We start from the raw sequence: 57,671 nt of genomic DNA, 5'->3' as shown, positions 1-57,671 counted from the left end.
TTAGATTCTATTAACTAAAACTTTAGTTTGCAAAAATTGTTATAAGAGTTAGAAGCAGGATCGAATGTTCCAATAAATTTGGTTGCGTTGGCGATTTTTTGCCTGATTCCTTGGTATTTACGTTATCAATGAAAGCGAATTCAAGAAATGCCTAAGCTATGCGTATTTATTTCTTGTAGGACAGTCTCGAATTGGTTAAAACAATTATCACCTAGATTTACGCATAGGCTCATTCGTTGAGTCCAATAATTGCAATTTTGAGATAACAAGGAAGTACAATGATTAAAGAAAACACATACTTTGAAGGTGGCGTTAAGTCGTTAGCGTTTAACCAAGCTGGTGCTGATGTGAGTGTTGGTGTGATGGCGGCTGGCGAATACACGTTCGGTACTGCGGCTCCAGAAAAGATGACCGTTGTTAAAGGTGCTTTAATTGTAAAGCGTGTTGGCGATGATGACTGGACGACATACCAATCTGGTGAGTCTTTTGACGTTGCGGGTGATTCTTCATTCGACTTACAGGTAAAAGAAGCGACAGCTTACCTGTGTGAATATCTGTAACTCGCTTTAAATTCGTTTAATCAGGGAATCGTTTGTCTCTGATTTAATAGAAAAAAACCACGCTCTAGGAGCGTGGTTAAATAAGTGATAGTAACCGGCAGTGGATAGTGTCACTTGTTTTTGCAGTCATCAAATGGATGACCAAATCGTTGTTCGTTGCAAAATATCTTCAATCTTCAATCTTCAACTTCAATTCAAAGCTAAAAGCTAAAAGCTAAAAGCTCAAAGACAGACATCTGTAAATCAGTAAGTCTCAAATACGCCGTTGTTGTAATCCTGAATCGTCTGTTCAATCTCTTCCATTGAATTCATGACGAACGGACCATAGTGCACAACAGGTTCATTAATCGGTTCACCAGAAAAAACCAGTACACCTGAATCTTCTAAGCTGTCTAAAGAAAGCCATTCAGCTTTGGTGAGCAGGGCAAGCTGACCTTGCTTGATCACTTTGTCGCCGATCTTAATGCTGCCTCGGTACACATAAGTCATGGCATTGTGATTAACATTAGTCCCTAACGTCACTTTTTGCCCAGCATGAGAGCGCCAATCCGCAACGCTTAATGGCACACCTGTTTTCTGCAATGGACCTTGCGCTCGTAAAGCCTCTGAATCATCGTTAGTTTGGTTATGCAGTTCAAACCCACCGGCTATCACTCTCAATAAACCACGTTGTTCACTTTGGTGTTCTGTAATGCTTTCACTCTGGAAGTCGTGATATTGCGCGGGCAGCATTTTGTGTGACGCAGGCTGATTTATCCAAATCTGAAAGCCATGCAGTGCGCCTTCTTCCATCATTGGCATTTCGCTGTGAATAACACCACGACCCGCGGCCATCCACTGTGCGCCACCGCTGCGTAGCTCTCCAACATTCCCCATGTGGTCTTTGTGTTGAAAGTGACCTTGGAGCATGTAAGTGAGCGTTTCTATACCACGGTGAGGGTGCGGAGGAAAGCCTCCAACATAGTCTTTACTTTCATCCGACTTAAGTTCATCAATCATCAAAAATGGAGAGAAACGCGTGTTATTGAAGCCAGCGAGTCTTTGGATTTTGACGCCATCACCATCGGAGGTGGCATGTGCTGCAATCACATGATCTACTGTTCTTACACTCGTCATTTTGAAATCCTCATAAACTTGAATAGCTGTAGTTTATGTAATTTGATTTTAAAAGAAGATGGCATAGCGTTGAGTGACTTATTCGAAAATTTTGAACAGGTAACAATAATTTTGAACAGGTAACAATATGAAATTATGTCTATACTCAATATAGAGTAGACCGCCAAGGAGGCCGCTATGGCAGTACAGCAAAAACATGGCGAAAGGCAAGGTCGGATGGGCTTTGATAACGACTTTACAACGGAGCAAGGGCAGCGTTTTACCGAGGTTGCGAACAGCGCGGTTAAACGTCGCGTGAAAAAGCGCGCGATCGAAGCACCGTTTATTCAGTCGGCTAAGCAAGCTGCTTTTAAAACGGTAGTGAGACCTAGAGGCAATAACCCAAACCGAACACGACAAGTCGTATGGATGATTGTGATCGGGTTAGTGAGCCTATGGCTTATGTACATGGCAGGTTAGTGCGTTTAGCAGTCAGCGATATTAATGGTTAACGTTGACGCGTTTTTAACAGCGTAACATTGTTCCCTTCGACTTTTGCTTCAAGACAATCTTCAAGCTCAGATGAATCCGATTCTGAGAAGGTTAGGTTCGTCGGTAGCTCTTCGATCAATGTCGATACTGGATTGTCGTGATAATAAGCGTATCGGTTTTTTCCTGAATGCTTGGCAACATACATCGCTTTATCAGCACATCTCGTCAGTTCATGTAGCTCTTGAGCATCTTGCGGATACAAAGACACCCCAACACTGAGCGTCAATTCCTTGATTCTCTCGTTTGTCTGGCAACCACTTTCGAATAACCCACAAATCCTATCTAAAATACCGTCTAGATCTTTACGAGTTGGTACATCGTAGAGCATCAAAACAAACTCGTCGCCAGCAAAGCGCGCAATCGAATAGTCGTATTCATGGCTTTTTCTGTCTCTGGTTCGAATGTTGTTACTCAAGCGATTGGCAAAGTGCTGTAAGACACTGTCTCCTACGTCGTGCCCGTAGCTGTCGTTAATGCCTTTAAAGTCATCAATATCTAAAAAGACCAATGCCGTAAGTGATCGCTCACTATCCACTGTCGCAAGCTTTTCCACCGCCCAGCGCTCAAAGCTCCAACGGTTTGCCAATCCGGTAAGTTGGTCTCTGTAGGCGAGATCTTCAATGCCTTCTTTATAAAGACGTTGGATATAACTGACGGCTTTTGTGTAGTAATAAGCGGATGTGTGACACACCAAGCTCATAGTAAACAGGCTAAGAATAAACCGATGTGTGCTGTTAAATGGCAGAGAAAAGTTATTGGGCATTGCCGTAATCAAGGTGCTGATAAACAAACAAAATGAGGTGCTAAAGATGATTCCAATTCTGAAGTCATTGATAAAAATCACCGCCGCCAGAATAGGGTAGAGCCAAAGAATTCGGTCAGGAATGGCGTGACTGTACAAAAATAGGATGACCCCTTGAACCAGTAAAACACCGCTCAGGATCAATTCTGAATACTCAGGGTTAATGACTTTTCTTACGTAAAATGCATTGGAGATAGCGATCAGTGCAAAACACAATTCGAAAACCGACAGTGTGTAATGTTGGCCTTGGAAGTAAGCCCAAGTGTAGAAAATGAATAACGCAGCGGCAGTCAGTGAAAAGGAGTGGACAATTTTTTGCTTGCGGGTGGATCGTATGTCCGCCATTTCTTCTAGGTGTCTGCCGACCAGCCTTTTCATGTGATTTGTGCCAAAGATTTTGATAATGGAGTTAATAGTAGATTAAATAATAAGCTACGCAGAGGTTTAGATGGCTATTTAGTGTGATTGCTATCAAGGTTTTATATTAAAAAGCAATCAACCAATAATAAATAGTGATGTGTATCACTGACGGCGCAAGCTTGTCCGAGCGTGAGGATAATCAAGGTTCGATTTGGCAAAAGCGATTTAGTTATTATCTACTTGCTTTCCAATGATTTACTCAACATAGTTTGTATATGGCTAAATGCTTGTAGATAGCTAAATGTTTATAGATACCTAAATTTGATAGAGGCTCATTATGTTAATTACCTTTAGTTGCAAGGCTCATGCTAGCGTCACGATGTTTGGTGAGGTAGGTCTTCAGTTCATTAAGATGCTTGGACATAGTGGTGCGATCCCAGGAGTAATTGATGCTTCAGCGGTCCCTCAAGCACTAAACAACTTACGTGCTGCGATCGCCGCTGAGCAGAGCAAACCGGTAGAGCAAGAAAATGCGGATGACGACAATGAAGAAGAGGTTGTTGAAGCGCCTGTTAATATCGGTAGCCGAGCTTTTCCGTTGGTTGAACTGTTGAAAGCTGCTATCAAAGAAGAGTGCGAAGTTATGTGGGAAGACGGCAGCGGTAAACGACTGTAGTTCGATTCGCGCAAAACGTAACAAGCCTATCGAATCTATTTTAATAGGAATGAATGTTGAGCCAGTATTGATCATGTCATGGAGTTTGATGGTGATGAATCGACACTGGCGCTTTTTTATGCGAAGTGTTTCGCTTGTGTCTGTTCGTTTACAAAGTTCATCAGCCTTGAAATGAGTTACTTTTGTTATCGTAATATCAATACATAACAGACCGTAAACAAAGTGATGCTGTTCACGCTTTCTTGACTCCCAATTCTGAACTAGGAATTTTTCCTAGTTATTCTAAGACCCTCTCTCATGCGGTCGATTTTTAGACTCCTTATTATTTCACGGTCAACTAACAAAGAATGCATGGTCGCAATTATGCCGTGCAGACCTCATAAATAATAAGAGAGTTCACAATGTTAAAGTTCCTAGATCAGGTTCGAAAACCGACACTGGATCTTCCGGTCGAAACCAGAAGAAAAATGTGGTTTAAACCCTTCCTACAATCTTACCTAGTCGTGTTCATTGGTTATCTAACCATGTATTTGATCCGTAAGAACTTCAATGTCGCGCAAAACGACATGATTTCTACTTATGGGTTATCAATGACGGATCTAGGTCTTATCGGTCTTGGTTTCTCAATTACTTATGGTATTGGTAAAACCGTCGTTTCCTATTACGCCGATGGTAAAAATACCAAACAGTTCCTGCCATTCATGCTTGTCCTTTCTGGTATTGCCATGTTGGGCTTCAGCTTCAGTATGGGTGGCGGCAGCGCTAGCTTATTCATGATGGTTGCCTTCTACGCATTGAGTGGTTTTTTCCAAAGTACGGGTGGCCCTTCAAGTTACTCAACCATCACTAAATGGACGCCTCGCAATAAGCGTGGTTCATATTTAGGTCTTTGGAATATGTCGCACAACGTGGGTGGTGCGGGTGCTGCTGGTGTTGCTCTGTTTGGTGCGAACTACCTATTTGATGGCAACGTAATTGGTATGTTCGTTTTCCCATCTATCATCGCGATTGTGGTTGGTTTTATTGGTATGCGCTTTGGTAACGACTCTCCAGAAGCATACGGCTTAGGTACAGTCGAAGAGTTGTTTGATGAAGAAATCAGCGAAGAAGATACAGTTGCTGAAGAAAATCAAATGACCAAAAAAGAGATCTTTGTTGAGTACATTCTTAAAAACAAAGTGATCTGGTTACTCTGCTTCGCGAATATCTTTTTATACATTGTTCGTATCGGTATCGATCAATGGTCTACCGTTTACGCGTATCAAGAGCTAGGTCTATCAAAGGAAACGGCGATTTCTGGTTTCACTCTGTTTGAAGTAGGTGCGTTGGTCGGTACGTTAATGTGGGGTTATCTCTCTGACCTTGCGAACGGACGTCGTGCTTTAGTTGCTTGTGTATCGCTTGGATTGATTATTGTCTCTCTAGAGTTCTACCAAAATGCAACGAGTGAGTTCATGTACCTAGCGTCACTATTCGTACTGGGCTTCCTAGTGTTCGGTCCTCAACTGTTGATTGGTGTTGCTGCGGTAGGTTTTGTACCTAAGAAAGCAATCAGTGTTGCTGACGGCGTGAAAGGCACATTTGCTTACCTAATTGGTGACAGCTTTGCCAAACTTGGCCTAGGTATGATTGCGGATGGAACGCCAATTTTTGGCTTAACGGGTTGGAAAGGGACATTCGCAGCACTCGATACGTCAGCTGCCATTTGTATCGTGTTATTGCTATTCGTTGCGGTTGCGGAAGAGAAGAAAATTCGTCACGCGAAGAAGATGCACCTAGCGGCTCAAAACGCCTAGCGAGTCTGGTGTGCTTTTTTTGCAGACTTGTTTTCGCAAACACAGTTTCGGGTAGATAGTCTCACGTACTTTATCGGATTAAAGCACGTGAGATCATACCAATCGCTAGTTCGATTCAGTATCATCTCTATCAATAAACTTAATATTAAATAGCTCCTGTCGGGGCTATTTTTCTTTCTTACTCTTAATTCTGGTTAATATCATGATTAATGTTGCGCTTGTTGATGACCACGTCATTGTTCGTTCGGGCTTTGCTCAATTACTCAGTCTTGAAACTGATATTACGGTCGTGGGTGAATTTAACTCTGCGGCAGAAGCGCGCCTCGGATTGCCAAGTTGTCACCCTGATGTCGTTATCTTGGATATTTCAATGCAGGATGAAAGTGGCTTGAGCTTATTGGAAGAAATTCCATCAGGCATTGCCAGTATCATGCTGAGCGTACATGACTCTCCGGCAATGGTTGAGAAGTCATTAGAGTTAGGAGCTAAAGGCTACCTCAGTAAGCGCTGTAGCCCAGATGAGTTAATCCAAGCCGTACATACGAGCGCAAACGGTGGCTGTTATCTCACGCCCGATATCGCTATAAAGCTTGCGACACCAATGAAGAATAAAGCCTCTTTAAACCAACTCACCCGCCGAGAAAGCGAAGTGTGTCAGTTATTGGCAACAGGGCTCGATGTGAAATCTATCGCCGTTGAGCTAGGGGTTAGTCATAAAACGGTGCATGTACACCGTGCCAATGCGATGGACAAACTCAATGTTAAGAACAACGTTGAGTTAGCTAAATTGTTCACTCAAGATCAGTACTAATGCGCTCCTATCTAGCCACTTCACTATGTGGGGTTTTTATGGCTGGCTGTGCATGGTTTTGTTTATGGGTTATTGCCTTCTATTTTATTAATGACCCTGAGTTAGCCATTCTGCTTTTCCCATTCTCACTTCGATTGGGAATGACGCTGCACACTCGCACTCACTATTGGCCTGCTATCTATATTGCAGAGTGGGGACTTGCGATCGCGTTAGCGTTATTGCTTGATGAACCCCAATGGCTGACCATACTAGTCGCCAGTGGATTAAGTATTCCTGCCACTCTATTTGCCAAGCGTTATTACTATGGTGATCAAAATCGTCACTTGTTAGTGATGGCGAGCTTAATCATGGTTACCGCATTAATTAACGTTGCCGTGGTGGGTTCTCATGTTCCAGCCGTTTACATGGTGTGGTTAGCGAGTATCACGGGTGGATTGATGCTGGTACCTATGTGTTATCTGGTCTGGAACTATCTATTCCAAAATAAGTGGGCGCCACTGAGCTCTTACTTAATCCATAATGTTGTAGAGTTCAAAATCCGTCACATCGCTTTATACAGTGTGTTGCTGGTGGCCAGTATTTTGATACAAACCAGCTTGCCTGATGAACTAAGGCGCTTCGCCCCATTTTGTATGGCGATCCCTATTATCTTGCTGGCCGTACGTTACGGATGGCAAGGCGCTTTACTGGCGACCCTGTTAAACAGTGTTGCGCTGATTGCTGCTCATAGCGGAACGTCCAAACTCGAAATTACCGACTTACTCTTGTCTCTATCGGCTCAAACTATTACCGGTATATTGCTGGGCCTTGCGGTTCAAAAGCAGAAAGATCTCAACTCCAAATTGCGAAGCGAGCTTTCCAGAAACCAAAACCTTTCACGCCAGCTAATAACAGCTGAAGAGTCGGTTCGTCGTGATATTGCGCGTGAGCTGCATGATGAAATTGGCCAAAACATCACGGCAATTCGTACGCAGGCAAGCATTATTAAACGTGTCGATGCGGCTGAGATGAGCGTTCGCTGTGCGGGGACGATTGAGTCATTGTCTTTGAATGTTTATGACACCACCAAACGCCTACTTACAAAACTAAGACCTAAGATGTTGGACGATCTTGACCTAAAAGATTCCGTGGAACAGCTTATTCGAGAGATGGAGTTTTCGGATCACGGCGTTGATATCCAGTTAAATTGGCAAGGTGATTACTCGTGTTTGAGTGACACGCTCAAGGTCACTATCTTCAGGCTGTGCCAAGAATCTCTAAACAATGCCTCTAAATACGCCAACGCGAGCGAAATCAGAATTGAACTGATTCTAAATGATCAGGCTTATCTTCGGATCTCAGACAATGGCGTTGGTTTTACAGCGCAGGACCTTCTCAAAGGAATGGGGGTTCGTGGTATGCAAGAGCGTGTTCAGGCGCTCGGTGGCAAGATGACAATCAACGCTAATGGCTCATCTTCGGGTACCAATATCAGCGTTACATTACCTAAAGTGTGAGAACGAATATGTTTGGATTTCTGCGCTCAACAACGTCAAAAAGTGATGCTCTAAATGATGATGAGATCAATCAGAGTTATCGCTACTGGCGCCTTCATATCATGATAGGAATGTATGTCGGCTACGCAGGTTTTTACTTCACTCGTAAAACCTTTAATTATGCCGCGCCAGCCATGATCACCGACCTTGGTTTGGACAAAGGCGATATCGGCTTAATTGGCACGCTCTTTTATCTTTCTTATGGCTTATCGAAATTTATATCAGGCACGATATCGGATCGGTCGAACCCGCGTTACTTCATGGGGCTCGGCCTAATCGCGACAGGTTTGATCAATATCGCGTTTGGTTTTTCTAGTTCGTTGGCGGCTTTTATCTCGCTTTGGGTGCTTAATGCGTGGTTCCAAGGTTGGGGCTGGCCATCGTGTTCCAAGTTATTGACGACTTGGTATTCTCGCTCCGAAAGAGGCTTTCGCTGGGCTATATGGAATACAGCACACAACGTTGGTGGGGCGCTAATTCCTATTCTCGTGGGTTATCTAACGCTGCAATTCAGTTGGCGGGCTGGGTTTATCTGGCCGGGTGTGATTGGTGTATTTATCGGTCTTATCGTTTGCTGGCGCTTACGTGACAAGCCCACCACCATGGGACTCCCGACGGTAGGGAAGTGGCGCAGTGACCATCTAGAGTTGGCGCAAGAGAACCATGGACAAGGGTTAAGCTATCGAGAAATATTGAAAACCTATGTGTTCAGCAATAAGTACATTTGGTTGCTCGCCTTTAGCTATGTGCTGGTTTACATCGTAAGAACGGCGGTCAACGACTGGGGTAACTTATACTTAACCGAAGAACACAATTACAGTTTGATAAACGCCAACGCTGCCTTGTCTCTGTTTGAGATTGGCGGTTTCGTTGGTTCACTTGTTGCTGGGTGGGGCTCGGATAGGCTGTTTGGTGGCAACCGCGGTCCAATGAATATTTTGTTTGCCATCGGCATATTTCTTTCAGTTTCTGCATTGTGGTTGATGCCTTTAACCAATTTTGTGTTTCAAGCGGCTGGGCTGTTTTGTGTCGGCTTTTTTGTTTTTGGTCCTCAAATGCTTATTGGCATGGCGGCGGCCGAGTGCTCGCATAAAGACTCTGCCGGGGCGGCAACCGGCTTTGTGGGCTTGTTTGCTTACATGGGTGCAGCTCTCTCTGGTTACCCATTAGCGCTCGTTCTAGAAACTTATGGCTGGAGTGGGTTCTTCATTACCATCTCTACTTGTGCTGCGGTCATCGGGTTACTGCTACTGCCTTTCCTACAAGCTCAATCACCTCAGAAAAGTGCAGAGGTTCGCTCTGGCTTTTAAGGGGCTTCTTCGTCAATAAGATAGCTGCTAATAGTCCTCTGGTTATTGTGCAGCTATCCTATCTTCAGCGTTTTTTATACGTAGCATTCAAATGTGACTCTTTTCACGCTTTTCATCGATCTCACCTGTTTCTAAGAATTTTTCCTATTGCGTCTAAGACCTCATCTCATGTGGGTTCTAGCTGCTCTCTGTAGTCTTTCTAATTATTTACGTTATTAGAAATCAGCTCTCTGAATTGTGTTCAAAGGGCTCACTACGGAAAACGCCATGTCACTCAGCCACTTCTCAGAACACTCATTTTTCCCAATGGAAAACACCATCCAAAATTATGCATGGGGGAGCATTTCTTCGATACGTGAACTGTTTGGCTTTGAGAATGAGTCACAAGAGCCGCAAGCGGAAGTTTGGATGGGAGCGCATCCGAAGGGTTGCTCAATGGTTAAGCTTGACCAGCATTTAGTGCCACTCTCTGAGCTGATTAACAAGAATAAACCGGCCTATCTATCAAGCGATATTGCGCAGGAGTTCGGTGAGCTACCGTTCTTGTTTAAGATCTTGGCAGCAGAAAAAGCGTTGTCTGTTCAGGTTCACCCAAACAAGCGCCAAGCTGAAATTGGCTTTGCGAGAGAGGAACAGGCAAGCATTCCTCTGACCGCAGGGCATCGTAACTACAAAGACTCGAACCACAAACCTGAATTGGTTTATGCGATCACTGAATACCAAGCGATGAATGGCTTTCGAGAGTTCGAGGAAATATTAGGTCTGTTCAAAAAGTTGGATTCGAGCGAACTGGCTGGTTTGGTTGAAGAGTTTGGCAACCACCTTGATTCTCTAGGCTTAGAAGCATTTTTCCGAGATCTGCTAACGTTGAATGACCAACGTAAACACCGAGCATTAGAGCAACTTCTGACTTACGCAGCATCTCATCAAGACCAAGCTGAGTTTGCTTTGGTTACTGAGCTTAGCCATCAGTACCCGAACGATATCGGACTATTTTGTGTTCTGCTGCTTAACTTGATCACACTAAAGCCAGGTGAAGCGATGTATTTGAATGCGAACACTCCGCATGCTTACATCAAGGGAACCGGGCTCGAGATCATGGCAAATTCAGACAACGTGCTACGTGCTGGTTTAACGCCAAAACACATTGATGTCGCTGAGTTGGTCGCCTGCACAGAGTTTACGCCAATTCCGTTCGAACGCTTGTTGTTAGCGCCCTCAAAACTGGGTCAATGTGATAGTTATGATATTCCTGTCAGTGATTTTGATTTCAATATCTTTCATCGCCCTCATCAAGAAGAAGTCATCACAAGCGGTGCTGAAATTTTAATGGCGATAGACGATGATTTAACGTTAATGAGTCAGAAAGGTGAGCATTTAACCCTTACTAAAGGGCAATCGGTATTTATCCCAGCCTATATTGGTCATTATGAATTGAGTAGTGAGGGCCGAGTTGCTAGGGCGTTTAATTAGGGGAATAGCTGTCGTCTAACATTAGAAAGCTTTCGGGTTTTGGGTATGCGGTAAAGTCGTAGAGATATTAGTAAGAATGAACATTTCATAACAATAAGAGCTCTTAGAATCAGAAAACAAACGTTTTCATAGGTTGACTAATAAATGCAAACTGAAACAATAAGTCGCATTTATAGAAGTGTGTTGATCTAAAGGAAATTTGATGAGCTCTTATTCTCACGTTCGCAGTTACGCCAGTTTATTCAGTGTCTTATCGTTGGCGGTTGCGTCAGCTCCGAGCGCCGCTGATATATCAACAACGCCCGTCATTGGTGGCGTGTTTAGCTCCAGTGAAGTGTTGAAAAATCAGGTGCTTTCAAGCCTAAGTTATTCTGCCAAACTCACTCGTGATGCAGCTCTTTTCACGATTGGTGGCGTTACATTAGATGCGTATATTCTCGCTCTCCCTTTAGATGTCAAAACAAAAGCCAGAGTCGTTGCTCAGTTATCTAACCCGACGTACTCAATTCCTCTGGGTTATTTTCTCTATAGTTATTACGACCGCTATTCAGGCTTGGGCAGTGAAGATGTGTTCAAATCTTACTTGTCGACAGTTTATGATAAGCAGGCGCTAAAGGGCTTTGAACATAGCCTTTATCATGTTGGAGATAAGCCAACCTCAGAGCATCACGAGCCAGATACCTCGACTGAAGCAACGGGACATCATGAAGGTATTCGTATCGATGAACAGTTCATTGCCAACATGGTGGTTATCTACGATGCGTTATTCGAAATTGGTGTTTGGCAGGATATGGACACGCTCCCTGCGAATTACACATACTTAACCAATAGCCCTGAAGATCTAGCGATCATCGCTCAGATTCAACCGATCATTGTTGATTTGATCGGTAAAGCGGCACTGGGAATGGATGACGGCGACATGAAGTCTGCAATGTTGGCGATTGCAGAAGATGGTAAACCAGAAAACGCTGATAAGCCGAATAACAAAGCACAAGCTCTTACTATCACTCTCATTGATTTTGTGCGCTTAAACTTGCTTAAAGCTTACCGACAGTTTGTGTTTAAAGAAGAACGTGCAGAAGCGCTCGATGATTGGATGCAGCAAGCGTTCAGTGACCAGCCTGATGCGCTCATTCAGTTCTTAGAATCCCAACAGAACAAACGTTTTGCGGTCCAAGTGACTGTCGATGGTTTACAGCAGGGGTTGATCGAAGGCTTGGTCGATGAAGATTCACCTTTCATTTCGGTTGCTTACCAAAATCATAAAAACCGAGCGCAATACAAACCTAAGCTAGAAACGGTGATTGAGCCTGAGCATCAACAGCAGGTGAGGTTCATGGAGGTTCTGTCTGAACAAACCTACCGTGATCCGAATTATCTTCCGTTCTTCAAAAAACTCTATCAAGAGAATCGAAATAATATAAGCCGAGTGGGTATCTCTTCTACTCCGACGATCAGCGTACGCAACCTACCGATCATTAAAACGGGCGCAAAAGTGTCTGGTGATGGTGGTACGGGTATCCCTAATTTCCACTTTGTCGACCGAGAGATCGACCGAGCGTATTACTTCTTCGGTAATGATGCCCTACAGCTGGATGTGTTGATGGCAAACAACAAGGTGCAAACCATGTTTGATCGCCTTGATTACCTGAAAACGTTGAACTGCAACGCCCAATACGATTGGAATGCTCACACGACTTACGACGGGCTGGTAAACCTAGGTTTGGGTGAGTCACTGCGTGATTATGGTGAGAAACGCTGCGTTAAAGAGCTTCAAGAACGTTCAGAAGTCGAAGTGGTTTTGCAAGAAAAGCGTCAAGCCTTGATTGAAGATATTGAGGCGTATCAGTCTATATCTGGCTTTGATTTTTTCACTAAGTTTTCAAAGAGAGCTCAGGTTAAACAGTCGATCACTCAGTTTGCCGAGTTAGATGGAAAAGGGATGCCAGACTACACCTTGGTTTATAACCCATGGCCGGATCACTTCGCGCACTTTACCGGTCCTTTTAGTGACGAAATTCTGATGCCGACTGGAGAGCTTAACCGACTGGACTATTGGATTCGCCAGATTGAAGCGACCTACCGCAGTGCCGACGTTTACGATAAAACGCTATGGGGCATGGCAGGGGATCATGGTTTAACGCCGGTGTTCTACGCGCTTAACCCCGAAAAGCAGGTATTTGAAGGCTTACAAGCAGAGCTAGAGTATCCAATTGTGGTTAAGAAGATATCTTCAGACGAGGGTGAAGGGCCTAAAATCACCAATGCTCTAAGCTACCCAAGCTCGAAGGAATTGGATGTGGTGGTCGCCTCGACTGCCGGTGGTAACTTCATGATGGACTTCTTTAATTCGGCTCAAGGGTGGCAGGTTCAGCCGGTTTACCAAGAACTCACGCAGTGGTCTCCGATTGCAGCGCCAGCTGGTCAGAACATAGACATCATTAATCAGATAGCGCAACGCTTGCCTGAAAGTCTTGATTATATGGTCGTAAGAGAAAGCATATGTGATCAACAACGTTGCGCTGTTCGTGTGATTGGCAACCGTGATTTAAAACGGGTTGATGAATTGATCACACGTGAAGGTGACAAGCTTTTCTATGAGTCATTGGAAGATAACCGAGCGCCGATTTTGCTCAATACGCAAAGGTTAAATCCATACCTAGCATCACCAAGCGAAGCTGATTTTTCACAATATTCTCAATTGGTCGACAAGTGTATTAACCGAGCGGTTAAAGCGGATGTGACAACGTGGTGTAGCAGTGCTGAGTGGACTTCATTGACGCAGCCAACACTTCGACCAGATTCAGTGAATCAACTGGCTAAGATCTACCTTGAAGATAGGGCTGGCACGGTTAACTTGTTCCCTAAAGCGGGAATTGGCTACAACACTAAGGTGCCGGGTCGTCATGCCGGTGAGGATTACTTAGAGAAAGATGCTTTCATCGGATTCTGGGGAGCGCCAATTGGCGATAACTCTCAGCAATTGACAATCGAAGCTAACGGATCTTTAGCGCCAACGCTGTTTGAGTATTTGACCGGAGAACCTGTGGTCGAAGGCGAGAACGGTTGGGGGTTTCCGTCGTTGATTGAGAAATTAGATATTTCAAGCGCGCGCTAAAGTAAACGCTCTCTACCTACTCGCTATCTGTATTTTCTCTATGGTTAGCGAGGCTGAGAGTAAGCTAGGTTGAGAGCCAATCCCACAAAATCATCATCTCCTTCATGAACAACTCGGTAGCCAAGTGAACGATAAAAGCTAATGGCGCGAGTGTTACTTCTAAAGCTCGACAAGGTGACTTGCTCACGTCGCTCTTCCGTGGCTCTCTTATGTATGAGAGTCATGACTTGCTTGCCAAGTGAGCGGCCTTGGTTTTGAGGGAAAATGATCAGCAGATGAATATGGAATGCGTTGTCATAAGGCTTAAAGCAGACTAGTCCTACTCTCTCATTTTCGCGATATATCCAATGAAACCAAGAGGGATGATAATCATTGATTAGGCGTTGACGCTGAAAGTCATCATCCCAACCGAAAACGTCATCTACGTGTATGAAAAGACCTTGTTTCACACACGCAAATAGTTCTTCGAATTCATGATTTGAAACGAGCTGGAATTGTATATTCTCTTCTTGTCTTGCCACAGTGTCCGCTTCCTTATCAAACGCCTTTGAATAAGCAAACAGTAACATAATTGAAGGCGCCGAATTAGCTTAGATTTGCGATGTGATGAAACCAAAAAGCCATGCGTGATGCATGGCTTAGAATAAAGTCTTGGACTGATTTTTCTATACGATCTTAAGTGCGTGGTGGCGCGTGAGCTGTTTGTGTAGCGAGTCTTTTAGCGCCATGCGTTCAACTTTGAGGTTGTGCATGCTGTCGTCATCGATAGGGCTGCCAGAGATTTCTAGCTGACGGATGTCGTAGTCGAGTTGGTGGTATTTCTGCATGTCTGCTTTGAATTTTTCGTCGTCGTGGTTGAGCTGAACAATGTCTAATTTAAGATCTGGGAAATCTAAGATAAAGGCATGGTTTTCATTGAGCATTGGCACTTCCTCTCTAGTCGAATTATCTTCAGTATAGAGTCTATTTTTGAAGATAAATGTGTTCTTAAACACAAAGCGAGAGCAGGATCAAAAAAGGGCATAAACGTTCCATTGTGGATTCGCTGATGCCCTTTGTTATTTTAGTAATACTAAAAACTACTTCGCTTTCTTACCAGAGCGTTGCTGCTCTTTGTGTGCTAGCTTTTCTTTCTTACGTTGATCGATAAGGTGAGCGGCTTCGCCACCTACGTGGGTTTCGCCACGAGCATTCGACAGTTGAACTTGCTTTTCACGTTCGCGGAAACGGGCTTTCTGCTCGTCGCTGTGCTTATCAATACACTTAGGGCAGCTTACGCCTTTCTCGAAGTGTTCAGAGGCTTTGTCTTCGTCAGTGATTGGCAAACGACACGCGTTACACACATCGTAACCGCTCTTTTCTAGCTGGTGGTTTACTGCAACACGACCGTCAAATACGTAGCAGTCGCCTTCCCACATGCTCTCTTCTTCTGGTACTTCTTCTAGGTACTTAAGAATGCCGCCTTCAAGGTGGTAAACCTCATCAAAGCCTTGTTCTTTCATGTAGGCTGTTGATTTTTCGCAACGAATACCGCCAGTACAGAACATCGCGACTTTTTTGTGTTTCTTAGGATCGAGATTTTCTTCAACGTATTGAGGGAATTCACGGAAGGTTTCTGTGTTTGGGTTTACAGCATTTTTGAATGTACCGATATCGACTTCGTAATCGTTACGAGTATCAACCAGAATCACATCAGGATCAGAGATCAATGCGTTCCATTCGTTTGGTTTCACGTAAGTGCCGACAACGTGGCGTGGGTCGATACCCTCAACGCCCATGGTTACGATCTCTTTCTTAAGCTTAACCTTGGTGCGGTTGAATGGTTGTTCTTCGTTGAATGACTCTTTGTAAACAACATCAGCCAAACGAGAATCTTGTTTGAACCATTGAAGAAGAGCGTCGATAGATTCGCGCTTACCTGCAACGGTGCCGTTGATACCTTCACTCGCAAGTAGCAAAGTACCGCGGATTTGGTTGGCTTCTAACACGTCAGTGAGTGGCTGGCGAATTTCTTGGTAATCATCAAGTGCTACGAATTTATACAGAGCACATACAACATATTGAGACATGGTTTTTCCTTTCTGCGAGCTGGAACGTAAATCCAGAGCGTTGCCTTTTATGATACATACTGAATTTGATTTACTCAGGTTTGCCCATATTGGCTTATTAAAATCCGCCGCAGTATAACCAAGCCAAGGAAGGACAAAAACCAACCAAAAGTAGGGATATTTATCATTTCTATTTGTGTGGTTTATGGACTAAGAAATACAATGAAACCGTTTTATCTGGCTCGAATTACAACACGTATTCCCAAACCAAAAAGGCCCTGCTGTAAAAATACAGCAGGGCCTTGGTATTAATCTGTCTGACTTAATCAGCGATTACGCTTGGTTCAGTACTTCCGTTAAGCGTTTCACCGCTTCAGTCAACTCTTCTGGGTTGGCGTTAGTGAAGTTTAAGCGCAGTGCGGCTTTTGCTTCATCGGCCTTTGGATAGAATACTGGGCTTGGTACAACCGCCACGCCATTCGATAGCAAAGTCTTAGCTAATTCGAAGGTATCGCACTCTGGGATCTCAACCCAAATGAACATCCCGCCATCTACGGCTTTTAACACACAATCTGCAGGCAGTTGTTTTTCTAGTTCTGAGAACAGCACCTCATAACGAGACTTGTACAGTGTGCGAATGTTTTCCATATGTACGTTGAAGTCTTCATGTTTTAGAAGGCCGACAAGCAGCGCTTGCATGGGTACACTTGAGTGCAAGTCAGCGCCTTGCTTCACTTTGATCAGTGGCTCAAGGTAGCTGCGTTTGCCTGTTACCGCGCCAATACGTAGGCCTGGCGATGCAATCTTAGAGAATGAACGAAGAACGATAGAGTTATCAGGGCAGAAAGACGATACCAACGGCAGTTCCGTACCAGTGAAACGTAGTTCACGGTATGGAGCATCTTCAATGAAGGCTACATTGTATTTGATACACAGCTCAGCCACTTTTTGACGAGTTTCTGTTGCCCAGCACACGCCGGTTGGGTTGTGGAAATCAGGCACGGCATAGAACATTTTTGGCGCTTGCTCGGCAAAGCATGTTTCCAGTTCATCTAGGTTCGGGCCAAATTCAGTTTGAGACACGGTAGCGATGTTTGCTTGAACTAAGCCAAACACCTGCATCGCACCTAGGTAGCTTGGCGCTTCCATCACAACTACATCACCCGGGTCAACATACGCACGCGCAATCAAATCCAAACCTTGCTGAGAACCGGTACAGATCATTGCTGTGTGAGTCTCTGGCAATTGGTAGCTTTGCGTAAGGTGATCAAGCAACGGGCCATAACCTGCGGTCGAACCGTATTGGAAAACTTCAGGCATGTTCGCTAGGTTTTCTAGCGTAGGCTTCATTAAATCGATAGGGAATGTTTTCGCATCGGGTAAACCACCGGCCAACGAAATAACATTAGGATCGCTTGCGGCTGCGAGGATCTCTCGAATGTATGAAGATTGAATCTGTTGTAATGACTGTGCGATTTCCATGTGTTGTGTCTCGTCGTTTATCGTTTTTATTCTATCGCTTGATATTACACGGCAATTGTAAAAACTGGCGTGTCCGTTTATGCTCTTAAACATGTCCATTTATGCTATTTGAACGATGTCACGACAACACATATCCCGAATCAATGATGTTTTGTTCTATATTCACCAAGACATCAGTCAGCCTTTGTCGGCAAAAGCGCTCTCTGAGATTGCTGCGTATTCAGAGCAACACTTTCATCGCACGTTCAAAAGTGTGGTTGGGGAGTCGTTGCATCAATACATTCGACGCACTCGAATGGAGTATGCGGCCAATCAATTGATGTTCGATACCAGCTCGTCTGTGGTTGAGATCGCCCATAAATGTGGCTTTAGCTCTGTGTCTTCGTTTAGCCGAGCATTTAGAGCGACCTTTAATATGTCGCCCGGAGAATGGCGTAAGCATGATTTACAGATTGCAGAAAAACCTTACCTGAAAGACCCCGAAGTGGCGGCAGGCTATTTGAATGTGTCGCAGCGGGAGTTGCCGGAACCTAAAATTGTTGAAGTATCAGACCGAATGGCAGCTTATGTTCGACATACTGGCTATAACCGATCCATTCGCAATGCTTGGTTGATATTGAAAGCATGGGCGAACTCTGAACAGCGTGATTTTTCGAGTCAGTTCGGCTTGCATCACTCTAACCCTGCTTGGGTTGAAATGGATCAGTGTCGTTATGTAGCGTGCATCGCGATTGATGAGCCGATTAAGTATCGCAGTGTCGTGAACCAAATGGTGATTCCAGGCGGTTTGCATGCCGTATTTCGACTTAATGGTCGTTATGGTGAGCTGCTACCACAGATCAGTATGGTATTGGAAAAATGGTTGCCGGCTTCTGGTTTCAAACAACGTTCGACTCCTGCGTATGTGCATTATCATCGGAACCATTTTCTCAATAGTGATGAAGTGTTTGAGCTTGATTTCTACCTCCCTGTGAGTTTTTACTGAGCCTTTATCAGGCTAACTAATGAATTGGATCGGTAATTGGTTTTGTTGTTTTTTGTCGAGCGTGGCTTTACTGATTTGTTGTGGCTAATTTGCTCACTCAATGGCTGAAAGGCATCTTATGTTGGTGATGTAATGAAGAGAAAGCTTGTTGATAATTTACCTCAGTAATTGATGACAACGTACGGATTAAGCGATAGCATTCCGTTCTAATTGCAAATAATTCTTAATATCACTCGCTAGAATATATGACCATTACCCATAAAGATTATCTTAAAATCGCCTTCCCCTTCATCATCTCTACGGTGACACAGCCTTTGTTAGGTGCGGTGGATACTGCTGTTATCGGCCAACTTGGCATTGCTGAATTGATTGGTGGCGTGGCGATCGGCACTATCATTATGAACACCATGTATTGGCTGTTTGGTTTTTTCCGTGTTAGTACCACGGGACAAAGTGCGATGGCACTGGGCAAAGGGAATCGTTCTGATTTAGCGGGCAGCTTGATGCGTCCATTTGTGTTGTCTGGTTTGGTGGGTTTGATCTTTATCTTGATACAACCACTCATCTGGCAAGGCGCGATGTGGGTGATAGAACCTGAAGCGAAAGTGGCTGAGCACGCGCACATCTACTTCAGTATTTTGATTTATGGTGCACCTTTTGTACTGCTCAACTACACCATTATTGGTTGGCTAATGGGGCAGGCGAAAGCCAAAGAAGTTCTTTACACACAAGTGTTTGGTAACGTGTTGAACATTGTATTGGATGCGGTGTTTGTACTTTATTTCGACTTGGGTGTTGCGGGTGTGGCCTACGCAAGTTTGATTGCACAAGTCACTACTTTCGCTATTGGTATGACACTGGTGATTAAGACCAGCAATATCTCGATCTCTGAGTTCCTACAAGGTTCGAAGATGACCAAGAAAGACCTATCGACAATCATCTCTTCAAATACCGATCTCTTACTTCGTACCATCTGTATTTTAGTTTTCTTCAACATGATGGCGCGTACTGGTTCTAAACTGGGTGCCGATGTTCTGGCTGCTAACGCGATCTTGATGCAGGTGACCTTCATTGTCAGTTACATGTTTGACGGTATTGCCAATGCATCGAGTGTGTTCGCGGGTAAAGCGGTAGGTCAGAAAAACCCTTCAATGTTGGATCGTGTATTAAGACTTAACTTCCAATGGACGGCGAGCTTTATTGCCGTACTAACCTTCCTCACCTTGGTATTCAAAGACAGCATTGTCTTCTTGTTTACCGATATTCCAACGCTTGTCGCTCTATATCAAGAGATGGCTCCGTGGTTGATTGTGTTCCCGCTGGTGTCTGGCTTTGGCTTAACGGTTTACGGCATTTTTACGGGAACGGGTACCACGCGTCCGGTTAGGGACTCTAGCATCGCTACTTTGTTGGTTTTCTTAGCGGTACAGGCATTATCAATCGATATGTGGGGCAATCATGGTTTGTGGTTGGCGTTTACCTTGTTTTATCTTGGACGTATTGCCTTCTTGTATCCGTTTATCGCACAAGTTAAGCAGAAGTGCCTTCCAATAGAAGGTCCATCCGCGGCGTGTCATTAGGTTAGAAACACAGTCGTTCTTGCCAGTAGCTTTGAAAGCGCCTGACAGCATTATGCTAAGGGCGCTTTTTCTATCTAATGACCTAGTAAAAATGGTCAATCAAACAGCAAATAAAATGCGATACGGTTCAATGTTCGCTTTTCATCATGTAGGCTTAATGATAGAGTTGTTATGTTATAACATCCATTTATGAGTATCTGCGTGAACGCCCCACTTCTGTCTGTTGACCAATTAACGATCAAAACCTCTTCGAGAACACTTTTTCAAGATATTCATTTCGATGTATATCGAGGTGAGCTGTTGGCGATCATGGGTCCATCAGGCATTGGTAAGTCGATGCTTTCACGCGCGATTGCGGGTTTTCTGCCAGATACGGTTGAGGTTGAAGGCCATATTTCTCTTTCTGGCGATGCCGTGTGTGGCTTGCCTATGTTGCAAAGAACCGCAGTACAGCGCCCCGCAGTTATCTTTCAAGATGCGCTTCAAGCATTAAATCCTCTGGTTTCCATTGAAGGTCAACTCAGTTTGGCATTGACGGGGACGCGCACTAAGCTTAAATCACAAGACAAGATCAAACTCACTGAATTGTTAGTGCAGCTTGGATTTCCTAACCCTGAAACCATCTTGCCGTTATATCCGAGCCAAATTTCGGGAGGGCAACGTCAACGGATTTGTATTGCGATTGGCTTGCTGAGTAACGCCGATCTCATCATCGCCGATGAACCAACCAGCGCGTTAGATCCGGTGACAGAGCAAGAGATACTTAAGCTGATTCGAGACAATGTTAAACAGCGACAAATCGGTGGCTTGTTGATTACTCATGACCTGCACAGCGCATTAGCGTGTGACAAGTTGTTGGTCATCGATGATGGTGGAGTGGTGGCTTACGGCGCACCAAAACATGCGCTTGAATCAAGTTCTCACGCTTTCTGTTGTTCATTGAGAGACTTAATCGAATGAGCCCGACCTTACCACTAAATTCAGAAGTCTCGCCGTTAATGCCAGTGATAGATTCAGAAACACAAACACCGATCGAGATTAAGTTCGAGAATGTCGGTGTGCACTATTACTCAGTGCCAAGTTGGCTGGGTGGTAAGGCGTTCAAAGCGCTGCAGAACATCGACCTTAATGTTGAAGACAAAAGCTTAGCCATTGTTGGGCGTTCTGGTGCCGGAAAATCGACACTGATTGAGCTGTTATTTGGCCTAAAATCACCGACTGTTGGCCGAATCAGCCTATTTGGCCATTCGCTGCCGATTCGCAATAGCAAAACGCAAGCAACGGTGTGTCGCTTGATCCAGTTGGTACCACAAGAACCTCATACCAGTCTCAACCCTTACTATACCGTTCGACAGATCTTAGCCGAACCGCTAAGCAACTTAGACGTTTCTGGTAATCATGAAAGCATTATTGAAGAGACGCTATTGGACGTGGGCTTACCTGCCACTTTGTTATCACTGAAACCGAATCAACTTTCTACAGGCCAAGCTCAACGTGTGGCTATCGCTCGGGCTCTTGTCGTTAGACCCGCAGTGTTGGTGGCCGATGAGCCGACTGCTAGCCTTGATCCTGTGAACCGTCAAAGGTTGCTGGATTTACTTAACTCACTGAAAAATAAGCGCGACATGCGAATCGTTTTGGTGACGCATGATCTCGGTGCGGCAAAGGCGCTTTGTGAAGAAATTCTGGTTCTTGACCATGGCGAGATGGTGGAGCATGGACCGACACCTCAAGTGATGAGCACACCTGCTCACCCTGCGACTCAGTTGCTGATCGAATCTCAGCCACTTTCGAAATCTACTTGTTAAACACAACCTTATTTATTGCGAAATACTGCTTATTAACGAAATACTGCTTATTAACACAACACTGCTTACAGAGAAAAATAACTATGCGTTTTAATTCAATCAAACTGGCTTGCGCGCTTGCGTTGGCTCTGCCTTTGACGGGCTGTTTTGACTCTCAACCAGAGTCGAGCGATGCGGCGGTCAAATCTGAAATTCGTGTTGCGATGATGCAGCCACCAAGAATGGGCCTATCGCCACTTTCTGATGACGCGTTCAAACTATCACGTTGGAGCACGGCTGAAACGTTAGTGAACTTGAGCCCAACCTCAGAAGCAGAACCAATGCTAGCGACTGATTGGAAACATCTTGATCCACTGACTTGGCAGTTCACTATTCGCCAAGGCGTTAAATTCCACGATGGCTCTACATTAACCGCAGAATCCGTAGTGAACTCTTTGCAGAAAGCGCTTGAGGCTGCACCTAAGCCACGCATTCTAGATGGTGTCGATCTAGAAGTGAAAGCGATGGACAACTACCGCGTAGAGATCAAGACCAGCTTTGATGACCCTCTTTTACCGAGCCGTTTATCAAGCCCTCAATTAGCGATTCTTGCAGCAAGTGCTTACCAAGAGGATGGCCGTGTTAGCCCAATGGGTGCAGGTACAGGTCCGTTTGAGTTGACTGAAATTAACGGTACAACCAGTGCGAAACTGAAACGTTTTGATGGCTACTGGGGTCAAAAAGCGCAGGTTGAATCTGTGATTGCAGAATACGTTCCGAACGGTTTTGCGCGCGCTGCGGCTCTAAGAACAGGCACGGCAGACATCGTTGAAGCAGTGCCCGTTTCACAAATCGCGACCATTGATCCGAACTTACTTTATGAAGTGGCAATGCCTCGTACCAATACGCTTTACCTAAACAACAAGTCAGGCGTATTCAGCGATATTAACTTGCGTAAGGTAGCGGCTGCTGCGGTAGACCGTGAGCAAATCGTGAATACCGTTTATGAAAACCACGCGGATATTGCACAAGGTCTATTAGGTCCTGCTCTTGCTTGGGCTGAACAAATTCGACCTGAAGGTCAGGCAATCGACAAGACTCTAAAAGCAAACGGTGAAAGCATTGTTATCGGTACCTTTACCGACCGTGCTGAGCTTGCAGAAGTGGCTGCACTACTTAAACAGCAACTTGAAGCGGCTGGCTTTAACGTTGAGCTGGATATCCGTGAGTATGCTCAGATTGAAAACGATGCGTTATCAGGCAAGTTCGATGCGTTTATCCTTTCTCGTGCAACGGTTCTAGATTCGGGTGACCCAGTGGCTTACATGATGAGTGACTTTGGTTGTAAGGGTTCATTCAACCTTGGCCAGTTCTGTTCTCAAGATGTAGATAAAGCACTGACTCACGCAGACCTACAACCACTAGGTACACTACGTCAGCAAGCGATCATCGAAGCCGAGCAAAAAATCCTTAACGACTTCGCTGCGATTCCATTGCTTCACGAACGTGTGATTCAAGGTGAAAGCGAGCGCGTGAGCAATGTGGTTCGTGACCCAAGTGAGCGCCGTTTAGTTGACCAAACTACACAGATCAAACAAGCGAAACAGGCTAACTAAATAGATGCTATCTGCTGAGACTCTGCGTCGAACCTTATTTATCTTGACGCCTTGGCTATCAAGAATTGCCTCACTGATTGTGGTGGTGATTCTTGTTGGCTTGATGCCTGACATTGCAGGCATCGACCCAAGCCAATCCATTCTGCGTGCGAGGGCGGGGCAACAACACCTGCTTACGCCTGAAGCTTTAGCAGCGGTACGCGCTGATCTTCAGCTTGACCGTTCGGCAAGTGAGCGCTTGATCGACTGGATAGGAAGCGCTTTTTCGGGTGACCTAGGTAAATCCTGGATTGATGGCTCTTCGGTTGCACTAGGTATTCAAAAAACAGCGTCGACATCTCTGTTTTTGATGTCTAGCGCATTGGTGATGACTTTCGTACTGTGTGGTGCAGGCTTACTTGCTACCTTACGCAGTTGGAAGAAGGGCAAGCTGGGGCAGAGTTACAGCAGTTTAAGCACCGTATTAATATCCTTGCCAGAGTACGTGGTAGCCTCGGTATTAATACTGGTGTTCTCTATCTGGTTAGGTTGGCTGCCGCCGTATGGTTGGCAAAATTGGCAAGACATATGGCTACCGAGTTTAGCGCTCGCACTGCCCGCCAGTGGCCTATTTAGTCGCCTACTCAGAGACAGTTTACAACGCGTTTTAAATGAGCCTTGGGTGATTACTTGGCTTAGTGCCAACGTTCACTCTAACCAAATTATTCGCTTTGCGCTGAAAAGAGCGCTGAGCAGCCTGATCCCACAAATCGCGATGATCGTGATTGGTTTGACTGGTGGCGCGGTCGCGGTTGAGCTTATCTTCTCGATTCCGGGTATCGGGCGCATGATTCTAGGCGCAGCTAAGGCGCAAGATTTACCAATGCTGCAGGGCGGCTTATTGGTATTGCTGCTATTTTCAATTGCCGTGAGCAGCATGAGCTTGTTTGTTCAACAGCTGATTCTGGGTCACAGTCTGAAAAGCGGTAAGCTGATTAGCAGCCATTCTTCGTTTCGCTTTACACAGAGCCGTACCAAGCGTGCTGTTGCTTTTTCAATATTTTCGTTCCTGAGTGCAATTGTAATTTGGGCTGCATTTCGTGACCCATACACCAGTCAATTTTCTCGTTTAGCAGATCCAAGTTGGCAAGTGCCATTGGGTGCGGATGGCATTGGTCGAGATCTATTAGCTAGGATCGGTTCTGGTATGGTTTCGACCTTCCAAGCCGGTATCTTGGCGACGTTTTTGAGTTTGGTGACAGGCATCATCATGGGTTTCAATACCCGCTTTAGCCAAGGTCTTATCGAGATAACTAAGGGTATTCCTTACATTATTGCTGGCCTGTTGGTTGCGGGTTTAACGGGCATGAACCCGAACAGCGCATTGATCGCGATTGTATTAGTATCTTGGGCGCCATTGGCGGCGCATTGCTCTAGTCTAATTGTGGAAGCTAAGGCCCAGCCTTATACTCATCTCGCACCGTTGTGGGGAACGAGCAAGCTTAGAATTTTCCGTTTTTATCTGCTGCCTTACGTGTTGCCACCGTTGCTAAGACACGCAATGTTGAGGCTGCCAGTAATCACATTGAGCCTGACCTCGCTAAGCTTCATCGGTTTAGGTGCGAAACCGCCTGCACCGGAATGGGGTTTGATGATTGCAGAAAACTTGCCCTACATTGAACGCGCGCCATTGGCAGTCATGGGGCCAATCGTTGGGCTGATTCTGTTAGGTGCGGCAATTAATATGATGTTTGATGATTAACGAAAAAGTGCAGGCTGCTTAAGTTTTCGATGTGCTATTCGATTGAGTGTTCGATTTGCTTTTTATGTTGTAACCTTGAGCCTGTTTTTTAGAATTGGCTTTCGGATCGGTTGTCGATCGGCTTTTGGTTTAGTTAAGTGTTCAGCGTTAAGGATTCAACATGTATCTTGTTTTGTATTGCCACAATATCGGTATGACCGATTTTTCATTCTTTGAAACGGAAGACTTCGACAAAGAGGATGGCTATATCGTGCGAGGTAAATGGCCGAATGAGAAAGCGTTTCGCGACTACTTGACCAAAGAGTTTGGTGACATGAGCGAATTCCAAGTGATCGACTTAATCGGCAAAGGCGCAGAAGCAGAACACTACTCACCAGAAGAGTTGATGCGTTTAGCTCAGTAACCGTTAGCTCATCAATATCTAGCTCGGTAATACGTTTTAAATCGAATAAAGAAATGGCAGCCTGATTGGGCTGCCATTTTTCGTTTTAGGTTTAAGCTAATTGCTCGATACCTTAAGTGGGGAGGCTCCGCTATTGCGCGACTTCGTCCACCAAGTACAAGATTGATTGATACGGAATGCCACTGTGATGTGACAAACCGATCTCACAGGTTCGACTGTTACTGAACCCACGAGTGCAGTTGCTCGGCACTTGCTCTTTGAGTGGGTGTACCGCCGCTTCATTCAGCTCTGGCGTGGTAAAACCTTTATCACCCGCCCAACCACAGCATTGAATATGCTCAGGAACAATCACCTCTTCGGTACAGGCTTTAGCAAGGCTCAACATCGCGCCTTCCAAACCCATTCGACGAGAGCTACAAGTCACATGCAGCATCACGGTTTCTTGCAGCGGCTCAAGTGTCAGGTGCTCAAGCAAGTATTGATTCACAAACCCTGTCGGCTCTAATACTTCTAACGGTTTGGTGAACTGTTCAATACTGCGTTTAGCACATGGGCTGGTGTCCATTAATACTGGGTATTCACCCTGACGACTGGCCTGCCACAACACTTCTTCGAGCTGTTGAGCTTTAGATTGGGCTAAATCGGTCATCCCTTTGCTGTCGTAAGGCATGCCACAACATTGGTCGTCTAGCTTCTTCGGAAGAATAACCTCAAATCCTGCTTTGTTAAGCAAAGACATGGTCACTTCAGTCAGAGGACGCTGGTCGCCCGCATCACTCTGTTGTCCCATGGTGCGACTGGCACACGAAGGCAGGTAAACCACCTTCTTATGATTGCTTGAGTTTTCTGCCGTCACTGGTGATGAGACTAGCGCGTGACTATTGGATTGTGGCATCTCAGGCATCCAAACGGGTGTCGCACCTTTAGTTATTGAGCGCAAGCCGTTAGTTAGCTTGCCGACTGTATTTGCGCCTAATATTTTGCTCGCTACTTGGTTGGTTTTGAGGCCAGCCTTGGTGAGTTTTGTGGTGGTCGAGAAATGATCAGCTGTCCATTTGGCGATTGGTGTAAATTTCTCGTATTTGGCAATACGAAGCTTCTTGATCAAATCGCCGGTGTTGATTCCCACTGGGCAACGCTCGGCACACAGGCCAGTTGCGGCGCAGGTATCGATACCTTGGTATTCGAAGGTTTTCTCTAGCTCACTTGCTTCTATCTCTTCACCTGCGGCACGGCGGCGTTGTAGCTCGCGATATAAAACAATACGTTGGCGTGGTGATAGAGTGAGCGTACGAGACGGACAAACAGGCTCACAGAAGCCACATTCAATACAGCGGTCGACAAGGTCATCGGCAGCAGGCATTGGCTTCAAATTGGTGATGTGTGAATTCGGGTTGTCGTTGATGATAACGCCGGGGTTGAGCAGTCTTTCTGGGTCAAACAGTGCTTTGATCTGTTGCATCAAGGCGTAGCCATCTTTACCCCATTCCAATTCCACATAAGGCGCCATGTTACGACCAGTACCATGCTCTGCTTTCAGAGAACCTTGGTATTTCACCGCAACCAGTTCGGCAACGTCATCCATGAAGCCGCCGTAGCGGTCGATTTCTGTTTGGCTGTCGAAGCCTTGAGTAAATACAAAGTGCAGGTTACCTTCGAGGGCGTGACCGAAAATGATCGCTTCGCTGTAGTCGTATTTGTCGAACAGCTCTTGCAGCTCTCGAATACCATTAGCGAGGTTTTCGACAGGGAAAGCCACGTCTTCGATGATAACGGTTGTGCCAACTTCACGAACGGCTCCAACGGCAGGGAACATGCCTTTTCGGATGCCCCACAGAGTTGCGACTGTCTTTGGATCGGAAGTGAAAGGCACCGATTCAACAATCGTGTATTCAGTCAATGCGTCCAAAATTGATTTACATTGTAAATCTAAGTCCGGCTGGGAGCTGGCGTGTGATTCCACCAAAATAGCCGCGGCTTCTAAATCCAAGTTCGGCATGAATGCAGGCATACCTGGCTTATCAGCAACTGAACGCAGCGCTCTGCCGTCCATCAATTCAACCGCAGCAACGGGTGTTTTTGATAGCGTAGTTACGGCTTTACTGGCTTGCTCGATGTCGGCAAATACCAACAGAGCAGAGGCTTTATTTGGGTGCTCAATCACCGTGTTGTAGGTAATCTCAGCAATGAAACCTAGTGTGCCTTCTGAGCCAATCATCAAGTGTTTGATGATCTCAATTGGATCGTGGTAATCGACCAAGGCATTCAGAGCGTAGCCAGTGGTGTTTTTGAGGCGGTACTTGTGGCGGATTCTGTCTGCGAGTTCTTGGTTTGAAGCTGTCTGTTGATGTAATACGACAATGCCTTCAAACAGGTCTTTATGTGATTCCTTGAATGCCTCAACACTTGCTTTGTCAGCCGTATCAAGCAGGGAGCCATCACTCAATACGATTTTCATGCTCTCAACGGTGCGATACGAGTTTTGCGCAGTACCACAACACATGCCACTGGCGTTGTTCGCGGCGATACCACCGATTTTACAGGTATTGATTGAAGCTGGATCTGGGCCGATTTTACGTTGGAAAGGGGCAAGGTATTTGTTGGCATCAGCGCCAATCACGCCCGGTTGAAGAATGATTTGATTGCCGTTGTCGACGATTTCGTGGCCACGCCAGTCATCGGTCAGTGTGATGAGTACCGAGTCTGAAACGGCTTGCCCTGACAGGCTGGTGCCCGCGGCGCGAAAGGTAAAATGAATACCGAGTTCGCGACAACTTTGAATGGTGAATATGACTTCGTCTAAGTTCTTGAGCCTTAGAACCATTTTCGGCACCAAGCGATAGAAACTCGCATCGGTGCCGTAAGCCAATCGCTTTGCCTCTTGAGTGACAATGCGTTCTGTTTCTATTTTTTGAGCCAGTATCGCTTCAAGCTGCTGATAAGCTTGTGCGTCTATTACTCGCTCATGGGATGTGTTTGTCTCCATCTTTGCTTCCTTGTGCTTCTTATTTGGCACTGATCAGGGCGTGTTGACCTTTCGTGGTTAAATTTTGTTCGAGATAAAAGCGTTTTAATCGCGGCGAGGGGGAAGTAGCCTAGTCACTCTAAGCAAATCCCCCTCAACAAAGAGTAAAACGCTTTTTGCGGGGGCGCCCAGCTCGAACCCTTCGGGCAGCGTTTGCTGGCCATTTCTACTACGTTATCGGCTTCTCATGTAGGCTAGCTACACATCGACGCCTCTGCCTTGTATAAATACCCAGCAACTCGCTGCAAAAATCAGCTCGAAAGATCAACACGCCCTAGTTTTTATTTTATTTTCCAGTGCTTAAACGGTGTCACAACGACAGTGGAATTGCTGTGACACCGATTGAACTTCAGTCTAAGTAGACCAAAGCATTAGTCCGAATCCGAACCTAAATCGTTGAGGTTTAATCTAGCCCCACCAGAGAATCACGAGTTAAGTCTTTGATTGTCTTCGCGCCAGTTAGTGTCATGGCAACGCGCATCTCTTTGTCATATAGGTCGAGTAGATTCTCAACACCTGCTTGTCCTTGCGCTGCTAACGCGTAGACGAAAGAGCGGCCAAGCAAGGTGCAGTCTGCGCCCATCGCCATCATGCGAACTACATCTAAGCCAGTACGAATGCCAGAGTCGACCAGAATCTTGGTGTCGCCTTTTACCGCGTCTGCAATCGCAGGCAGTGCTTTAGCACTTGATAGAACACCATCTAGCTGACGACCACCGTGGTTTGAAACTACGATACCGTCTGCGCCAAATCTCAAGGCGTCTTTTGCATCTTCTTCATCAAGAATGCCTTTGATGACCATTGGGCCGTCCCAGAAATCACGGATCCACTCTAGGTCTTTCCATGAAATCGACGGGTCGAAGTTGTCACCCAACCAACCGATGTAGTCTTCAAGTTTGGTTGGAGAACCGCGGTAAGTAGAGATATTGCCAAGATCGTGTGGCTTGCCTAGTAGGCCAACATCAACAGCCCAACTAGGATGACGCATAGATTGGAATACACGACGTATTGCTGCATTTGGACCACTCATTCCTGAGTGCATGTCACGGTAACGAGCGCCAGGTACAGGCATATCCACCGTGAAGACCAGTGTTGTTACGCCTGCCGCTTTGGCACGTTCCAATACGTTCTTCATGAAGCCACGATCTTTTAGCACGTAAAGTTGGAACCACATTGGGCGCTCAATCTTAGGTGCCACTTCTTCGATCGGGCATACCGATACGGTCGACATGGTAAAAGGGATGCCCTTGTTGTCAGCCGCTTTAGCCGCTTGTACTTCGCCACGTCGTGCGTACATGCCTGTTAGTCCAACCGGAGCTAAGACAATCGGCATCGCCAGTTTTTCGCCAAACAATTCGGTTTCCAAATTTAGGTCCGACATGTCATTAAGTACACGCTGCTTGAGTGCGATCTCTGCAAGATCGGCCGTGTTGCGGCGTAGGGTATGTTCTCCGTAAGAACCGCCGTCAATGTAGTGAAAAAGAAACGGTGGCAATTTTGCTTTTGCTGCGGCGCGGTAATCAGTCGATGTGGATATGATCATAATTTCAGTCCTAAATTCTTGGGATGTTGCCCTTCTATGAGAGCTTGGCTTGGGCTGCTTTAATTCTTGAAAAGTAAGTGTTTGTTGTTTCTTAATCGGTGAAGCAACTCATCGATAAATAAAATAACCTGTGAAGCAAATAAACAGTGAAACAGTTAAGCAATAAAATGGCGTTAATACCCGAGGGTGTTGATGTGTTTTAGTATCCATTCCGAAACTCATCAACTGTCTTATTAGACGGTGTTACAGTCGGGGAATTGAGTATTAACGCCAAGTGCTTTTGTAACGACTTATGGTTTACATAAGTGCGTCTGTCATTTTGAAGCCGTAGATAACCACTAGGCCGATGATTCCTGTCATCACCAAGTAGTAGAACGTTGGGATGATAGTCTTACGTAGTGTTGCGCCTTCGCGTCCTAATAAGCCTACGGTCGCCGATGCGGCTACCACGTTGTGAATCGCAATCATGTTACCTGCTGCTGCACCAACGGCTTGCAGAGCAACAACCACAGCACTAGAGATAGACAGAGTTTGTGCTACTTCGAATTGGAACTGGCTGAACATCATGTTTGAAACGGTGTTCGAACCTGCAATGAAGGCACCTAACGCACCGACCGTGGCACTTAACGCTGGGAATGCGCTGCCGACTAGGTCAGCTGCAAAGTTGGCAGTGGTTACTGGCATACTTGCTAAATCAGCGCCGTTCACGCCAGAGTTAATAAAGATACGAACCATTGGGATGGTGAACACCAACACAAAGCCTGCGCCAATCAGAGTCTTGCTCGACTCACCAAAAGCTTTGGCCAGTGGTGTTGCGCTGCGTGATTGCATTAGAACAGCAACCAGTGCGACGAAGACCAAGATACCGCCAGGTAGATACAGAGGTTGAATCGCTGTGCTTACGCCTGTCTCGCCAAGGATGTTGCTGAAAGAAAGGCTAACGCTCTTAAGTAGGCCTTTGAACTCAGGGCTCACACGGCTAGCGACTAGAGTGACAGCGAGCAGAACATAAGGTGCCCATGCCATCGCCATGCTCATTTTTTTATGGTTTTGGTTGTTGTCATCAAGGTCGATTTTCAAAGAGCCTAGCCATTCTGCTGGCCACTTGTCTTCGCTTTCGAAATCCCATTTTGATTTAGGGACTAGGAAGCCACGTTTTGCTGCTGTTACAACAATAGCAAGGCCAACCAAACCACCAATCAGTGATGGGAACTCAGCTCCGAGGAAAACACCCGTTAGTGCGTAAGGAATGGTGAAAGCGGCACCTGCGAATAGTGCGAATGGCAGGATATCAAGACCTTCAGTCCAGCTTTTGTTCTTACCGAAGAAGCGAGTCAGCATCATTGCCATCAATACAGGAATCATCACACCAACGCAGGCGTGGATGATTGCAACACTTGATGTGATCTGTTGTAGGTAAGCATCCCATGTTGAACCATTGGCAATCAGGCTTTCACCGATGTTGTGCGTATCCAAACCTTTGTTTACGCCAACAATGATAGGTGTACCCACCGCGCCGAACGATACCGGCGTAGATTGAATCATCATGCCCATCAGTACCGCAGCTAACGCTGGGAAGCCAATTGCAACCAATAACGGAGCGGCGATTGCAGCGGGTGTGCCGAAGCCAGACGCACCTTCAATGAATGAACCAAAACACCAAGCGATGATGATCGCTTGCACACGACGGTCTGCTGATATGTCAGTAAAGCCGTTGCGGATGGTGGTGATAGCTCCGGTGTGTTTCAAAGTGTTTAATAAGAAGATGGCGCCAAACACAATCCAGAGAACCGACACGGTAATGCCGAAGCCTTGGAATACTGAAGCCAGCACGCGAGTGCTAGACATATCCCATGCGAATAGGGCGATAGCAACGGTTAACGCAAATGCCACGGGCATCGCTTTTTTTGCAGGCCAGTTAAGGCCAACCAGCAGAATCGCTGCAACAACTATTGGCGAAAAGGCCAATAATGCTAGTAGAGTTTCACTCATGGGTACTTCCTCGTACTTGTTTTCAAACGTTCATGTTTGAAGTGAATAACACGTCATTAGTTTTGTAGGTGTAATCTGAATCTCGAGGATTCAATTGTTGTAATTAGAGTCGCTTTATTTGTAACCGATGTGATTGCAAAAGCTGTTTTTGTAATTGTTTTGTTAATTTGGCGTGAATTTACCCCTTTATTTTTTATTGATATAGGGAAATAATGAAAATAATTAATTCCAAAATTGGCATAATCAAATGCGAGCAGACGATTTGATCCTGTTTTCACAGGTAGTAGAGCTGGGCAGTTTTAGTAAGGTGGCAGAGCAAAATAACCTTACAAATTCGGTAGTTAGTAAGAGAATTGCGCGTTTGGAAGAAGAGATTGGCGTGCAGCTATTATATCGAACCACGCGTAAATTGACGCTTACCGAGGCGGGTAAGGCAATGTTACACGGAGCCAAAAATGTGAAGCAGGCGGCTCAAGAGGCTATGGACGCAGTTTCAGGCTTTGGTGAAAATGTTAGTGGTCATATCAAAATGTCAGTGCCTACTATCTCCGGAGATTTGATTCTGGCAGACGCTGTTGCCGAGTTTTGTAATATGCACCCAGGTTTAACGGTCGATATGTCTCTTAACAATCGCTTTGTGGATCTGGTTGATGATGGCCTCGACTTAGTGATTAGAACCGGCTACTTGGAAGACTCCAGCTTAATTGCCCGTCATATCTTGGACTCTCAATGGGTGGTATGTGCTTCTCCGTCTTATATCGCCAAGAATGGTAAGCCGATGCAGCCCAAGGATTTGGTTGAGCACAATTGTCTGCAATACGCTTATCAAACAACGGGTGCCAGTGAGTGGCAATTTCTGCATAGTAAAGATGGCTTTACTGATAACGATAAATACATAGTGCGCGTCTCGGGCTCTTTTTCTACCGATAATGCGACGGCATTAAGAAAAGCCGCGTTGGGCGGTCATGGGGTCGCGTATGTACCGCGCTGTTTGGTTTATCACGACATTCGTAACGGCCAGCTGGTGGATATATTCCCTGATTTAGTCGGCAAGAAGCTCGGTATTTATGCGGTGTACCCCTTTACGCGCCAGCCACCGAATAAGATTAAGTTATTGATTGAACACATCAGAACGCGTTACCTGACGATTTCACATTATTTTTAATAAGGATCACGATGAGCTATTTAAAAGAGTATCAATATCCAGTCACCAACAAACAGATCGTCAGCGATGACTATTTTGATCACATAATTGAAGACCCTTATCGCTGGTTAGAAGACGACAGAAGCGACGAAACCGCGCAGTGGGTGGCGAGCCAAAATGAGGTCACGTTCGATTACCTTGCTCAAATCCCGTATCGCGCAGAACTGCGAGAGCGATTAGCAAAAGCGCAAGACTACAAAAAGAGCTCGCAGCCGTTTGTACGAGGTGAGTACACCTATTTCTATAAGAACGATGGCCTGCAGAATCACAGCATTCTCTATCGTCACAAAGAAGGGCAACAAGAAGAAATTTTCCTAGATCCGAACACTTTCTCGGAAGATGGCACCACATCACTGGGTTCGGTGTCGTTTTCGAAAGATTACAGCCTAGTGGCGTACAGTATTTCAGAGGGTGGTAGTGACTGGCGTAAGATCTTTGTTATCGATACCGAGACTAAACAGCAGCTTGAAGCCGAAATCACCGACGCTAAATTTACCGGCATTTCTTGGTTGGGTAATCGTGGCTTTTATTACTCTAGTTACGATAAGCCAGACGGTAGCCAGCTTTCTGCACGTACCGAACAGCACAAACTTTACTTCCATGAGTTGGGTACAGAACAAGCTAGCGACAAAGTGGTTTTTGGTGAGAATAATGCCGAGCAGCACCGCTATGTGTCGGGTTACACCACCGAAGACGACCGTTACTTGATCATTCTAGGTCGAGAGTCGACATCGGGTAACAGACTGTTCTATATCGATTTAAATTCACCTGAACAATCGCTGAACACGCTGATTGATCATGTGGATAGCGATACGTACCTCATCGATAACCAAGATGAAGTCTTTATTTTATACACCAATCTCGATGCGCCTAATGGCAAGGTGGTGAGCTTTGATACTCGCGATAGGAAATGGCTCGATATCATTCCTGAAAAGCCACAGCCGTTAGATATCAGCACTGGCGGTGGTTACTTGTTTGCTCATTACATGGTCGATGTGGTGTCTAAGATTGAGCAGCTGGATTACCAAGGTAGCCTAGTTCGTGAAATTCATTTACCTGGTCTCGGAACGGCCAGCGGCTTAGGTGGAAAAAACGAGCAAACCCAGCTTCATTACACCTTTACCAACTATGTAACGCCGCCAACGATTTTCTCTTTTGATGTTGAATCTGGAAGCTCTGAAATCTACCAACGCTCTGAGTCTCCGTTTGAGTCGGATCAATTTGAGTCTAAACAAGTCTTCTATACCTCGAAGGATGGCACCAAGGTTCCGATGCTTATCTGTTATAAGAAGGGATTAGTGTTAGATGGTAATACTCCAACCATGTTGTACGCCTATGGTGGCTTTAACGTTAGCCTAACGCCTTCTTTCTCGGGCACTGTGGGCAGTTGGCTAGAACTGGGTGGCGTATATGCGGTGCCAAACTTACGTGGTGGTGGCGAATACGGTAAGGCGTGGCACAAAGCCGGTACACAACAACAAAAACAGAATGTATTTGATGACTTCATTGCTGCTGCGGAGTTCTTAATTGAAGAGAACTACACCAGCAGCGATAAGTTAGCGATCCGCGGCGGTTCTAACGGAGGCTTGTTGGTTGGCGCTTGCATGACACAAAGGCCTGAGCTGTTCCAAGTGGCTTTACCTGCGGTTGGGGTGTTGGACATGTTGCGTTACCACACATTCACGTCTGGTGAAGGCTGGGCGTACGACTACGGCACGTCAGCGCAGAATAAAGAGATGTTTGAATACCTGCTTGGTTATTCTCCGGTTCATAATGTGGTGCGCGGCGCGGATTACCCTGCGACATTGGTTACTACAGCCGATCACGATGATCGCGTGGTACCTGCTCACTCTTATAAATTCATTGCAGAGCTGCAAGATAAGCATGAAGGTGGCGTGCCAGTGATGATCCGTATTGACGTCAATGCAGGGCATGGGGCAGGTATGCCGCTGAGTAAAGCTATCGACCTCACTGCTGATATCTACGCATTTACCCTGTTCAATATGGGAATTGAGTCTCTAGATTCATTGTAGCGAATACTTGATTTTAGATAACTGGGTATTTAACTCAGACCAAAAAGCCTCAAAATCTGCCTTAGATTTTGAGGTTTTTCATATATATGAAAACCAATCAAATTCACACCTCGTTCTCTTTGCTTTTCGACACTCTTTTCCGTGATAGCCGCCACCATTACTGATGAAATGAAAGCGATTTCAAGCTGATATTTTACGCATTTTTTACTATAACCTGTTGATCTGAAATCAGTAGTTTTCGTCATGGATTTTCTAAAAGTTTCATGGCATTTAAGCTGATTTATCAGTGTGAACAGCGACCAACTTTTCAACTCTTTCATTGCTTAATATTTCCCTGTTCGATGAAAACTCAAAAAAATAATAGGGAAATACAATGCAAAAATTTAAGCTTTTGCCAATAACGGTCGCAGTGGCGGCATCGCTTGCTTCACTCTCTTCTTTTGCTGCTGATACTAATATCGAAGCATTAGAAAAACGAATCCAAGAGTTAGAATCTAAGGTTGTTGAAATTGATTATGTTAACGATCAACAGCCCGCAGTTTTAACAGCAGAAACTAAGGTGCCAGATGGCATCGTCTTCTCTGGTTATGCTCGTTACGGCGCTCACTACAAGAGCGGTGATGAGCGTTACGTAGACATCGGTACAACAGGTCGTTCTGTCGGTCGTTTGGGTAACGAAGCTAATGGTGGTGAGGTTCAGCTAGCTAAGCTTTTCCAAGCTGACAATGGTGCGATTTGGGACATCGTATTCATGGCTGACCACTGGGAAGCAGACGCTTGGGCTGACGACGGCGGCCTGAGTATGAAAAAAATGTACGCAGGTGTAACTAACGTATTTGAAAGCCAACCAGAACTTTATATGTGGGCTGGTCGCGACTTCCATCAACGTCCGCAACAAGGTTTGAACGATTACTTCTGGATGACACACGATGGTCAAGGCGCTGGCTTTAACAACCTAGATTTCGGTGGCGCGAAGCTAGATATGGGCTTTGTAGGCCAAGTGAAAGGCGGCCTCGTCAATGATAATGGTCGATACGCTGTAACCGCGAAGCTACACAGTATTGACGCAGGTATTGGTAATCTGGATTTTTACGCGAACTACGGTTTTGCATCGAGCGAAGCGGATACGTCTACGACGACTGAGTACGTATACGATCCAGTGACAGATTCAATGCAGCCTGTCGTGACTCAAGGACAAAAAGTCAGTGATGAAACGGCCTACCTAGTAGGTGCAACATTAGGCTTGGGTGAGTCTAACAAGTTGGTTGTTAAGTACGGTGACGGTGCCGATTCATCGGTATATGACCTTAAAGGTGATTACCAGACTTTGTATGCAAGTGTTGAGGGTAGCTACGCTGCATCTGAACAGTTCATCATTGATTACTTAGTGTCTTACAAAGACAACTCTGGCTCAGACTTAGATCGTGAGAATACTGAATACGCGGGTATCGTTCGTCCACAGTACCAATGGGATGATGTTCACTCTACATGGTTAGAAGCTGGCTACGGCATGGTTGATTACGATGACGACGGTGAAGAGAATGCGTGGAAAGTAACGCTGTCTCAAAACGTTTCTCTAGGTGGCTTACCTTGGAGTCGTCCAATGCTTCGCTTCTACACAACCGTGGGTGATGTAGAAACGAAAGGAAACACAGTGAAGACAACCAATGTTGATACATTGTCGTTCGGCGCAATGTTTGAAGCTTGGTGGTAATCACAAGCTAGAAACAATAGCTCTTTGAATTAGGCATATTTTCAAAGAGCCATACTTTCGAATATCCATGCTTTTTAAGAGCATACGTTGAAATACCTATGCTTTTAAAGAGTAAGTAATACTGTCCATTTTAGCCCTAAAGGCAGATTGATTAGGGCACGTTTCAATTAACTCCATTCTTGGGCACATTTTTGTGCCCTTTTTTTCGCCACTAGATCAAGGAATAACGATGAGACTTTCTTCCATCGTGTCTCGAGTTTATTTAGGTTTCTTCACGCTGATCGTAATCATGCTTGGTAGCGCATGGTTGAGTATTAGCAGTAACAAGAACATAACCACACATATCGAAACCATAACTCAACAAGCCACTCCTTTAATGCTCCAATCCTCCACGCTCACCATTCGTTTTTTGGACATTAATCGCAGCACTACTCCCTATTTATCCGCCAACTACATTGATGAGCTCGAACCGCTGAAACAAACCGTTTTGAGTAATATCGAGCAATATCAGCAGCAGTTAAATTGGTTTGATGGCAAGGCTGAATCGGGCTCACCACTTGAACCCATACTCCAAAATATTGAAGAAACGGGCGTTGCCACCATCAATAAGATAGAGCAGTCCTTGAACTTATACGTCTCTTATTTGGATAGTAAAGATCTCGGTTCGATGGATCAGGAACAATTTCAATCTGTGGTAGGACAACTCAATAACACCTTGGTTAATCAATTGGCGAGTACGAGTTCGGGTAACACGCAAAAAGCGGTAGAAGCCTTGTTGGTTCAGTTGAGTTTGATTGCCGCAGAAGCGAATGAAGCTTTCTCTCTGCAAACGTCATCGGAGGTTCGTGGTGTTGAGCGTCGTCTACAAAGTCGTAAAGAGCGATTCGAACAAGCTGTATCAGATTTGGATAATCTGGACTCATCTTTGTTACGCCGCAGTAAACAGTCTTTATCACTGCTCGCTTCACATGTATTTTCAGCGCAAGGATCTGTGTCAACGCATATGGAAACCGTGAAGCTACATGAGAGCATTGCTCAGCAAAGAGTGGAGATCGAACAGCTCATTGATGTGCAGTTAAGCCATTTTGATGAGCTTTCTATGTACGCGGAAGACACGGCTAAACGTTTATATAACGAGTCGATGGACTTCTCTCATCAAGCACTCTTGATGCAGGCCATCATTGCTATTGGGTCGGTTTTTATTGCGCTGCTAATCGGGCTGAACATTGCTAAAGGGATTCGCAAGCCAAGTAAATTACTGCAAAGTGCACTAGACCAAGTCGCCAAAAAAGACTTGAGCGTGATGGTTCAGTATCAAGCCAATAATGAATTTGGTTTGGTGAGCGATAAAGTCAATTTGGTGATCAGTCACCTGACCCAAATGATTGACAACATGCGCCACTCCTCAACACGTTTAAAGGAAGCTTCCCTTGAAAACCAAAGCACCAGCCGTTCTCTGAGTGAAGCGATGCAAGAACAAACCAATCAAACGGTGATGGTAGCGACAGCGATGGAACAAATTGAGTGCTCAGTGACGGAAATCACTCAGGCGGCCAATCAAACTCTAACGCTAGTGACCGACGCGGTATCCAGTTCCAGTGATGGGCAAAAGACCATGGATAAAAGCGTTGAATTGATGGGCAGCTTAGAAAATAAGCTGGCGGAATCAACGGCGACCATTGGTCAGCTTGAAAGCGAAAGCGCCAGTATTGGGTCCATTCTGGATGTGATATCTGGGATCTCTGAGCAAACCAATTTACTGGCGTTGAATGCGGCAATAGAAGCGGCGCGAGCTGGAGAGCAAGGGCGTGGTTTCTCTGTGGTTGCGGATGAGGTTCGCGTGTTAGCGGCCAAAACTAATGCTTCTACACAAGAGATACACAACAAGATCGAGCAGTTGCAAACTAGCTCTAAACTGGCGGTTGAACAGATCAATCAGTGCGTGGTGGGTATGGTTCAATGCGTAGAACAAACCGGCGAAGTGAATCACTCGATATCGACGGTGTCTGATCTGCTTAATGAGGTTGAGCAAAGGAGTCATCAAATCGCGACCGCGACGACAGAGCATCAAGTCGTTGCCTCTCAAGTCACTCAAAATATCAGTCAGATACACACCTTGGCTGAAGATAACTCGCAACGTTCCCAAGTGCTTTTTTCCCACGGTCAACAGCTTGAAACCATGTCGCAACAGCAATTCTCATTAACTCAAGAGTTTAAGTTAGCGGAATCATCTAATCACCAAGATTAGAGCCAGTTAATTTCTTCCATGATTTCACGCCCAGCCTTCCGCTGGGCGTTTTCGTATCTGGTTTTTTGATGAAAAGGCTTTGAGCTAAAAATCACCGTGAAATGTTCTCATACAATTTCGAAAGGCCATTGAAATAACAAGGTCACTTTCCCCGTGTATATTGCCGTCAGCTGCGGATTCATCATCAAATGACGCCTTCAAAAAATGGATTTAGGCGGACTTGTTTGATCTGACGAACAAGTAACCAAGCACCATATTGATAATATGAACAATAATCCCATGAAACAGTTTCATGGTGTGAAGTTAATCTGTAAGCGCTTTCATGATTTCCACAACTGGCCTTTTTACCTCCAACTTTAGTGTGATGACACTCACTTCAACTAAAACGTAATTTCTTAATAATCGTTTTGTAAGCGGTTACAAGCTAATGAAGTATCGAGGTTCGAGTGGCAACAATTAAACACGTATCAGAACATGCAGGTGTGTCTCAGGCGACAGTGTCTAGGGTTATTAATGGCACTAGCAGAGTCAGTCATGACAAGAAGTTAAAGGTTGAAAAAGCGATCAAAGAATTGGGTTATCGCCCGAACTCTATCGCTCAAGCCTTGGCTTCAAGTCGTACTGGTAGTGTGGGTGTTGTTGTTCCAGAACTTGGCGGTTCTTTCTATTCAGGCATTTTGCATTGCATAGAAGAGAACCTACGCCGCTTTGGTTACCACGCTGTGGTTACAGCGGGTTCGAATACTGAGCAAGGGCAACGTGAGTCTGTGGAGTTTCTGTTGGGGCGTCGTGTTGATGCTTTGATTCTTCATACTCAACTGCTCAGTGATGATTATTTAATTGAATTGGAAGAACAGGGGACCCCTGTGGTTTTAATTAACCGCTTCATCCCAGAAATGGCGATGAGTTGCATTGATATTGATAACGAAGTCGGGGGGCTACTCGCTACTCAACATCTTTTGCAAAAGGGACATACAGATATCGCGTGTATTACCGGGCCTTTAGATAAAGCAGATGCTAGGGGGCGTTTGCAGGGGTATCGAAAGGCCTTGGAAGAAGCGGGTGTGCCATACGATGAAGCATTAGTCTCGGAAGCGGGCTTTACTGAAGAGACGGGCATCAGTGCTATGAAGAAGCTGATTAATCGTAAGTGTCATTTCACAGCAGTATTTGCTTCGAATGACCACATGGCATTTGGCGCCTTCGAGGTGTTGCATCAAGAGGGACTGTCTGTTCCTAAAGATGTATCACTGGTGGGCTTCGATAACACCATCTTCGCGCGCTATCTGACCCCTAGTTTGACCACCATTAATTTCCCTATTGAAGAGATGAGCGTTGAAGCAGTACAGCTCACTCTACAGAAGCTAAAAAAAATAAAACATGACGTGAACTTTAAATTGCTGCCGACGTTGGTCACTAGAAACTCGGTATCGGATTTACCAGTTACCCTATAAAAATATTAAGGATAGAACATGAAATTTAAGACCTTAGCGCTTTCATGCGCGGTTGCTTTAGGATTAGGTACAACAGCTGCAAATGCAGCAGACAAAGAAATTCGTTTCGACGGTTTCCCTGATTTCGATAGCAGCCTGAAGGTATTACTGCCTGATTTCGAAAAGGAAACGGGGATTAAAGTTGATTACCTTATGAACAACCACGGTGACCACCACACGAAACTCACAACGAACCTTGCAACGGGCTCTGGTGCCGGTGATGTGATTGTTGTCGACGTTGAGAAAATTGGTCCATTTGTTGGCTCTGGCGGCCTAGTTAACCTGTCTGAAAACTACGGTGCAGATAAATACGAAGAACGATTCGCACCTTACGCATGGGCACAAGGCAAAGGCGCTGACGGCGATATGTATGGTATCCCTGTCGACCTAGGTCCAGGTGTTATGTACTACCGTACCGACGTATTCGAAAACGCAGGTATTGATGTAGAAGAAGCAATCAAAGATTGGGATTCATACATCGCTGCTGGTGAAAAACTGAAAGAGCAAAACGTACAACTTATCGCTTCGGCAGCCGACGTGGCACAAGCGATTATCTTCACGACCGTTCCTGAAGGTGAAGGTCTGTATTTCGATAAAGATGGCAACCCAGTGGTTACATCAGAGCGTTTTGTTCACGCTTTTGAAGTAGCAAAAGAGATTCGCGACAAAGGCTTAGACGGCCGCATTCTGGCTTGGTCTAACGAATGGTACGAAGGCTTCCGCAACGGCACATTTGCAACTCAACTTTCTGGCGCTTGGCTTCTTGGTCACCTAAACAACTGGATTGCTCCTGAAACTAAAGGTAAGTGGGCAGTAGAAAACCTACCTGATGGCATCTACGGCAGTTGGGGCGGTTCATTCCTATCTATCCCAACTCAATCAGAAAACCCAGATGAAGCTTGGGCGCTTATTGAATACATGACGACGGATCGTGAAGTACAGCTAAAACACTTCGAAACGATTGCTGCTTTCCCTGCGAACATCACCACGTATGACGATGAGCTTTTCCAAGAAGAGATGGAATTCCTAGGTGGGCAAAAAGCTCGTCTACTGTTTGCTGAAGTGGCACAGAACATCAAACCAGTATCTCCAGCACAAGGCGACCACGTTGCACGTTCTATTATCTTAGAGAACGCTTTGATGGAAGTACTTGATGAAGGCAAAGACATCAAGACAGCGCTTAAAGAGGCTGAGCGTCTAATCAAGCGTCGCACGCGTAATCTTTAATTTGTTTTTACTTTAAGTAAGTGAGGAAGCGTGGATAACGCGCTTCCTTTTTAAGAGGTCGTTACTATGAATCATACAGCGAGCACAACGATAGAACCTGCGGACAAAAGCCTTTTTTCTCGTCTAAATTTGAAAGCGCTTACACCGTATGGATTTCTTCTGCCGTTTCTGATCATTTTTTCTGTATTTGGGATCTTCCCGCTGTTGTTCTCTGTTTACCTGTCGTTCCACGAGTGGAACCCGGTAAGAGGCATGGATGCGATGGAGTTCGTTGGTTTTGAGAACTATCACATTGCTTTAACGGACCCATGGCTATGGCGTTCATTGAAGAACACGCTTTGGCTAGCGATCACTTCGGGCGTGGCTCAGCACTTAGTCGCTATTCCAGTGGCTTACATGTTGGTTTCAATGGGTGACCGTATGCGTCACTGGCTAACATCGGCGTACTTTCTACCGTTCATTACATCAACGGTCGCAGCGTCACTGATTTTCTTCAATATGTACTCTCCTAACTCAGGAATTATTAACCAAACGCTAATGGCGCTGGCCGATAGCACGCTGTTTGGTTGGGCATTCGCTTGGGTTAACGATTTCCAACCAATCCGTTGGTTAGACGATGCCACTATGGTGAAGCCGTCTATCGCAATCATGGTTTTCTGGAAATACACCGGTTTTAACATCGTCCTTTACACCACAGGTTTAATGACGATTCCTAAAGACATCTTAGAAGCTGCACGTATGGATGGTGCCAATGCCTTCCGCCGCTTCTGGAACATTTCACTACCAATGATTCGTCCATTCATCTTCTTTGCTATCACGATGACCATCATCGGTAACCTGCAAATGTTTGAAGAACCGTTCGTACTAACACGTGGTACAGGTGGTACTGGCCAATCTGGTTTAACTATCTCGATGTACCTCTACAAAGTGGGTTGGGAATGGCTAGAAATGGGCACAGCATCTGCTATCTCGTGGTTACTGTTTGCACTCATCGCGACTTGTACATTGGTTCAATTTTTACTCTTCGGTAAGAAAGGCTTAGGGGAACATTAAGATGTCGACATCAATTAAGACAAATACCTCACCACTAAGTGGACTGATGCCAAGCGAACGCAGCATGTACATTCTGACTAAGATCTTGATGGTCATGTTAGGCATCTTACTGGTTGTTTCAGCGCTGATTACAGTCTTTCCATTTGTGTGGTCGGCACTGCTATCAACTCGTGACCGTTCTGAGATTTTCGGTACGGGCATTAGCTTTGCGATTGGCGATAGCCTGGCGATTAACTACGCCAAATTGCTTGAAATCATGCCGTTTTGGAAAGCGATGTTTAACTCGATTTACGTGGCTTTCTTAGGCACCACCATCTCGCTGCTGTTTTGTAGCATGGGTGGCTACGCGTTTGCTGTGTTTAAGTTCCGCGGTAAGAACGTGTTGTTCGGCATGCTGGTTGGCTCAATGGCGATTCCGCCTGTGCTTAGCTTGATCCCTTACTTCATGATCGTGAAATTCTTAGGCTTGTTGGATAACCACATGGCGGTATGGCTACCGTTCACCACGACACCATTTGGTATCTTTTTGATGCGTCAGCACGTGATTGCATCGATTCCAAAAGAGCTACTTGAAGCAGCGAAATTGGATGGTGCTGGTGAGTTCAGAACGTACTGGAGCGTGGTACTGCCACTGATGAAACCAGCACTAGCAACACTGGCTATCGTTCAGTTCGTTTTCTTCTGGAACATGTTTATGCAGCCTCTCGTGGTGCTTAACAACCCAGATAATTACGTGATTACACAGGCGCTACGAAGCGTTCAAGGCATTCCGAATACGCCATGGGGCGCGGTAATGCTAGGCACCACAATTTCTATTTTACCGCTCGTGATTACTTACTTGTTCGCATCGAAACAGATGATCAGTGGTTTAACGTCCGGCGCAGTCAAAGGTTAGGTTTAAGGGTTATAACAATGAATAAATATCAACTTCCAAGTGATTCAAAGTTACGCAGTAAGGAATTTGTATTCGGTGTCGCGACATCTTCATACCAAATTGAAGGCGGCGTTGAAGAGGGCGGTCGTACACCGTCTATCTGGGACACTTTCTGTAAGACGCCGGGCAAGGTCGATAACGGCGACAATGGTGATGTGGCGTGTGACCACTACCACTTATGGAAACAAGATATCGAGATGATTCAAGGTTTAGGCGTTGATGCTTACCGTCTCTCTATTGCATGGCCGCGCATCCTGCCACAAGACGGCGTGGTGAACCAGCAAGGCCTAGAGTTTTACGGTCAGATCATCGATGAGTGTCATGCTCGTGGCATGAAGGTATATGTGACGCTGTATCACTGGGATCTTCCGCAATACCTTGAAGACAAGGGCGGGTGGCTAAACCGAGAAACGTCTTACAAATTCGTAGAATACGCAGAAGTGGTGAGTAAATACTTTGGTGACAACATCGATGTGTACACAACGCTGAATGAACCGTTTGTGTCTGCATTCCTAGGTTACCGCTGGGGCGAACATGCGCCAGGTATCAAGGGCGAAAAAGAGGGCTACCTAGCGTCTCACCACCTAATGCTGGCACACGGTTTGGCAATGCCGATCCTTCGCAAGAATGCACCTCATGCTAAGCATGGTGTGGTATTCAACGCGACGCCAGCTTACCCGCTGACGCCACAAGACCAAGCGGCAGCCGACTACTGCGAAGCAGAGAACTACCACTGGTTCATCGACCCAGTATTAAAAGGCGAGTACCCACAGCTGGTGGTTGAACGCCAAGCGATGAACATGCCTATGATCCTTGAAGGTGACTTAGACATCATCAGTGCTCCTGTTGATTACATCGGTATCAACTACTACACACGCAATGTCGCTCGCTTCAACGAGAATGGCGACATCGAATCGGTGAAACAAACTGAAGCTGAACACACTTACATTGGCTGGGAAATTAACCCACAAGGTTTAACCGATTTATTGGTAAGACTGGATGCTCGTTACGAAAATATGCCACCTATCTACATCACCGAGAACGGTGCTGCAGGCAACGACGAGCGCGTTAATGGACAAGTGATGGACGACCAACGAGTTCGTTATTTCCAAGGTCACATCGAAGCGGTTCACAACGCCGTTGAAGCGGGTGTGAAAGTCGACGGTTACTTCGCTTGGAGCCTGATGGATAACTTTGAGTGGGCATTCGGCTACTGCCAGCGTTTCGGCATTGTCCATGTTGACTACACCACCCAAGAAAGAACATTGAAACAGAGCGCAATTGCGTACCGAAATATGCTGCTAGAGCGCGCTGAGGAGAACAGATAATGGCTAAAGTAGAATTTAAGAACATCAAAAAATCATTCGGTGATGTTGAAGTCGTCAAAGAGTTTGATTTTACGGTTGAAGACGGTGAGTTCGTGGTTTTCCTTGGCCCATCTGGCTGTGGTAAATCGACAACGCTACGCATGCTTGCTGGCCTTGAAAGCATCAGCTCTGGCGATATCGTGGTTGGCGGCAAGTTGATGAATAAAGTCGACGCGAAAGACCGTGACTTAGCGATGGTATTCCAAAGCTACGCACTGTATCCGCACATGACGGTGTACGAGAACATCGCCTTTGCTCTTAAACTGAAGGGCATGCCAAAAGCTGAAATCGACGTAGAAGTGCTAAAAGCGGCGAAAATGCTGGAGCTTGACCCACTACTCAACCGCAAGCCAAAAGAGCTTTCTGGTGGTCAGCGTCAGCGTGTGGCAATGGGTCGTGCGATGGTTCGTACGCCGAAGGTTTTCTTGTTTGATGAGCCGTTATCTAACCTCGATGCAAAACTTCGTGGCGTGATGCGTGAAGAGATCAAACACCTACACCGTGAACTAAAAACCACAACGATCTACGTAACCCACGATCAGATCGAAGCAATGACACTGGCGGATCGCATCGTGATCTTGAAAGACGGTTATGTTGCTCAAGTTGGTACACCAACTGAGGTGTTCCAGCGCCCTGCAAACAAGTTTGTCGCGCAATTCATTGGTAACCCATCAATGAACATGTTGGAGGCAAAACTGATTGAAAAAGAAGGCAAGTACCTCGTTGAAATCGGTGATGTTCATATCCCACTGCCTGAGCGTTTTAAGTCTCTGGCGTCTAAGAATCTAGCGCTGCATTTTGGTGTTCGTCCAACGGACATTCACCTACGTGCCGAGCAAGTTGACCACGACCGCGTGCTGCCATTCCCTGTGAAAATCAAAGACAAGGAATTACTGGGCGCGAGCATTCTTCTGAAAACAGAAATTGGCGGTCAACCGCTGATGGTTGAAACCCAAGCGGCTGAAGTGGATGTAAAAGATCTGACGCTTTACTTGGATCTGGATGCTTTCCACTTGTTCGATGCTCTGAGTGAGAACTCGCTAGCGAGCTAGTTAATTTGCAAGAGTCAGTTGATTCGCAAGGGCGAGTGAGAGAAGCCTGACTCAAACGGCTAAGTCAGCGATTGAGCTGACACCAACCAACTTACGAAAAATTGTTTTGGCTCCTCCTTATTTGGGAGGGGCTAGGGATAGTGATGATGAAATTCGGATATTTTGACGATAAAAACAAAGAATACGTAGCAACCACGCCGTGTACGCCGATCAAATGGTGTAACTATGTCGGCACATTAGATTTCGGTGGCATTGTCGATAGCAACGGTGGTGTGCTGTTGTGTAAGGGCGATCCTGCACTCAACCGCATCACTAAGTACATTGCTCAATTGCCAAACTCAGATTTCAAAGGCTCGACCATGTACCTCAAGGTGCGTGATGAAGCAGGCAACGTAGAGGTGTTCTCACCGTTCTACACACCCACTCTGAAGCCGCTCGATAAGTTTGAAAATCACACGGGTTTGTCATACACCACCATCATTGCAGAAGCCTTTGGTGTGCGTTGTGAAGCGACTTTCTTTGTACCAAAAGCTGATCAAGTACTGCTACAAGACATCAAAGTCACCAACATTTCAGACAAAGCACTGCACGTTGATGTGGTGCCTGTTTACGAATTCACGCACTTCGATGCGCTTAAACAGCTACTCAATGCGGACTGGGTTCCACAAACCATGACGCTGAAAGCGCACCAGCAAGAGTCGGGTCACACCGTGCTTGAGCAGTATGCTTTCATGAAGCGTGACTACGCGGTGAACCTGATGACAGCGGATCGCCCTGCGACGTCTTTTGATGGTGATCGCCAATCGTTCCTAGGTAATTTGGGCTACGGTACATGGGCAGCGCCAGAAGCACTAAACAATGATGAATTAGGCAACACCGAGTGTTTGCGTGGCGACAACATTGGCGCACTGAACCTGCGTCTGGGTTGGTTATCTCCAGACCAGACCGAACGTACGATTGTACAAATCGCGCAAGAACAGAGCCTAGAAGCCGCATTGCCTCTATTGGCTAAATATCGTGACCATCAAGTGGTCGATTCTGCTTTCGCTGAACTGGCTGAACATTGGGATGGTTACCTACAAGCGGTTCAGGTTGAAACGCCAGATCCGGCAATGAACTCGATGCTGAACGTACATAACCCACGTCAGTGTCACACAACCAAAAACTGGTCTCGTTACCTGTCTCTGTACCAGCTTGGCTATGGGGCTCGTGGCATTGGTTTCCGTGACTCTTCGCAAGATACGTTAGGCGTAATTACTCACATGCCAGAAGAAGCGCGTGAGTTCATTGAGCGTCTGTTATCTGTGCAAAACACCAACGGTTTTGCGATGCACCAGTTCTTCCCATCAACCATGGAAGCGAACGCGGGTGACTCTCGTGAAGAGGAAGATCGCCCTGATTACTACGGTGATGATCACCTGTGGATCATCTACGCGGTGACTCAATATGTGAAAGAAACGGGCAATGCAGACTTCTTGAATAAAGAGATCCCGTTCTATCAAAAAGACAAAGCGGGTAACCCAGTTGAAACGGGAACGGTTTGGAACCACCTGTGCCGCGCGATTGAATTTACTTATACCAATACTGGTGAGCACGGCCTACCGCTGTTAGGTTTCGCTGACTGGAATGACACGGTGAACCTGCCAACGGGTGCAGAATCGATGATGGTGGCTAACATGTACGGCAAAGCACTGCTCGATATGTTGGACTTGTGTGAGCTGCGTGGCGAAGTGCAACTGACAGCTAAGTTTAACGATCAGTACCAACAGATGCAGAGCACAGTCAATGAGTGCGGCTGGGATGGCGAATGGTTTGTTCGTTACTTTGATGAGCAAGGTTTGCCAATTGGCTCTCATAAAAGCGAGCAAGGGCAGATCTACACCAACGGCCAAAGCTGGCCTGTAATCTCTGGTTTCGCGACTCAAGAACGTGCAACGCAAGCGCTAGATTCGGTTTACAACAAACTAAACACCACCAATGGCATCAAGCTTTCAACTCCTGGTTACAACGGCTTTGATCCGCAGCTAGGTGGTGTTTCAACTTACCCACCAGGTGCAAAAGAGAACGGCGGTATATTCCTGCATTCCAACCCTTGGGTGATGATCGCAGAAGCGAAAATGGGTAACGGCGAACGTGCTCATGAGTACTACCGTCAGATTAATCCTGCTTCTAAGAACGACGACATCGATACCTTTGAATCTGAGCCTTACTGCTACCCACAAAACATTTTGGGTGATGAACATAAGCAGTTTGGTTTAGGCCGAAATGCATGGCTTTCAGGTACTTCATCTTGGACATACGTTGCGGGTACGCAGTGGATTCTGGGTGTTCGCCCTGAAGTGGATGGCTTGCTGGTGGACCCATGTATTCCGGCGGATTGGCCTGAATTTAAAGTCCGTCGTCAGTTCCGTGGTGCGACTTATCATATTCATGTCACTAACCCGAATAACGTGTGTAAGGGCGTGGTTGAGATGAAGGTCAACGGTGACCTAATTTCAGGTAATAAAGCGCCAGTGTTTACCTCTGGTGAGCACACCATCGAGGTGATTTTAGGTTAACAAAGAGAAGGGCGCTTTATGCGCCCTTTATTGCTTCTTTAGTTTGGTTCTTTCGTTGCAGTTGTTTCGTTAGCAATGCGTTCTCCGGGGGCTGATTTCGCACTCAGCGGTTACTTTGGTTGCCTTAGTTGGGTTGATAGGTGGCTTGGCATTGCCAGGTAAAGATTTGAGATTGGTTCGGGCTAAGCGTTAATAAGCCAATCTGGTTATTGAATGCATCCGCTGGGCATGTCATTGGTTCTATTGCAATACTTTGCTCGCTAGTTGGCGTGTAAAGCTGAACGAATGGGTAGCTTTCATCTTGTTGGTAGCGAATTGCGGCAGACGAATCTGAGCGCGTAAACGCAAGTTGGTTGGTTGTCTTGGAATCAAATTCAAAGCAGTGATTTAAGCTTTGATTGGTGAGTGAATCGTCCAAAGACAAACGGTCAAAAGCGTGTTTTTCACCATTGGGTAGGTCGTTTTCGTGTATGACCTCAGAGCAAGGCGACATAGCGAGTCCGCATTGTGCTAGTTCAGTGCCGAGTGAGAAATAAGGGTGCCAAGCATCACCGAATGGGAATGCAGAATCACCAAGATTAGAAACGGTCGTTGAGGAAGTGAGTTTACCCATGATATCGATAGTGAAGGTGACTTCAAGGTTGAAAGCAAACGGGAAAGCAGGATGTAAAGACGACGTTTGATATTGCAACGTCACACTGGCGGATTCTTCAGTGGCTACGCTGTTTGTGATTGAAAAAGGTTGGTTGTAGAGCAGGCCGTGTACGGCGTGATCAGACCAAGGAAAATTAGCTGGGAGTTGATGGTTTTGGTTATCGAAACTGTAACGACCTAAGTTTAAACGGTTTGGAAAAGGGAATAATTTAGCACTGCGGGAAAAGAACGGATGTTGGTTGATCAGTTCATCATAATTCTGATAACCACAAATAAAAGAGAATGGACTGTTATTTACGATATATTTATTAATAACAGCACCAAATCCATTGATTATTTGAAGTTCTATACCATGTTGGTGGTTTATTAATGTGACAGAGTCAAGATTTCCAAATTTTTCATTTATAATTTTAAACATGTTGATGTCTCCATTTTTAAAAGATATTAACAAGAAGAAAAAAATATTCAATGGCGGTTTTAAAATGAATAATAAAATTCCATATACGAGCTACTCAGGAAATTCAGAACACTTGTGTAAAAAAGGTGATGCAGTTGAATTTATTCAACCTTGGTACACGCCAATTTCGACTACACCAGAAAATACCGGTATGGCAGTCGGCGGAATTGGTAACACATTTACACTCACACCAAACGGCAACACGCCTAACTTCAGCTTTATTCCGGGAATCTTTGTCGATTGTTCAGAGCAAGTTATTAATTTTAATGATTTTTATGCGTCAGTGATGAATGTGCCAACCATCGACACGCTGCAAGTTCTTAATGAACAAGAGCTAAACGTTCACCTGAACTTCTATCCTGCTTTGTTTGATGGAAAAAAGATTGAAAGTAGAGAAATGTCGAATGCGATTAGTCTCATTCAAACAGCATTAAAAGATGGTCGCTTCTACCAAGAAAATAAAACTAACTTTACAAAATGGAACGTTGAATTTTCAAATAAGACTCAATTGTTGATTGAAGAAGATTCATCTTCAACTATTTGTCAATTATATGTAGCCTTAGATTTCTTTAATGGTTTATTAATAAATGATACAACGAGATTATTATCACTTACTGCGGGTGATAATAATGATATGGATAATATCAATGGCCGTGATATAGATAGTGTTAATGGCAAGGATATAGAATATCAAGCTTTGTATCCATTAGCTGAATATAAATACAGTAGCTTCGAAGATATTAATATAAAGCGTAAGGTCGTCTCTCCGATCGTTAAAGAGAACAAACGCCTTTGCTCTTTACCGATGCACTGGAATCACTTCGAATTAACCAATAATTCATCGCAAACACGCGTGATTACGCTTGCTCAGCCTCTACAAAACTTGATTGGTTCAACCTACCAAAAAGGCCGTGATGGTATTCAGGATTCGGCATGTACCTTGTCTCAAAATCCGATTGCTCAGCAGCATGAAGTGGTTAACTTAAAGGGTGAAAGACACAGCTTTACGGGTGTTCAATTGTCTAGCCAATCGCCTTATCAAAGCGATATTGAAGGCGAAGTGGTGTTTGGTGTTCAAGCGGATAACCATTTGACTGAATCTGGTAAGGTTTCGATTTCTGTCAAACCAACGCTTTATACCTCTAAGACAGCTCAGCAAACAGAGTTCGCACTGAAAACAGGCCGTACCAACGCGGAATTCCAAACAGGAATTTACACGGGGCGTGAAGCATTGAGCGCATTGGTGGTGGTTCAGGTTGAATTGGAACCTGGCGAGTCTGTTGACCTGCGTTTTGCACAGGTGATGGCTCACAGCAAAGTCATGCTTAATGGTTGGCACTCAGATAAGGCTTACACGCAATTCTACCCGCAAGTAAAGCCTGCATTACCTATGTTAGAAGACATGTTGCCTAAGCTCGAAGCCATTGAGCAGCAGATCGTCGAACAACAAACAACTTTCCTAGAGCAAGCTCAAAGCAAGATATCACAGCCTGATTCTGCACTGCGCTATGCGACGATGGCGATGAATTCATTGTCGTTCTTAGCCGAATCAACGGTATGGGATAAGGAAGATAAGTTCTTGGTGAAAGAGTGTGTCGACTACCCATTCTTTAACTCTCTGGATGTGTACTTCTATGGCTCATTCTCGCTGCTTTATTTGATGCCTGAGCTTGATGGCTGCGTGATGAAAGAATTCTCGAAAGCCATTTTGGCGGAAGACTTTACCGAGCGCCGATACTGGGAATACGAAGCGACGCCTAATGCCGAATTGATTGATGACAAGTACCAAGGTGTGCGTGCCATTCGAGGTGCGGTAATCCACGACTTAGGCAGCCCATTCGACATCCAGCCCGATGCTTATAGCTGGCACAACGTGAAAGAGTGGAAGGACTTAGCGCCGAAATACATTCTGATGGTGTACCGCCATTACCAAAACACCCAAGATATCTCTGTGGTTAAAGAGTGCTGGCAAGCAGTAACTGAAAGCATCGATTTCTTATCGAATTTGATCGCTGAAGGTGACGATTTACCGCTAACCCGAGGTACAGACGATACCTTTGATAACCTAGCTTCTCATGGCATTTCAATTTACTGTGCGAGTCTTTGGGTTGCTGGCTTGCAAGCGGCGAGTGAACTTGCACAATTGATGGGTGAAAGCGAGCGGGCTAACGGTTACTTAACACGTTCTAAAAAGGCGTTGGCAACCGTTGAGCAAAGCTTGTGGGATGACAAAGAGGGTTACTACCACTTCTTCGTGACGCCAGTTCAGGCCAAGCATCTAACCGGTGCGGGCTATCAAGCTCTGGAAACCTTAGGTCTTTCATTGACTGGCGATGCGATTGCTGACAAGAACACGCTCAATACCTATCTCAATGAAACGGATACTTCCATCAGCATCAGTAAGGTATCTCAAAGAGTCTCTAAGAAACGCTTGCTGAGTGAGACGGCGCCACAAGCCTTTACTCAAGAATACTTAGATTTAGTGCCAGATTCTGACAACAGTTTTGGTGATGCCTTGTTGGCCGACAGCTACCTAAAGCTCATCGGCTTAGACGGTATTTTCCCGCAGGAGAACATCCAACGCGCATTGGACTATGTTTATAAGCACAACTTCGAAATTAATAGTCCTAAGTTGGGTGTTGCGAATATGACGTTAGCCGACGGTTCACCGCATGAGGCATTTCAGGCTCAAGATGTGTGGATTGGTGTGCAGTTTAGTGTCGCAACGGCGTTGAGTCTGGCAGGTAAAAACCAGCAAGCAGAAACATTGATGGATACCGTGTATACCGCACTCTATGACTATTCAAAAATTCCATTTGCAGCGCCAGAAGGGTTCAATTGCTCTGTGTCTGTCTATGAGAAAGATCTTATAGAAGCATTTAAATTGACGCAAAATGATGCGAAAAACTGGCTAAGTGTACTTAAATTTCAAAACTGTGTGCTGTCTGACGGTCGGATTAATCCAACCTTGACGAAAGATACTGATAATTTTGTTAAAATGGTGAGCGGTGAAATTCCGTTAGAAAAGCTGGCAGGCTTACACAAATGGTTACTGAGTACTGGCTTGAAATATACGGCTGGTCGCTACTTTAGACCGGGGATGATCTTCGCCTACTTGTATTAACTTAATGACACGATTTTCAGCTAAAGCAGTGGTATGCAGGTTGAAACTGATGGGGAGCTTAAAGCTCCCCGAATGTCACTTGATTAGGGATTCGAGATGCGCACTAAAACAAAAAAAACAACAGTATACGATGTAGCAAGACTGGCTGGCGTTTCTCCCAGCACCGTGTCTCGCTTCCTTAATCGAACCACTTATGTGTCTGATGATAAAAGCCAAAACATTGAGCAAGCCATTAAAGACACGGGCTACAAACCTAACTTCCAAATGCAAGAAAACACCAACCGACGCTCGCTCACTATTGGTGTCTTGGTGCAACACCCTGATAGCCCCTACACCAGTCGTATCCTCAACGACATGGAAAAAACGCTGATCGCTCAAGGCTACTCATTAGTGATTGCGACAGGGCATTGGCAGAAAAAGTTAGAAATGCACGCGTTGGAGTATCTCGCAAAAAGTAACGTGGATGGCATGATCATCGTGACAGGAAGCATTACTCAGGAAGAGATTGCTAAGTATGCACAAGATATCCCTATCGTGATGGTTGGCTACGATTTTGTTGAGAATAACGTCCGCTCCATCAACATTGATAACGTGTTGGGCGGCTACATGGCAACCTTACATTTACTGCAACAAGGGCATGTGAATATTGCTCATATTAAGGGGCTTTCAAGTCAACCTGATTCGGGAAATCGCTTTGAAGGCTATAAGAAAGCACTTCAAGAGGCGGGTATTAAAGTGATGCCAAAACTCGTTAAACAGGGTGATTTCAGTAGTGAGTCTGGCTACGAGAAAACGGTAGAGTTGATTGAATCTAAGGTTCACTTCTCCGCCTTGTTTGCTGCAAATGACCAAACGGCTTACGGTGCGATTAAGGCGCTGTCTGACCACGGTTATAAAGTGCCTGAAGATGTTTCAGTGATTGGCTTTGATGACTTGCCGACGTCTAAGTATTTCACGCCAGCGTTAACGACTTTGAGACAGCCTATTGAAGAAATTGGAGAGGTATGTGCTCAATCGATTTTGAATCTGTTATCTGGCGAGCGGCATGAAGCTCGACTACCACCCATTGATTTAATCGTCAGAGAGTCGACCAAGTCATTGTATCGTTAATTTCAAGACAAGCCTCAAGGTGTTGCGCCCGTGATGGTTCGTATTGATGTCAATACGAACCATGGTGCAGGAATGCCGCTCAGTAAAGCTATCAATCTCACTGCTTATATTTACGCGTTCACATTGTTCAATATGGGGCTGGTGAGCTAAAACACTTCTGCCCCATTGTGTGTTCACTTCGATGAGTGAACTACATCGGCAATCTATTTTTACAATACATAAACTAATGGTTAGGAAAAGGCCCGACACCTTTTCTTTCTTCACTCTAGGTAGTCAGCATATTTAGATAGTATGGACAATAGGATAGAGTCAGACCATACTCCAGTCAAAAAGCTCATCGAAGCGATTCAAGATCTTTAAAGGTTACGGAGACTGAATAAGAGTCAATTTGATTGTTGGTTACTCTGTGACCGGGGGGAGGTGAGAGTGCACGAGGGGTCAGCGTTTTTGAATGAACTCTTCAATACCTTTACAGTTGAAGTATAAAATGAGGCGGCCAAATAGCCGTCCCAGACACACCATCTGACTTGTTTATCCACTCATTCCTTTAAGCCAAAAATTAATTCAATCTCATCATCAAGTCTTCTGCCCGTTGGTATAAAACCAAGCTTTTGATAAATAGAGAGCGCATTGCCTTTTTCTTTATCCATCGTGGTCAGGGAGACGCCTTTTAAACCGGTAATGGAAGCGTATTTCTTACTGAAGTTAATCGCTTGACTCCCCAATCCTTTTCCTTGGAAACGATGGTCAATCATGACGCGCCATACATATAAATGCTCCTTTTGAAAGTGTTCATCGTGTGTGTCCAGTATTCTAGGGTCAATCAGAGAGATTAGCCCCGCAGGTTTATTGTTTAAGTAAATACCATAGTTGATACTATCGTCGTTAAAACTGGCTTCTGCAAGCCACTCTGCGTTGTTAGCAATGAGTTGTTTTTGAGACTCTTCCACTGAGAGATCAATAATGTCATTGATAATGGTATTGTTTATTTTTAAAAAGCTAATTTTATTCATGCTTATTTACCTTGGGTAGGTGTTTCATTAAAAGTAACTGGCCAATGTAAGGATCTTGATAAGCTAATCTTGAGTTATCAAAATGGTAATGTCGCTTTTGCTCCTGTCTTTTAACATAGACTCTTCAAGTATCTTATAGATCTCTTTATCTGGCGCATATTAGAACGCGCCAATTTTTTTAATTAAGGTATATGTATGTCTTAATTAAAAACGATGATGGAAGTTATTGTTTCCTATTTTGTCTGCCCCCATGACAGAAATATTAGTTCCAAGCGTTGCCCACGATGATTCAAAAAGAGGGTACGTATAGTATTTTTACAATAGTGCCGTCACAAAACCCAAAACAAACTCCCTGATAGAATGCTGACGAGTGTGATTAAAGATAACTTTAATGTGTTCTCAGCCAGCTACATTTTGTATATCACTTATCAGCTAAAATGGTGGCCAATATCTTATCGCCTTTGCATTCAACACTGACGTTCATTCCATTGACGAGTGCTCTCTCATTAGGCGCACTTGTTCTCATATCGAGTCCACTTGTTTAAATTTGGACAACTAGTTCGGTAAGCGTTAAAGAAAGAGTGCTGGTTACCCTGAAGTTTTAGTGTAGGCCAAATCTTGATGTTATCGAAGATGGCCAATCACAATGCAAAAATAGACACAGCCCTGGAATATTGAAGCTAATGTTATCGAAAGCTTTTCTGCACTATTTTTTTAGTTTGCGTAATTGGTGTAGCCAAACTTAACACCAATGATACGAACCGCCATATAAGTTTTAACTCATACCATTTGACGTATTATTACGGAATCTTTTGTCTATGACAGTATGACTTTGTAAGTAAAATCATTACATAATGAAAGCGTACTTATTAAGTTGCCAGTTCAAACCTTGATGTATTGTTTTCATAAAGTTCAACGTTAATGTCGGTTTTATCTAATAGTCATAAGATGTTGCTCCTAATGAATTGATAGCAGCGTAGCTTCTTACGTCTAAAGCGGGACTGTATTGGATAAACCTGTGATAAAAATACAACGATTCACAAAAATGCTGTGCTTGGCCGACATATCACTCAGATTGACATCACTCATGGAAGTTGATTAAACGACTTTATATACTTGTAGTAATTCATTGTTTACTAAATTAGTAAAATCACTGACACGCTTTTGTCCAGAGGCTTCATAGAGCTGAAATTATACACGTGGCACTTTTCTCTCAAAGTGCCTGCTAGCTAAGATCTGCCCCATTGTTTGTTTCGCTTCTAAATACGTTCCAGATCGGCAGCTAATTTTGACATACTAAAAGTAATGCGCGGCAAAACGCAAGATGTGACCCTATTGTCTTCCCTTTGTTTTAATAACCTTATAAAACACAATGGTATAATACCTCCGAATTATTCTGTTAAACTACACCTGAAATTTTTAATCAGGAGTGATAATGCCTCAATCAGCATTCGCAAATTTACCCCCGCTACCATTTCTAGTGATTTCTGCATTACTAGCTGTAGTGCTTTTTATCTTTATTACTCGACTTAAATCTACAAAACAAGAACTGGAAGATTCCAAACAGGAAACCAAAAAGGCTTCTCAAGCACTTGCTGACTATGAGATGCAATATTCTGGCATCATCAACGTGGATAAAGAGATTGAGGTTCGAAATCAAGCATCCAAATTACGCCAAGACGAAGCCAATGCAGTTTTTCTTGAGGTCACAAATGATATTGAGCAACTCAAGTCGAGTTACAAAGAAAAGAAAGGCATATATGACTCACTCATCCATAAAATAGGTATTTATGACGATGACGTTGAGTTGCTAGAGCTAGGCTTCTACGAACCACACTTTGACTTTGACACTGCGGAGCAATTTAAAGAGAAAGTCCGCGAGTGCAAAGAGCGTCAAAAAGACCTTCTTCGCCTGAAGGATGCCTCTGGAGCGATTTACTGCACTACTGAGTGGACGGTAGGTAACTCAAAAGTCGAAGGTAAGAAGATGACTGACCGAGGCATTAGACTCACAGCTCGCGCATTCAACAACGAATGTGAAGCAGCCATCGCCAACTGTACATGGAAAAGTGTCGTCAAGATGGAAGCGCGAATTAATAAAGCTTTTGAAGCAATTAATAAGGGCTTTGTTGCGTAATTC

41 protein-coding genes and 1 pseudogene are annotated in these 57,671 nt (G+C 45.1%); 30 read left to right on the top strand and 12 right to left on the bottom strand.

Annotated features, from left to right (window positions below):
- The first annotated feature begins 278 nt into the window (after positions 1-278).
- A complete protein-coding gene (gene ppnP / locus AACT19_RS20915) occupies positions 279-560 on the top strand; it encodes a pyrimidine/purine nucleoside phosphorylase (RefSeq protein WP_017089998.1) in 282 nt (93 codons plus the stop codon).
- 243 nt (positions 561-803) lie between these two features.
- On the opposite strand, the gene AACT19_RS20910 is transcribed toward ppnP, so the two are convergent.
- Positions 804-1,676, bottom strand: a complete 873-nt coding sequence (locus AACT19_RS20910; protein ID WP_017092428.1) for a pirin family protein — start codon at positions 1,674-1,676, stop codon at positions 804-806.
- Between the two features lie 177 nt (positions 1,677-1,853).
- Between AACT19_RS20910 and AACT19_RS20905 the strand changes: the two genes are divergently transcribed.
- Positions 1,854-2,135, top strand: coding sequence for a hypothetical protein (locus tag AACT19_RS20905; protein ID WP_029221923.1), 282 nt, complete (start codon positions 1,854-1,856; stop codon positions 2,133-2,135).
- Between the two features lie 28 nt (positions 2,136-2,163).
- On the opposite strand, the gene AACT19_RS20900 is transcribed toward AACT19_RS20905, so the two are convergent.
- Entirely contained in the window at positions 2,164-3,354 is a 1,191-nt protein-coding gene (locus AACT19_RS20900) for a GGDEF domain-containing protein (RefSeq protein ID WP_050546407.1), read from the bottom strand.
- A gap of 352 nt (positions 3,355-3,706) precedes the next feature.
- On the opposite strand from AACT19_RS20900, the gene AACT19_RS20895 reads away from it, so the two are divergent.
- From AACT19_RS20895 to AACT19_RS20865, 7 genes are all read left to right on the top strand, one after another.
- Positions 3,707-4,045, top strand: coding sequence for a DUF1840 domain-containing protein (locus AACT19_RS20895; protein ID WP_076648607.1), 339 nt, complete (start codon positions 3,707-3,709; stop codon positions 4,043-4,045).
- Between the two features lie 401 nt (positions 4,046-4,446).
- A complete protein-coding gene (gene uhpT, locus AACT19_RS20890) occupies positions 4,447-5,841 on the top strand; it encodes a hexose-6-phosphate:phosphate antiporter (RefSeq protein WP_076648605.1) in 1,395 nt (464 codons plus the stop codon).
- 202 nt (positions 5,842-6,043) lie between these two features.
- The gene (uhpA, locus tag AACT19_RS20885) at positions 6,044-6,652 is read left to right on the top strand and encodes a transcriptional regulator UhpA (RefSeq protein WP_004732761.1); all 609 of its coding nucleotides are present in this window, start codon (positions 6,044-6,046) and stop codon (positions 6,650-6,652) included.
- Positions 6,652-8,148, top strand: coding sequence for a signal transduction histidine-protein kinase/phosphatase UhpB (uhpB, locus tag AACT19_RS20880; RefSeq protein WP_032555425.1), 1,497 nt, complete (start codon positions 6,652-6,654; stop codon positions 8,146-8,148). Before uhpA ends, uhpB begins: the two co-directional genes overlap by 1 nt.
- 8 nt (positions 8,149-8,156) lie before the next feature.
- On the top strand, positions 8,157-9,497 hold the full coding sequence (uhpC, locus tag AACT19_RS20875; RefSeq protein ID WP_076648603.1) for an MFS transporter family glucose-6-phosphate receptor UhpC: 1,341 nt from the start codon (positions 8,157-8,159) through the stop codon (positions 9,495-9,497).
- 267 nt (positions 9,498-9,764) lie between these two features.
- Positions 9,765-10,970, top strand: a complete 1,206-nt coding sequence (gene manA, locus AACT19_RS20870) for a mannose-6-phosphate isomerase, class I (protein ID WP_076648601.1) — start codon at positions 9,765-9,767, stop codon at positions 10,968-10,970.
- A gap of 202 nt (positions 10,971-11,172) precedes the next feature.
- The gene (locus tag AACT19_RS20865) at positions 11,173-14,088 is read left to right on the top strand and encodes an alkaline phosphatase family protein (protein ID WP_076648599.1); all 2,916 of its coding nucleotides are present in this window, start codon (positions 11,173-11,175) and stop codon (positions 14,086-14,088) included.
- A gap of 44 nt (positions 14,089-14,132) precedes the next feature.
- On the opposite strand, the gene AACT19_RS20860 is transcribed toward AACT19_RS20865, so the two are convergent.
- The 4 genes from AACT19_RS20860 to AACT19_RS20845 all read right to left on the bottom strand — a co-directional run bounded on the left by AACT19_RS20860 (position 14,133) and on the right by AACT19_RS20845 (position 17,618).
- The gene (locus tag AACT19_RS20860; protein WP_076648597.1) at positions 14,133-14,657 is read right to left on the bottom strand and encodes a GNAT family N-acetyltransferase; all 525 of its coding nucleotides are present in this window, start codon (positions 14,655-14,657) and stop codon (positions 14,133-14,135) included.
- 96 nt (positions 14,658-14,753) lie between these two features.
- On the bottom strand, positions 14,754-15,011 hold the full coding sequence (locus tag AACT19_RS20855; RefSeq protein ID WP_010432560.1) for a YdcH family protein: 258 nt from the start codon (positions 15,009-15,011) through the stop codon (positions 14,754-14,756).
- A 156-nt stretch (positions 15,012-15,167) separates the two neighbouring features.
- Entirely contained in the window at positions 15,168-16,157 is a 990-nt protein-coding gene (gene trhO / locus AACT19_RS20850; protein WP_017089989.1) for an oxygen-dependent tRNA uridine(34) hydroxylase TrhO, read from the bottom strand.
- A gap of 312 nt (positions 16,158-16,469) precedes the next feature.
- Positions 16,470-17,618: an aminotransferase-like domain-containing protein gene (locus tag AACT19_RS20845; RefSeq protein WP_076648595.1), complete on the bottom strand. Its 1,149-nt coding sequence runs from the start codon at positions 17,616-17,618 to the stop codon at positions 16,470-16,472.
- A 115-nt stretch (positions 17,619-17,733) separates the two neighbouring features.
- Between AACT19_RS20845 and AACT19_RS20840 the strand changes: the two genes are divergently transcribed.
- The 7 genes from AACT19_RS20840 (at position 17,734) to AACT19_RS20810 (ending at position 25,730) form a co-directional block, all read left to right on the top strand.
- Positions 17,734-18,603, top strand: a complete 870-nt coding sequence (locus tag AACT19_RS20840) for an AraC family transcriptional regulator (protein WP_076648593.1) — start codon at positions 17,734-17,736, stop codon at positions 18,601-18,603.
- Between the two features lie 245 nt (positions 18,604-18,848).
- Positions 18,849-20,183 carry an MATE family efflux transporter gene (locus tag AACT19_RS20835; RefSeq protein WP_054541948.1) on the top strand — a complete coding sequence of 445 codons (1,335 nt, stop codon included), beginning with the start codon at positions 18,849-18,851 and terminating at the stop codon, positions 20,181-20,183.
- Between the two features lie 201 nt (positions 20,184-20,384).
- A complete protein-coding gene (locus AACT19_RS20830; RefSeq protein WP_076648591.1) occupies positions 20,385-21,143 on the top strand; it encodes an ATP-binding cassette domain-containing protein in 759 nt (252 codons plus the stop codon).
- Positions 21,140-21,991: an ABC transporter ATP-binding protein gene (locus AACT19_RS20825; RefSeq protein WP_017081293.1), complete on the top strand. Its 852-nt coding sequence runs from the start codon at positions 21,140-21,142 to the stop codon at positions 21,989-21,991. Before AACT19_RS20830 ends, AACT19_RS20825 begins: the two co-directional genes overlap by 4 nt.
- Before the next feature lie 83 nt (positions 21,992-22,074).
- Complete coding sequence (locus tag AACT19_RS20820; RefSeq protein ID WP_076648589.1) at positions 22,075-23,586, top strand: ABC transporter substrate-binding protein; 1,512 nt, start codon at positions 22,075-22,077, stop codon at positions 23,584-23,586.
- Between the two features lie 4 nt (positions 23,587-23,590).
- The gene (locus tag AACT19_RS20815; RefSeq protein ID WP_076648587.1) at positions 23,591-25,327 is read left to right on the top strand and encodes an ABC transporter permease subunit; all 1,737 of its coding nucleotides are present in this window, start codon (positions 23,591-23,593) and stop codon (positions 25,325-25,327) included.
- Positions 25,328-25,487: 160 nt separating this feature from the next.
- Entirely contained in the window at positions 25,488-25,730 is a 243-nt protein-coding gene (locus AACT19_RS20810; RefSeq protein WP_076648585.1) for a hypothetical protein, read from the top strand.
- 130 nt (positions 25,731-25,860) lie between these two features.
- Here AACT19_RS20810 and AACT19_RS20805 read toward each other — a convergent pair whose 3' ends face one another.
- From AACT19_RS20805 to AACT19_RS20795, 3 genes are all read right to left on the bottom strand, one after another.
- On the bottom strand, positions 25,861-28,716 hold the full coding sequence (locus AACT19_RS20805) for an FAD-binding and (Fe-S)-binding domain-containing protein (protein WP_076648583.1): 2,856 nt from the start codon (positions 28,714-28,716) through the stop codon (positions 25,861-25,863).
- Between the two features lie 442 nt (positions 28,717-29,158).
- Positions 29,159-30,298: an FMN-dependent L-lactate dehydrogenase LldD gene (lldD, locus tag AACT19_RS20800; protein ID WP_076648581.1), complete on the bottom strand. Its 1,140-nt coding sequence runs from the start codon at positions 30,296-30,298 to the stop codon at positions 29,159-29,161.
- A gap of 297 nt (positions 30,299-30,595) precedes the next feature.
- Entirely contained in the window at positions 30,596-32,290 is a 1,695-nt protein-coding gene (locus AACT19_RS20795) for an L-lactate permease (RefSeq protein ID WP_076648578.1), read from the bottom strand.
- Positions 32,291-32,537: 247 nt separating this feature from the next.
- Here AACT19_RS20795 and AACT19_RS20790 point away from each other — a divergent pair, with 247 nt between their 5' ends.
- Both AACT19_RS20790 and AACT19_RS20785 read left to right on the top strand, forming a co-directional pair.
- Positions 32,538-33,455 carry a LysR family transcriptional regulator gene (locus AACT19_RS20790; protein WP_017081288.1) on the top strand — a complete coding sequence of 306 codons (918 nt, stop codon included), beginning with the start codon at positions 32,538-32,540 and terminating at the stop codon, positions 33,453-33,455.
- Positions 33,456-33,466: 11 nt separating this feature from the next.
- Positions 33,467-35,527, top strand: coding sequence for a prolyl oligopeptidase family serine peptidase (locus AACT19_RS20785; RefSeq protein ID WP_076648576.1), 2,061 nt, complete (start codon positions 33,467-33,469; stop codon positions 35,525-35,527).
- 29 nt (positions 35,528-35,556) lie between these two features.
- On the opposite strand, the gene AACT19_RS20780 is transcribed toward AACT19_RS20785, so the two are convergent.
- Positions 35,557-35,847, bottom strand: coding sequence for a hypothetical protein (locus AACT19_RS20780; RefSeq protein WP_076648574.1), 291 nt, complete (start codon positions 35,845-35,847; stop codon positions 35,557-35,559).
- Positions 35,848-35,900: 53 nt separating this feature from the next.
- On the opposite strand from AACT19_RS20780, the gene AACT19_RS20775 reads away from it, so the two are divergent.
- The 9 genes from AACT19_RS20775 (at position 35,901) to AACT19_RS20735 (ending at position 49,173) form a co-directional block, all read left to right on the top strand.
- Positions 35,901-37,241, top strand: coding sequence for a carbohydrate porin (locus tag AACT19_RS20775; RefSeq protein WP_076648572.1), 1,341 nt, complete (start codon positions 35,901-35,903; stop codon positions 37,239-37,241).
- A gap of 229 nt (positions 37,242-37,470) precedes the next feature.
- A complete protein-coding gene (locus AACT19_RS20770) occupies positions 37,471-39,489 on the top strand; it encodes a methyl-accepting chemotaxis protein (RefSeq protein ID WP_076648570.1) in 2,019 nt (672 codons plus the stop codon).
- A gap of 446 nt (positions 39,490-39,935) precedes the next feature.
- Positions 39,936-40,943, top strand: coding sequence for a LacI family DNA-binding transcriptional regulator (locus AACT19_RS20765; RefSeq protein ID WP_076648568.1), 1,008 nt, complete (start codon positions 39,936-39,938; stop codon positions 40,941-40,943).
- A gap of 18 nt (positions 40,944-40,961) precedes the next feature.
- Positions 40,962-42,209 carry an ABC transporter substrate-binding protein gene (locus AACT19_RS20760; protein ID WP_076648566.1) on the top strand — a complete coding sequence of 416 codons (1,248 nt, stop codon included), beginning with the start codon at positions 40,962-40,964 and terminating at the stop codon, positions 42,207-42,209.
- Positions 42,210-42,275: 66 nt separating this feature from the next.
- A complete protein-coding gene (locus AACT19_RS20755) occupies positions 42,276-43,262 on the top strand; it encodes a carbohydrate ABC transporter permease (protein WP_009846152.1) in 987 nt (328 codons plus the stop codon).
- Positions 43,263-43,308: 46 nt separating this feature from the next.
- Positions 43,309-44,157 (top strand): carbohydrate ABC transporter permease, encoded by an 849-nt coding sequence (locus tag AACT19_RS20750; protein ID WP_017077012.1) that lies wholly within the window; start codon positions 43,309-43,311, stop codon positions 44,155-44,157.
- Between the two features lie 17 nt (positions 44,158-44,174).
- The gene (locus tag AACT19_RS20745; RefSeq protein ID WP_076648564.1) at positions 44,175-45,524 is read left to right on the top strand and encodes a GH1 family beta-glucosidase; all 1,350 of its coding nucleotides are present in this window, start codon (positions 44,175-44,177) and stop codon (positions 45,522-45,524) included.
- Entirely contained in the window at positions 45,524-46,615 is a 1,092-nt protein-coding gene (locus tag AACT19_RS20740) for an ABC transporter ATP-binding protein (protein WP_076648562.1), read from the top strand. Before AACT19_RS20745 ends, AACT19_RS20740 begins: the two co-directional genes overlap by 1 nt.
- 143 nt (positions 46,616-46,758) lie before the next feature.
- On the top strand, positions 46,759-49,173 hold the full coding sequence (locus AACT19_RS20735) for a GH36-type glycosyl hydrolase domain-containing protein (RefSeq protein WP_076648560.1): 2,415 nt from the start codon (positions 46,759-46,761) through the stop codon (positions 49,171-49,173).
- A 124-nt stretch (positions 49,174-49,297) separates the two neighbouring features.
- Here AACT19_RS20735 and AACT19_RS20730 read toward each other — a convergent pair whose 3' ends face one another.
- Positions 49,298-50,245: an aldose 1-epimerase gene (locus tag AACT19_RS20730; protein ID WP_076648558.1), complete on the bottom strand. Its 948-nt coding sequence runs from the start codon at positions 50,243-50,245 to the stop codon at positions 49,298-49,300.
- A gap of 64 nt (positions 50,246-50,309) precedes the next feature.
- Here AACT19_RS20730 and AACT19_RS20725 point away from each other — a divergent pair, with 64 nt between their 5' ends.
- On the top strand, positions 50,310-53,408 hold the full coding sequence (locus tag AACT19_RS20725; RefSeq protein WP_076648622.1) for a GH116 family glycosyl hydrolase: 3,099 nt from the start codon (positions 50,310-50,312) through the stop codon (positions 53,406-53,408).
- 96 nt (positions 53,409-53,504) lie between these two features.
- Complete coding sequence (locus AACT19_RS20720; protein WP_004732795.1) at positions 53,505-54,518, top strand: LacI family DNA-binding transcriptional regulator; 1,014 nt, start codon at positions 53,505-53,507, stop codon at positions 54,516-54,518.
- 539 nt (positions 54,519-55,057) lie between these two features.
- Here the strand turns inward: AACT19_RS20720 and AACT19_RS20710 are convergent.
- Positions 55,058-55,531 (bottom strand): GNAT family N-acetyltransferase, encoded by a 474-nt coding sequence (locus AACT19_RS20710; protein WP_004734802.1) that lies wholly within the window; start codon positions 55,529-55,531, stop codon positions 55,058-55,060.
- Positions 55,532-56,966: 1,435 nt separating this feature from the next.
- Between AACT19_RS20710 and AACT19_RS20705 the strand changes: the two are divergent.
- Positions 56,967-57,653, top strand: a pseudogene (locus tag AACT19_RS20705) (DUF4041 domain-containing protein); the annotation flags it as partial.
- Positions 57,654-57,671 lie beyond the last annotated feature (18 nt).

This window comes from Vibrio sp. 10N.222.47.A9 (assembly GCF_963872585.1).
GTDB lineage: Bacteria > Pseudomonadota > Gammaproteobacteria > Enterobacterales > Vibrionaceae > Vibrio > Vibrio splendidus.
This window is presented reverse-complemented; position numbering and strand designations above follow the sequence as displayed.

Bases quoted from the DNA above. Each gene is read 5' to 3' on its own strand.
- ppnP (WP_017089998.1), top strand. From the start codon at position 279: ATGATTAAAGAAAACACATACTTTGAAGGTGGCGTTAAGTCGTTAGCG.
- AACT19_RS20910 (WP_017092428.1), bottom strand. From the start codon at position 1,676: ATGACGAGTGTAAGAACAGTAGATCATGTGATTGCAGCACATGCCACC.
- AACT19_RS20905 (WP_029221923.1), top strand. From the start codon at position 1,854: ATGGCAGTACAGCAAAAACATGGCGAAAGGCAAGGTCGGATGGGCTTT.
- AACT19_RS20900 (WP_050546407.1), bottom strand. From the start codon at position 3,354: ATGGCGGACATACGATCCACCCGCAAGCAAAAAATTGTCCACTCCTTT.
- AACT19_RS20895 (WP_076648607.1), top strand. From the start codon at position 3,707: ATGTTAATTACCTTTAGTTGCAAGGCTCATGCTAGCGTCACGATGTTT.
- uhpT (WP_076648605.1), top strand. From the start codon at position 4,447: ATGTTAAAGTTCCTAGATCAGGTTCGAAAACCGACACTGGATCTTCCG.
- uhpA (WP_004732761.1), top strand. From the start codon at position 6,044: ATGATTAATGTTGCGCTTGTTGATGACCACGTCATTGTTCGTTCGGGC.
- uhpB (WP_032555425.1), top strand. From the start codon at position 6,652: ATGCGCTCCTATCTAGCCACTTCACTATGTGGGGTTTTTATGGCTGGC.
- uhpC (WP_076648603.1), top strand. From the start codon at position 8,157: ATGTTTGGATTTCTGCGCTCAACAACGTCAAAAAGTGATGCTCTAAAT.
- manA (WP_076648601.1), top strand. From the start codon at position 9,765: ATGTCACTCAGCCACTTCTCAGAACACTCATTTTTCCCAATGGAAAAC.
- AACT19_RS20865 (WP_076648599.1), top strand. From the start codon at position 11,173: ATGAGCTCTTATTCTCACGTTCGCAGTTACGCCAGTTTATTCAGTGTC.
- AACT19_RS20860 (WP_076648597.1), bottom strand. From the start codon at position 14,657: ATGTTACTGTTTGCTTATTCAAAGGCGTTTGATAAGGAAGCGGACACT.
- AACT19_RS20855 (WP_010432560.1), bottom strand. From the start codon at position 15,011: ATGCTCAATGAAAACCATGCCTTTATCTTAGATTTCCCAGATCTTAAA.
- trhO (WP_017089989.1), bottom strand. From the start codon at position 16,157: ATGTCTCAATATGTTGTATGTGCTCTGTATAAATTCGTAGCACTTGAT.
- AACT19_RS20845 (WP_076648595.1), bottom strand. From the start codon at position 17,618: ATGGAAATCGCACAGTCATTACAACAGATTCAATCTTCATACATTCGA.
- AACT19_RS20840 (WP_076648593.1), top strand. From the start codon at position 17,734: ATGTCACGACAACACATATCCCGAATCAATGATGTTTTGTTCTATATT.
- AACT19_RS20835 (WP_054541948.1), top strand. From the start codon at position 18,849: ATGACCATTACCCATAAAGATTATCTTAAAATCGCCTTCCCCTTCATC.
- AACT19_RS20825 (WP_017081293.1), top strand. From the start codon at position 21,140: ATGAGCCCGACCTTACCACTAAATTCAGAAGTCTCGCCGTTAATGCCA.
- AACT19_RS20820 (WP_076648589.1), top strand. From the start codon at position 22,075: ATGCGTTTTAATTCAATCAAACTGGCTTGCGCGCTTGCGTTGGCTCTG.
- AACT19_RS20815 (WP_076648587.1), top strand. From the start codon at position 23,591: ATGCTATCTGCTGAGACTCTGCGTCGAACCTTATTTATCTTGACGCCT.
- AACT19_RS20810 (WP_076648585.1), top strand. From the start codon at position 25,488: ATGTATCTTGTTTTGTATTGCCACAATATCGGTATGACCGATTTTTCA.
- AACT19_RS20805 (WP_076648583.1), bottom strand. From the start codon at position 28,716: ATGGAGACAAACACATCCCATGAGCGAGTAATAGACGCACAAGCTTAT.
- lldD (WP_076648581.1), bottom strand. From the start codon at position 30,298: ATGATCATATCCACATCGACTGATTACCGCGCCGCAGCAAAAGCAAAA.
- AACT19_RS20795 (WP_076648578.1), bottom strand. From the start codon at position 32,290: ATGAGTGAAACTCTACTAGCATTATTGGCCTTTTCGCCAATAGTTGTT.
- AACT19_RS20790 (WP_017081288.1), top strand. From the start codon at position 32,538: ATGCGAGCAGACGATTTGATCCTGTTTTCACAGGTAGTAGAGCTGGGC.
- AACT19_RS20785 (WP_076648576.1), top strand. From the start codon at position 33,467: ATGAGCTATTTAAAAGAGTATCAATATCCAGTCACCAACAAACAGATC.
- AACT19_RS20780 (WP_076648574.1), bottom strand. From the start codon at position 35,847: ATGAAAGAGTTGAAAAGTTGGTCGCTGTTCACACTGATAAATCAGCTT.
- AACT19_RS20775 (WP_076648572.1), top strand. From the start codon at position 35,901: ATGCAAAAATTTAAGCTTTTGCCAATAACGGTCGCAGTGGCGGCATCG.
- AACT19_RS20770 (WP_076648570.1), top strand. From the start codon at position 37,471: ATGAGACTTTCTTCCATCGTGTCTCGAGTTTATTTAGGTTTCTTCACG.
- AACT19_RS20760 (WP_076648566.1), top strand. From the start codon at position 40,962: ATGAAATTTAAGACCTTAGCGCTTTCATGCGCGGTTGCTTTAGGATTA.
- AACT19_RS20755 (WP_009846152.1), top strand. From the start codon at position 42,276: ATGAATCATACAGCGAGCACAACGATAGAACCTGCGGACAAAAGCCTT.
- AACT19_RS20750 (WP_017077012.1), top strand. From the start codon at position 43,309: ATGCCAAGCGAACGCAGCATGTACATTCTGACTAAGATCTTGATGGTC.
- AACT19_RS20745 (WP_076648564.1), top strand. From the start codon at position 44,175: ATGAATAAATATCAACTTCCAAGTGATTCAAAGTTACGCAGTAAGGAA.
- AACT19_RS20740 (WP_076648562.1), top strand. From the start codon at position 45,524: ATGGCTAAAGTAGAATTTAAGAACATCAAAAAATCATTCGGTGATGTT.
- AACT19_RS20735 (WP_076648560.1), top strand. From the start codon at position 46,759: ATGATGAAATTCGGATATTTTGACGATAAAAACAAAGAATACGTAGCA.
- AACT19_RS20730 (WP_076648558.1), bottom strand. From the start codon at position 50,245: ATGTTTAAAATTATAAATGAAAAATTTGGAAATCTTGACTCTGTCACA.
- AACT19_RS20725 (WP_076648622.1), top strand. From the start codon at position 50,310: ATGAATAATAAAATTCCATATACGAGCTACTCAGGAAATTCAGAACAC.
- AACT19_RS20720 (WP_004732795.1), top strand. From the start codon at position 53,505: ATGCGCACTAAAACAAAAAAAACAACAGTATACGATGTAGCAAGACTG.
- AACT19_RS20710 (WP_004734802.1), bottom strand. From the start codon at position 55,531: ATGAATAAAATTAGCTTTTTAAAAATAAACAATACCATTATCAATGAC.